Origin of the sequence: Thalassotalea sp. Sam97, from assembly GCF_041379765.1 — a bacterium.
GTDB lineage: Bacteria > Pseudomonadota > Gammaproteobacteria > Enterobacterales > Alteromonadaceae > Thalassotalea_A > Thalassotalea_A maritima.
Window position 1 is genome coordinate 2,075,421 of the sequence record NZ_CP166919.1, and the last position, 57,671, is coordinate 2,133,091.

The 57,671-nt window shown below is 43.5% G+C and carries 38 protein-coding genes (1 of these 38 only partly in view); 7 read left to right on the forward strand and 31 right to left on the reverse strand.

What is annotated here, in order from left to right:
• Positions 1 to 84 precede the first annotated feature (84 nt).
• The 24 genes from ACAX20_RS09350 to ACAX20_RS09465 form a co-directional block, all read right to left on the reverse strand.
• Positions 85 to 978, reverse strand: a complete 894-nt coding sequence (locus ACAX20_RS09350; RefSeq protein WP_371185691.1) for a glycosyltransferase family 2 protein — start codon at positions 976 to 978, stop codon at positions 85 to 87.
• Positions 954 to 2,201 (reverse strand): hypothetical protein, encoded by a 1,248-nt coding sequence (locus ACAX20_RS09355; protein ID WP_371185693.1) that lies wholly within the window; start codon positions 2,199 to 2,201, stop codon positions 954 to 956. Before ACAX20_RS09355 ends, ACAX20_RS09350 begins: the two co-directional genes overlap by 25 nt.
• Positions 2,188 to 3,291, reverse strand: coding sequence for a hypothetical protein (locus tag ACAX20_RS09360; RefSeq protein WP_371185695.1), 1,104 nt, complete (start codon positions 3,289 to 3,291; stop codon positions 2,188 to 2,190). The genes ACAX20_RS09355 and ACAX20_RS09360 overlap by 14 nt, the downstream gene beginning before the upstream one ends.
• A 70-nt stretch (positions 3,292 to 3,361) precedes the next feature.
• On the reverse strand, positions 3,362 to 4,126 hold the full coding sequence (locus tag ACAX20_RS09365; protein ID WP_371185697.1) for a glycosyltransferase family 2 protein: 765 nt from the start codon (positions 4,124 to 4,126) through the stop codon (positions 3,362 to 3,364).
• Positions 4,116 to 5,228, reverse strand: a complete 1,113-nt coding sequence (locus ACAX20_RS09370) for a glycosyltransferase (RefSeq protein WP_371185698.1) — start codon at positions 5,226 to 5,228, stop codon at positions 4,116 to 4,118. The genes ACAX20_RS09365 and ACAX20_RS09370 overlap by 11 nt, the downstream gene beginning before the upstream one ends.
• Positions 5,176 to 6,480: a lipopolysaccharide biosynthesis protein gene (locus tag ACAX20_RS09375; RefSeq protein ID WP_371185699.1), complete on the reverse strand. Its 1,305-nt coding sequence runs from the start codon at positions 6,478 to 6,480 to the stop codon at positions 5,176 to 5,178. The genes ACAX20_RS09370 and ACAX20_RS09375 overlap by 53 nt, the downstream gene beginning before the upstream one ends.
• 482 nt (positions 6,481 to 6,962) lie before the next feature.
• On the reverse strand, positions 6,963 to 9,203 hold the full coding sequence (locus ACAX20_RS09380; RefSeq protein ID WP_371185700.1) for a polysaccharide biosynthesis tyrosine autokinase: 2,241 nt from the start codon (positions 9,201 to 9,203) through the stop codon (positions 6,963 to 6,965).
• 4 nt (positions 9,204 to 9,207) lie between these two features.
• A complete protein-coding gene (locus ACAX20_RS09385) occupies positions 9,208 to 9,639 on the reverse strand; it encodes a protein tyrosine phosphatase (RefSeq protein ID WP_371185701.1) in 432 nt (143 codons plus the stop codon).
• A gap of 23 nt (positions 9,640 to 9,662) precedes the next feature.
• A complete protein-coding gene (locus ACAX20_RS09390; RefSeq protein ID WP_371185702.1) occupies positions 9,663 to 10,781 on the reverse strand; it encodes a polysaccharide export protein in 1,119 nt (372 codons plus the stop codon).
• A 337-nt stretch (positions 10,782 to 11,118) separates the two neighbouring features.
• The gene (gene rfaH, locus ACAX20_RS09395; protein WP_371185703.1) at positions 11,119 to 11,643 is read right to left on the reverse strand and encodes a transcription/translation regulatory transformer protein RfaH; all 525 of its coding nucleotides are present in this window, start codon (positions 11,641 to 11,643) and stop codon (positions 11,119 to 11,121) included.
• Between the two features lie 425 nt (positions 11,644 to 12,068).
• On the reverse strand, positions 12,069 to 18,098 hold the full coding sequence (locus ACAX20_RS09400) for an OmpA family protein (protein WP_371185704.1): 6,030 nt from the start codon (positions 18,096 to 18,098) through the stop codon (positions 12,069 to 12,071).
• 64 nt (positions 18,099 to 18,162) lie between these two features.
• Positions 18,163 to 19,311: a DUF11 domain-containing protein gene (locus ACAX20_RS09405; RefSeq protein WP_371185706.1), complete on the reverse strand. Its 1,149-nt coding sequence runs from the start codon at positions 19,309 to 19,311 to the stop codon at positions 18,163 to 18,165.
• A 30-nt stretch (positions 19,312 to 19,341) separates the two neighbouring features.
• Positions 19,342 to 20,682: a hypothetical protein gene (locus ACAX20_RS09410; protein WP_371185707.1), complete on the reverse strand. Its 1,341-nt coding sequence runs from the start codon at positions 20,680 to 20,682 to the stop codon at positions 19,342 to 19,344.
• A gap of 78 nt (positions 20,683 to 20,760) precedes the next feature.
• The gene (locus ACAX20_RS09415; protein WP_371185709.1) at positions 20,761 to 21,216 is read right to left on the reverse strand and encodes a hypothetical protein; all 456 of its coding nucleotides are present in this window, start codon (positions 21,214 to 21,216) and stop codon (positions 20,761 to 20,763) included.
• Between the two features lie 25 nt (positions 21,217 to 21,241).
• The gene (locus ACAX20_RS09420; RefSeq protein WP_371185710.1) at positions 21,242 to 24,385 is read right to left on the reverse strand and encodes a hypothetical protein; all 3,144 of its coding nucleotides are present in this window, start codon (positions 24,383 to 24,385) and stop codon (positions 21,242 to 21,244) included.
• Between the two features lie 1,011 nt (positions 24,386 to 25,396).
• Positions 25,397 to 26,002, reverse strand: a complete 606-nt coding sequence (gene cysC, locus ACAX20_RS09425; protein ID WP_371185711.1) for an adenylyl-sulfate kinase — start codon at positions 26,000 to 26,002, stop codon at positions 25,397 to 25,399.
• Between the two features lie 2 nt (positions 26,003 to 26,004).
• Positions 26,005 to 27,738, reverse strand: coding sequence for an SLC13 family permease (locus ACAX20_RS09430; protein ID WP_371185713.1), 1,734 nt, complete (start codon positions 27,736 to 27,738; stop codon positions 26,005 to 26,007).
• A 205-nt stretch (positions 27,739 to 27,943) separates the two neighbouring features.
• On the reverse strand, positions 27,944 to 29,359 hold the full coding sequence (gene cysN / locus ACAX20_RS09435) for a sulfate adenylyltransferase subunit CysN (RefSeq protein ID WP_371185715.1): 1,416 nt from the start codon (positions 29,357 to 29,359) through the stop codon (positions 27,944 to 27,946).
• Between the two features lie 76 nt (positions 29,360 to 29,435).
• Complete coding sequence (cysD, locus tag ACAX20_RS09440; RefSeq protein ID WP_371185717.1) at positions 29,436 to 30,335, reverse strand: sulfate adenylyltransferase subunit CysD; 900 nt, start codon at positions 30,333 to 30,335, stop codon at positions 29,436 to 29,438.
• A 268-nt stretch (positions 30,336 to 30,603) separates the two neighbouring features.
• The gene (gene kdsB, locus ACAX20_RS09445; RefSeq protein ID WP_371185718.1) at positions 30,604 to 31,374 is read right to left on the reverse strand and encodes a 3-deoxy-manno-octulosonate cytidylyltransferase; all 771 of its coding nucleotides are present in this window, start codon (positions 31,372 to 31,374) and stop codon (positions 30,604 to 30,606) included.
• 5 nt (positions 31,375 to 31,379) lie between these two features.
• Positions 31,380 to 31,565 (reverse strand): Trm112 family protein, encoded by a 186-nt coding sequence (locus ACAX20_RS09450; protein ID WP_371185719.1) that lies wholly within the window; start codon positions 31,563 to 31,565, stop codon positions 31,380 to 31,382.
• Complete coding sequence (gene lpxK, locus ACAX20_RS09455) at positions 31,555 to 32,562, reverse strand: tetraacyldisaccharide 4'-kinase (RefSeq protein WP_371185721.1); 1,008 nt, start codon at positions 32,560 to 32,562, stop codon at positions 31,555 to 31,557. The genes ACAX20_RS09450 and lpxK overlap by 11 nt, the downstream gene beginning before the upstream one ends.
• A gap of 21 nt (positions 32,563 to 32,583) precedes the next feature.
• Positions 32,584 to 34,407 (reverse strand): lipid A export permease/ATP-binding protein MsbA, encoded by a 1,824-nt coding sequence (gene msbA / locus ACAX20_RS09460; RefSeq protein ID WP_371185723.1) that lies wholly within the window; start codon positions 34,405 to 34,407, stop codon positions 32,584 to 32,586.
• Positions 34,408 to 34,630: 223 nt separating this feature from the next.
• Positions 34,631 to 37,429, reverse strand: coding sequence for a ComEC/Rec2 family competence protein (locus ACAX20_RS09465; RefSeq protein ID WP_371185724.1), 2,799 nt, complete (start codon positions 37,427 to 37,429; stop codon positions 34,631 to 34,633).
• A 302-nt stretch (positions 37,430 to 37,731) separates the two neighbouring features.
• On the opposite strand from ACAX20_RS09465, the gene ACAX20_RS09470 reads away from it, so the two are divergent.
• Entirely contained in the window at positions 37,732 to 38,253 is a 522-nt protein-coding gene (locus ACAX20_RS09470; RefSeq protein ID WP_371185725.1) for a DUF2062 domain-containing protein, read from the forward strand.
• A 288-nt stretch (positions 38,254 to 38,541) separates the two neighbouring features.
• On the opposite strand, the gene lolE is transcribed toward ACAX20_RS09470, so the two are convergent.
• Genes lolE through ACAX20_RS09485 form a run of 3 tightly spaced genes read right to left on the reverse strand, consistent with a single transcriptional unit; the run spans position 38,542 to position 41,835 of the window.
• Complete coding sequence (gene lolE / locus ACAX20_RS09475) at positions 38,542 to 39,786, reverse strand: lipoprotein-releasing ABC transporter permease subunit LolE (protein ID WP_371185727.1); 1,245 nt, start codon at positions 39,784 to 39,786, stop codon at positions 38,542 to 38,544.
• A 2-nt stretch (positions 39,787 to 39,788) separates the two neighbouring features.
• The gene (lolD, locus tag ACAX20_RS09480) at positions 39,789 to 40,532 is read right to left on the reverse strand and encodes a lipoprotein-releasing ABC transporter ATP-binding protein LolD (RefSeq protein ID WP_371185728.1); all 744 of its coding nucleotides are present in this window, start codon (positions 40,530 to 40,532) and stop codon (positions 39,789 to 39,791) included.
• Positions 40,525 to 41,835, reverse strand: coding sequence for a lipoprotein-releasing ABC transporter permease subunit (locus tag ACAX20_RS09485; RefSeq protein ID WP_371185730.1), 1,311 nt, complete (start codon positions 41,833 to 41,835; stop codon positions 40,525 to 40,527). Before ACAX20_RS09485 ends, lolD begins: the two co-directional genes overlap by 8 nt.
• A gap of 231 nt (positions 41,836 to 42,066) precedes the next feature.
• Between ACAX20_RS09485 and mfd the strand changes: the two genes are divergently transcribed.
• The 3 genes from mfd to ACAX20_RS09500 all read left to right on the forward strand — a co-directional run bounded on the left by mfd (position 42,067) and on the right by ACAX20_RS09500 (position 47,425).
• The gene (gene mfd / locus ACAX20_RS09490; protein WP_371185732.1) at positions 42,067 to 45,558 is read left to right on the forward strand and encodes a transcription-repair coupling factor; all 3,492 of its coding nucleotides are present in this window, start codon (positions 42,067 to 42,069) and stop codon (positions 45,556 to 45,558) included.
• A gap of 73 nt (positions 45,559 to 45,631) precedes the next feature.
• On the forward strand, positions 45,632 to 47,095 hold the full coding sequence (locus tag ACAX20_RS09495) for a CsiV family protein (RefSeq protein WP_371185734.1): 1,464 nt from the start codon (positions 45,632 to 45,634) through the stop codon (positions 47,093 to 47,095).
• A 36-nt stretch (positions 47,096 to 47,131) separates the two neighbouring features.
• Positions 47,132 to 47,425: a DUF1244 domain-containing protein gene (locus ACAX20_RS09500; RefSeq protein ID WP_371185736.1), complete on the forward strand. Its 294-nt coding sequence runs from the start codon at positions 47,132 to 47,134 to the stop codon at positions 47,423 to 47,425.
• Between the two features lie 128 nt (positions 47,426 to 47,553).
• On the opposite strand, the gene rsuA is transcribed toward ACAX20_RS09500, so the two are convergent.
• Positions 47,554 to 48,246: a 16S rRNA pseudouridine(516) synthase RsuA gene (gene rsuA / locus ACAX20_RS09505; protein WP_371185738.1), complete on the reverse strand. Its 693-nt coding sequence runs from the start codon at positions 48,244 to 48,246 to the stop codon at positions 47,554 to 47,556.
• Positions 48,247 to 48,467: 221 nt separating this feature from the next.
• Here rsuA and ACAX20_RS09510 point away from each other — a divergent pair, with 221 nt between their 5' ends.
• Complete coding sequence (locus ACAX20_RS09510) at positions 48,468 to 48,989, forward strand: gamma carbonic anhydrase family protein (RefSeq protein ID WP_371185740.1); 522 nt, start codon at positions 48,468 to 48,470, stop codon at positions 48,987 to 48,989.
• 135 nt (positions 48,990 to 49,124) lie between these two features.
• Here ACAX20_RS09510 and trmB read toward each other — a convergent pair whose 3' ends face one another.
• On the reverse strand, positions 49,125 to 49,850 hold the full coding sequence (trmB, locus tag ACAX20_RS09515; protein WP_371185742.1) for a tRNA (guanosine(46)-N7)-methyltransferase TrmB: 726 nt from the start codon (positions 49,848 to 49,850) through the stop codon (positions 49,125 to 49,127).
• Positions 49,851 to 49,950: 100 nt separating this feature from the next.
• Positions 49,951 to 50,295: a YggL family protein gene (locus ACAX20_RS09520; RefSeq protein ID WP_371185744.1), complete on the reverse strand. Its 345-nt coding sequence runs from the start codon at positions 50,293 to 50,295 to the stop codon at positions 49,951 to 49,953.
• Between the two features lie 243 nt (positions 50,296 to 50,538).
• On the opposite strand from ACAX20_RS09520, the gene mutY reads away from it, so the two are divergent.
• Together mutY and ACAX20_RS09530 are read left to right on the forward strand one after the other, a co-directional pair.
• Complete coding sequence (mutY, locus tag ACAX20_RS09525) at positions 50,539 to 51,609, forward strand: A/G-specific adenine glycosylase (RefSeq protein WP_371185746.1); 1,071 nt, start codon at positions 50,539 to 50,541, stop codon at positions 51,607 to 51,609.
• Positions 51,599 to 51,871, forward strand: coding sequence for an oxidative damage protection protein (locus tag ACAX20_RS09530; protein ID WP_371185748.1), 273 nt, complete (start codon positions 51,599 to 51,601; stop codon positions 51,869 to 51,871). Before mutY ends, ACAX20_RS09530 begins: the two co-directional genes overlap by 11 nt.
• 135 nt (positions 51,872 to 52,006) lie before the next feature.
• On the opposite strand, the gene ACAX20_RS09535 is transcribed toward ACAX20_RS09530, so the two are convergent.
• Positions 52,007 to 57,671, reverse strand: partial view of a beta strand repeat-containing protein gene (locus tag ACAX20_RS09535; RefSeq protein ID WP_371189632.1) — the 3' portion only. 443 nt of this gene lie beyond the right edge of the window; the window shows 5,665 of its 6,108 coding nt (coding positions 444-6,108); its start codon lies beyond the right edge, outside the window; it ends in the stop codon at positions 52,007 to 52,009.

Below are 57,671 nucleotides of genomic sequence, written 5' to 3' on the forward strand. Positions count from 1 at the left end.
GTTTTAAAAAATTTTTTAAGCGCCATTGAAGTTCCCCCTTAAAATAGACGGCTTCAATGAGAGTTTGCTTAAATTCCATCGAGGTTATTTGGTTGTATGTGTGGCTTTGTATTGCCTAAAGTTTCGATTATTAAGAAAAGACTTCACAGTAAAAAGGATTGGCTGCTTTTGCGATAAACCTTCAAGAATCTTCTCTGTTAATTTAATTAAACCGAATCCCGAATAGGCCTTTAAATAATGCAGCAATGGAAGCTGTAACCGATTTAATCCCGCAGATTTCAAAATATTATTAAAACGGCACATTGCTACAAACCTTGCATCTAATATAGTCGTACTCTTTTGCTTTGTTAACGAATTTAAAGAATCCACGACACAATATACAGAAGCTAAGTCAGCCATCACCGAACGTGCCTTAAGACCAACCTGTAGCGAAAAGTTTATATCGTTTGAAGCAATAATTTCATCAAAACGAATATTATACTGAACTACCAGGTCACGAGATATCATTTTACTCCACGGAACGAAGTAATAATACCTAAGCAAATCTGAATTCGAACGAACAAAGTTTTCAACTAACATTTTGTAATACAGGTGTCGTGTAGAGCTTTTTAAAGAGCCCTCAAACATACTAATTGGAGAGAAATAAACAACGTCGGCTTTGCAATCAATATAACTGTCAAATATTTTAAACGCATTTTCTAGAAAATAATCATCTGCATCTGCAAACAACAAAAATTTACCCTCACTGCGGTCAACACCGATATTGCGGCAACATCCAGCCCCTTTATTATGTGTATTATTTTCTAATAAAACTATATGTTCTCTGCTATTAGCAATCTCTGAATTAAAGGTCGTACATTTATCATTGACAATAATAATCTGGATATCTTCACGTTCAGGAATACTATTTATTAATCTATAAATAGATTTTTCTGCCTTATAATATGGAATAATTACTGAATAGTTGTACTTGTACATTTCTGTGCTTTCTCATAACAGACTACTATCAAAGCTAATATAAAATTAGCTATAAATGCCATTTTTCCTAACTCCATCATTGGAGTACTCATTTGAGTAATAGGAAGGGTTGATCCCCATGTAATGGCAAGCCACCCTATGAATGAGTGTTTCGATTTATTTCGTATTAACTTAACACCAAATATAACAAGGCATATCGACAACGCCATAAAATTTAAAAGCCCGAGCAATCCGTATCGATATAAATATAATGCTATCCAACTTTCAAAAGATTTATAAGGAGTTAGACCAACACCAAACAGACCACCATTCTCATTAACCATTGAAAGTGATTCATTTATTTGCCCTAATCTAGCTGACAGAGTCAATGATTGAGAACTACTGTATATCAATGTTTCGGCCTGTTTAACCGATATTAAGCTATATTGACGTAAGTAATCAAATATATTATCCATATTTAAGATAAATAAGAATATTGAGCATATAACTCCGAAGGATAGAATTATCCCCCTTTTACCAGTTGAAAACATAATGATAACTGCGAGAGATAAAACCATGGATAATATCATAGTCTTACTTTGAGTAAGTGCAACAAGTGCTAGACCTAACAATAAAACGATAAGATCTAATAACTTCGTATCTCGTTTCGCTTTCTTGAAGTTTACCAATATAACGAGAGTGAGACTATAAAAGACAAAGCCTGCATAATAGGATGTACCAAAAAAAGCGGTTCCTATACCAACAAGATTAAGTCTACTTTCCCGTTTATACAGAAAATGAATTATAGATTCAAATTGTTGAGCGAAAAAGACCTCTGCAATAACATATATAAAAGAGACGGATATTATTATTCTGACTAATCGAACAATTTTGTATAGCTCATAATTCTGGATCAAAGCACATAAACATATGAAACTCATACATAGCAACGTTGGTCGTAGAAACGAAAAAATTGTTGATGTGCTAATAGATCCACTATAAATATCAGTCAAAAGAGACGGGATTAATAAAATTTGGCTAGCCGAATAATACAGAAAAACTATAGAATATAGGCGGTTAGCCTTAAAATGATTATACGTAAACAGAACAATCAAAGCCCCTGTTAAAATAACAAAGTTTACATGTACTTGCGATGCTTCAAATATTCTTGGAAAAAGTGGAAAAAAGAACACTATCGCAAAAAAAAATGAGAAGTAAAATCCCTTTAAACTATTGGTTTTCATCTATTATTAACTTTAAATTTTCTATCTCGAGAATTCTAACCAACTCATATAATCTAGCTTCTGATGTATGAACATCCTGTGACACACGATTATTGAACCCATCAGGACCTTTCGTTATTTTAAAATGATCAACTAGCATCTCATTAACAATTTCAGAATCGAAGCCATTACTTAATAATGCAAATCCATTTTCAAAAGCAGGAGGGTTGTAGGCATAAGAATAATTGGATTTAAGTAAAGCGTCCTTAAAATTTTCAGTTAAAACAACCCTCAACATGCGGTCATAAATTTTGCTCTTATAAAAAGAATGCTCACGATAGCGCTGTTTTAGTAGTTCATAGGCATACAAATTGAAACCATGGTAACCAGCAGACTTTAGAAATAACGATTTACGTTGTTTCGCATTTGACATGCTAGAAACGCAAAAATCCAATATTGATTTAAAGCCTTTCGTCTTTTCAACTTGAAAGCTAGTTATAGGTGAATTATGGAAAAGAACCCCGCAAGAGTATAACGTTGGTTTACAAGCTACCTGTTCAAAAAACCTATCACACATAGAGAGAGCCTTAGGAGTTTTAGATAATAAGCTCCCTACAGCAGCAAACCACAACTGGTGATTAAACGTGTTATCGAAAGGTAACCTACTCCCATCTACTCCGAGTCTATACCAAATTGCACGATCGTAATCAAAATCATGCATCAAAAAAACATCCTCAGCAAGAAGGTATAGAGTTTCATCGCCCAATATATCATAAGCATATAATAAAGCTTCAATGACCCATGCTTGTCCCATTAGACCATTACAAAAATCTTTTTCCTTTTTCAAACGGCAATGAAAAGACGCTGACATTGGACGGGCAATTTGTGAGCTTAAAAATTTGATTGCTTTACTTGCGGCGCCTCTGTATTTTTCTTCACCTGTTCGAGCATATAAACAACAGAAAATAATTAACCAATGGGAAGTGTTTCTGACAGACGTTTCTTTATCAAAGTAAGGTCCATTGTGACCGGGATATATACCGTCTAATTCATCAAAATTGAGTTGTTTAGAAGCAGCTTTTATTAAAATTTTTTCGAGTTCAATAATCATGTTTATTATAGAGTTAAAGGGACGTTAATTTAAAACTGGAGCTAATATTAATTTGTACTAGCTTTTAATTTCACTTCAAAATACCTATGTACTTTAAAAGCCCATATATGTATTTTTTAGCTACGTATCCTATGTGCTTTATTCTATTTGAGAAAGAGCTGATATGAGATAATCCTATTAAAATATGCTCAATATTTTTTTTAGTATGGAATTTAATGCTATCTGAGACACCTCCAATTCTCATATTGGTGGTTACAATATCTGAATAGACTATTTTGGCGCCGGCATTAGTCGCCCTCGAAATAAAATCATAATCCGCACTGATTTTATACTTTGTATTAAACATACCTACAGTATCGTAAATTCCTCTTTTTACGAATACTGACGGATGACTAATCGCTGAACTCATTGGGGATAATGGAGGCATTTCACTTCTAAGTACCTTTTCAAATAGTCTCCCATCGTTGTAGACTTTTTGAGTCGTTGCAGCTACAACATCAGCATCACTTTCAAATAATTCATTAATCGCAGTTAAAGCACCTGGTTCAAAATAATCATCGGCATTTAAAATTGCTACAATATCACCATTCGCTGCGCATATACCTTTATTCATCCCATCGTATATCCCATTATCCGGCTCGGAAATAACTTTTAAATCTTTAAATTGGTTTGCATATTGATTGACTATCTCCAGAGATCTATCTGTAGATTTTCCGTCAACAAAAATCATCTGTAAATTTTCATAATCTTGCTTCAAAATACTCGAGATCGTGTCTTCTAATGTATCTTGTGCATTGTAAAATGTGGTAATAACCGATATTGACTTATGTTTCACTTTCGATCCTTTTGATTATATCCAAGAACTTACCAATGAAGTTTTCGTTGCTAAATGTTTTATTTGCTAATTCGCTGATACGATTCGAACATTCGAAAATGAAATTTTCTTCATTGTCATAGGTACTTAGAATAAGTCTTCCGATATCACGAGGCTGAATCGAATCAACTATTAGGCTACCCTCAAAAATTGTACCAACATTCTTACCAACTACTGGAATCAGCCCAGCTTTCATTGTTGTTATCACTGATGTAGGCACAGCTTCTGAACAAGACAATAAAAAACTATAATTACATAGGTTAATTAATTTTGAAAAGGTTTCGCTATTAACGTTTATGCGACCATAAATTTTTACGTTCTTAGGTATACGCATCAACTTATGTATATCCTTATACTCAGCTCCACATACGTGTAAAGTCCAATCTGGATATTCCTCTATAGCATCTATCAGTAAATCTAACCCCTTATGAATTACTCCCCTAGAACCAAACCAAAGGATATGTTTACAGGGTTGAAAAGACTTTTTCTCAACCGCTACTGGTATTCCGATTGGAAATAGATAGTCAGCTTTGCAGTTATAAAGTTCGTTTAGACTCTGTTTGTGCATTTCACCAAGACATATAACAAAATCAGAAATTGCAATATCATTATCAACATAATATGAATGACTGCGTTCGATACCGACCTTCTTCTTATGGCGATCATAGAAATACCTACACCTTTCGAGTTCTGCAGAGTATGATATTTCCGGAGGGGCTTCTGTTAAATATAAAATTCTTTTACCAGTATGCGTTAAGTTAGAGCGTCTAAAGTATTCACCAAATCCAAATATCAAATCATATTTTAAAGTGGTTTCATTATAGCTAGCGCGACAATCAACCACATCAACACAATAACCCAATTTAATAAATGCACTAACTATTAACTGGCACTCTTTTCGATTTGAAACAAAGTTGAAGTCTTTGAATTCTCGCAAAAAACCATCAGACAAATAAGACACTAAGACTCTTGGCTGATCTAGTTCTCCGTTCCACCCCAAGTTATATATACTAAGCGGTTCTTTTCGCAAGAATCGATTTTTTATTATTTCTATTACTTTCAATTTTTAGTTCTCTATACAAGTGGAACGTCAAAGGTATTGCTCCCAAAAGAAGGTGAGCGACTGCTGTCGCAACTGATGTTCCATAGGTACCTAAAGCATTCATTAGTATTACTGACAGAATTGCATTAAAAATTACATTAGCAATTCCATAATTAATTTGGACAGCTAAATGATTCATCGAATTTAAAAATGGAATAATTAAGGAGGTATAAACAACAACAAGCAATTGAAGTGCTAATGCGAAATAAATATTACTACTTATTTCAATATCCATGAATCTTGAAACAAATTCAGGAACTATGAATGAAAGAATTAGTGCTGCAATAATACCGTAAGCAATTGCAATAAATAACGCTTTATTCAACAAGTTTATAATATCTTTGAACCTAAAATTAGCATGTAATTTAGTGATAAAAGGCCATAAGCTACCTGAAAAAACGGAGAATCCAAACAATAAAAAAGTATAAAATCGCAATACTATATTGTACTCTGCCGAATTTTCGGCGCCTAAGATTACAGTAACTAAGAATGTATCGGATCCAAAACCAGCAAACTGAATAATAGTTAGAACGAGAAAACCCTTAGCTACTCTATCAAAGTTTTCGACAACTAATCCACCATTCTTAGAGTGAGCTTTACGAAAATTTTCTAAATTTTTAAATGCGAAAAATATAATAACCATAAGTTGAGGTAAGCCATAAACTAGAAAATAGAAAACCTCGCTTTGAAAATTAAAGAATAATGACGTAGCAGTAAAAAAGATAGTCACTAAACTAATTAAAAATGATATCTTGTTCGCAATTTGAGGATGCTGGACTCCCCTGTAAAAGTCTAATATTGTATTTACCTGAACAATAAAAAAGGAACTAACTAAAAATATAATTACTAAGCTAGAAATTCCGAAATCATAAACTGAGTCTACTACAAGGTAAAATATCAAAATACCTAATACCGTAACAAACGACCATTTTGAAATAAATTTAGCACTAGAGAAGTAAACAAGGTATTTTTCGTAATTACTTTTTAAGTCGTCTAATTTGCCTAGCTTATTTTGCATCGACTTAGACACACCAAAACTAGACAAGGAAATAAAAGATGTGAGACTCACCAGAGTTACTAAAATACCAAACTCTTCCTTTCCAAAATTTTCGAGCATTAAAGGTATAAATAATATTTGACTGAGCGACGTCGATATCTTAGCAAGTAAGCCATATACACCACTAGATAATACTCTTTTAATCAAGAAAGTCATAATATGCCTCAAGATGAATAAATTTAGGCTGTAGCGCTATAAATACAAACGCTGAATAGACTACCTACAGCCTTTTTAGGGTAATTGTATTCAAAATGGAATTTAGTAAAGCTTACATCTATTAAAAATAATACCATCTTCGAAAACTACCTCAATACAATTAAGTAGAGTCACTATTGAATTTACTAATAAATGTAACATTACAGATTAGGAAGAAGTTTTCAGTCACATTGGGTGATATTTACAATAGTATTTATTTCAAATAACTCTTCCTAGGTTTTCTTAGGAAGAGACATTTCTATAATCTTTATTTAACTCCGAATGTACACAATAAATGGGTTATACATGGTGAACTAGACATAGACAATCTGATACGATACCGCTCTGCCCATACATCAGTAATAAACGACTTTACTAATCAAAAGCAATACAACTGTTTCATAAAACAAGAGCGAACTTTCGACACTTAAAGCTTAAATATATTATTTATAATCATACCCATAGTTGTAATAACCGTAATCACTCTCTCGCTTTTCCACTGCATTAAAAATTAAACCTTTAATCTCAACGCCGTTGTTTTCAAAGCGATTTACCGCTACAACGATTTCTTTTAATGGGTTCAAATCATAGCGCGCTAGCATTAATGAAGCGCCTGCATGCCGGCCGATAATGGCTGCATCTGTTACCGCTAAAATGGGTGGCGTATCAACAATAACTAGATCGTAGTCGGCTGATGCTCTCTCAATAAAGTCCGCGAAGCCTTTACTCATTAATAATTCACTTGGGTTAGGTGGCACTTGACCACGGCTAACAAAATCAAGATTTGGTTGCTTAGTCGAGCGAATACTCTGGTCAATATTGATATTACCAATCAAGTAGTCGGAAAGACCATTCTCAGCCTCTACACCAAATACTTTGTGAATATAGCCCTTACGCATATCAGCATCGATAAGTAACACTTTTTGACCCGCCTGTGCAATAACAGCAGAAAGGTTCGATGAAATAAACGATTTACCAACACCAGGGCTGGCACCTGATATCATCACCACATTATTTTTTGCTTCTAACATGGCAAAATGTAACGAGGTACGTAAACTCCTAATCGCTTCTATTGCCAAATCCGCTGGATTTTCGATAGCTAGCAACATTTCATCTTCAGCATCTGTTTTACGTTTACCACGCAACTTAGCTTTGCGCTTTATTGTATCAATGAACTTGGTTTGAGTTTCAGATAAAGGGACAGTTGCGTATACAGTCAGGCCTACATCTTCGAACGCTTGAGGGTTAGTCACGCCTCGATTAAAAGCCGATTTAATAATAATGTAAGCAACAGCTAAAAGTCCGCCTAATAAGGTAATAATAACTACAATTAAAGCTTTTTTTGGTTTAATGGGAAATCGCCCTACTTGCGCGTAGTCTACAATATTGATGTTACCCACCGTTGACGCTTTAACGACGTTAAGCTCTTGTACCTTATTTAAAAGTGCTAAATAAATCTGTTGATTTACTTCTACATCGCGAGCCATACGTAAAATGGTTTGCTGTGCTTTTGGTAAGTCTTTGATACTCGCGTTTAAAGTGTCTTTTTGTTGCTCAAGGTCTGCTTTTTTTGTCAACAAACTCACGTAACGCGGATGGGCCTTGGTATATTTTTGGGCGACATCGACTTCTAAGAAGGCCAATTCGTGGATCTTTGTATCTATTTCCACCAATTGTTCAAGCACCGACTCTGTTTCAAGAGTTAAGTCAACAGAATCGTTTTGCAAACGGAATTGGTTTAACGCTTCTTCTGCGTTCGCTTGCTTGGCATCAATTTTCGGTAATTCGCTGTTTAAAAAGGCGATCGACTTTTCCACTTCCTGGCTCATGCGTTTCACGTTTTGCATTAAAAACGCGTTAGCTATCGCATCCAAGGTTTTTTGTGCCATACGGCGGTCGGGTCCTTCAAGTGTCAAACTTAAAATACCAGACTGCTTGCCTTTTTCTGAAACTTGTAAATTATTTAGTAGATTTGTAATCGCATCGCTTCGGTGTAACCGTGTTAACTCAAAGGCTGTGCCTGGTTTGGCATTTAACTCTGTAATTAATAACTGCACTTGACCATCATCACTACGAGCTAGAGTATTGACTTTGCCTGATAACAACAACGTGCCATCTAAGTAGACCTGATATTCATTATCTTCACCTGCAACAACCTCTAACGTTATGCCAAGCAGTGACTGTTCAACGTTGTATTGAGCGACGCGAATTTTTTCACCACCCCATGCATAAGTATCAGACAAAAGGCCAGACATTAAAGGCGCATTAAAATCACTACCACGATAACCTCGAGCGTAAAATTCACCCAACTTACCAAAATATTTCGGCGCTGTGATGATATCTAAACGTAATTCGTCTACGGCATCACCAAGAACTTTGCGAGATTTTAGTAATTCTATCTCGGTTACCGCTTTTGACTCTGCACCAAAAAGATCTTCCATATCGCCAAGGCCTGGTACACCACTAGCCTTAGTTTCAATTTGCACTAACGCATCGGCTTTATAAATTGGCGTTTGTAATTGAGCAAAAACTATCCCAGCCAAAGCAAATAAAAGGGTTACAACAATAATCGTTACTTTATGCTCTAATAATAATGCAATATAACGAGCGATATCTATTTCATCTGCCTGATTATCATTGGCATTCGTTTGAAATTTATTAGATTTAATATTTTCTTGGTTCATTAGCTTATCCAAGTTTACTTGCCCAAAGTTTACAGTTGTGCTCTATTTGCTTAAATGATTGCTCGAATACTTCCATACTCTTTTTATAAGGGTCAGGGATTTCTTCATCATTATTCCACTTACCTAACAGCATGACTTTGCCACTCGCCGATGGGTACTTTTGCATTAATGTTTGCTGATGACGTTTTTCCATTACTAATATCAGATCGGCATCGCTAATAATGTCTTGGCTGATTTGCCGTGCTTTATGATCTGCACTGTTATAGTTGTGCGAATCAAGTAACTTAGCAGCATGTTGCTCAACACCGTGATCTATCATTGCCCCAATGCCAGCACTGGTTATATTTTTGTCAGGTAGCATCGACTGCAGTATGCGCTCTCCACTAGGGCTTCGACAAATATTGCCGATACAAACGACTAGAATATTATTAAACATGTAAACTCAATACCTTGTTGCGGTTATAACGTCTTATCTAAGTCATTTAAACTGTCTAAGCCACGTACTGTAGGCAACAGTAAAGAAATAACTTTATTCCAACGCGCGATAGGCGCACTGGTTACATACACTAAGTCCATTGGTTTTAAATTAAATTGGGTTGCTAATATTAATGCTGCGGCATTTGATGCATCCAGTTGGTAAACATCTGCTACTTTGGTCGCATCATCACTAGAACGAAGTATAAATATGCCACTCGCATCGGCTGTCATTTCATTAAAACCACCGACGTTACCTAAAGCTTCTGCTAATGTTAAGCCGCTTCGGTGAATGGGTAACGTTGCAGGGCGGTTAACCTCCCCCATAACAAAAACCTTGGTAGCATCGTTGCGAGGTACATGAATAATATCATTATGCTGTAACATTCGGTTTTGACTCATATCGCCTTTTTGATAAAGAGCGTACAAATCTAGATATTCTTCTGACGAGCCACGAGTTAGAATTATACTACGCCAGTCAGCATCGTCTTTAATTCCGCCTGCACTATTGATGGCATCAAGTAACGTAAGAGGTACATTCGCTATAGGCATCACTGTAGGTTTGTTGACAGCGCCGGTAATGTAAGTTCGTTTTGAACGATACGCCGCGACTTTTACATCTACTTGTGGGTTTTCAATATAGCGTGCGAGTTTTTGCGTTATGATATTTCTAATTTCTTCAACGCTTTGCCCTTTTACTAATACGCGACCAATATAAGGGTAAAATATATAACCTTCTGCATCGACAATATTACCCGCTTGCTCGGGATCACGGAACTGTCCAGCAGGTGTTGTTAGTTCGGGATGATCATAAACGATAACGCTAAGCACATCACCTACGCCAACAGTGTAGGCGTATGATTGTAATTGATTTTCAAGTTGTGGGTTTTGTCTCGCAACAGGTTGTTTTTCTTGAATAGCATTTAGTGTTTCAGGCGTGATAAGTATCGTATTTACTTGCGTGGTCACATCAAATGCCTGCTCATCATTTTGACCTTGATCTTCTGCACTAACGCCAACAATGTGCCCACCGGGAATAGTACATCCTGATAAAACACTGCTTACAAGTAACGCTAAGCCTAATTGCTTATTAATTTTTTTCATAGATTAATTTACTAACCCTATTGATTTGATATTCAAAATTTCTTACTGCGAACCTAGACACCAACTTAGTTTTCTAACTTGATGCTAATTCTTTAAGTAATACGCCTTTGCGATCTTGATTGAAATTCAAGCACGCTTCCGCCCATTGGTCTGGCTCCAAAACGCATTGTGACAATATGTTATCGTATTTTCTGTTTTCTGTTTTCTGTTGCCAAGCAGCCGCTTTGAGGTTACTCGGGGCTCTACCACTGTATTGCCGTAGAGAAGTTTTTGTTTTGCGTGTATATGCTTGCTTAGCCTATATGGTGAACACGCATATACACGGCACGTTTATTACCTAAGCTTCGCCTTTATCAAAGGCATCATTGCCTACTGATACCGGACTTTGTTGACCAAGCATATTGATCATCAAAATACTTCGTTCCAAGCCATCTTTGGCTTGATAAATTGCCGTTAAGCCTTGAAATGGGCCTTGTTGAATCGTTACCAAATCACCACTCTGGTAATCTAACATTTGCTCTAATGTTTTAGGTTGCGACGACTGTGCTTGATTAGCTCGAATTTGCTCAATTATATCAGCATCAATTGTCGCGTGATTCATACCAAAACGAACAAAAGCACCTATGCCACGCGTTGACCGTATGGCATTAAAATTTGCTTGTTCATCATCAAGTTGTATAAATAGATAATTTGGAAATAAAGGTTCTAGCGTGAGTGACTTAACGCCATTACGCTTTTTCACCTTTGATATTTTAGGTAAAAAGCAGTGATACCCCTGAGAGACTAAATTATCATATGCACGCTGCTCATCACGAGGCTTGCTCGTAAGGACGTACCATTTATATGTGACTGCTTTAGACATTTTAATCCCATACACTATTTATTCACTATGCAGAACTATCCGCTGTTCTGCGCTTTTATTCGAACAAATAATAACGTTTTGTTGTTTCTAGGCTCACTTAAGCGTCTGATTCTTATTCATGATAGTGCTTGTTTTTTGATAAAATCACAGCACTGAATCAGCTTAAGCGAGGCACAGTGTATATAACCTATTTTAGAATTACAATGAGTTTTTGCTCTATTTCGATAAGGCGTTTTTGATTGCGCAAATAACACTCAAATGGGGGGGGGAATTTTTAATAAAGGAGTTCTAAGTAAGTGAGCACTACCAATACCTATTCTCTAGTTATCTAACTTTCGCAAGGTTCATATCACAAATTACTAACCTCCGCTTAACAAGCGGTGTGATTAGGTCCATGAGGCAAGACTGTAATCACTAAGATTTAGCTAATCTTCAAAAATCGATTTAAAGGTATTTTGATCGGCTTTTATTCTAAAGCGCAAGAATGGGCCTTGGGCGGTATATTCGCTGCCGTTAAAGTCACGGTCCTTAAAGCCTTGTAGGTTATAACCAAAACTTATCCATACATTGCGCTCTGGGCTGTAACCAATGGAGCCACCATAGCCGTATTGGTAATTTTCAGCTTCCCATGAGTGCAGTACGTTAGCATGCAAGCCAACGTCCCAAGTTTGGCTTAGGTTATGGCGAACTTCTGCGCCAACTAAATCAGTAAAGCCCGCGTAGTCGTTCTCATCAATGGTTTCTAACACGTACTTAAAGCTGTATTGCAGCGCCACTTGAGTTTTATGATCCCACAAGTAGTTTGCGTTAATGTTATTAATAAAGCGTCGACTTCTTAACTGGTTAAATTCGCTATGTTGCTCGTCGTATTTAAACTCGAGCTTATCAAGAACAATCCAACGACTGGCCATTGGGCGATACGCCAAACCAAAACTGATTAATGAGCTAAGCGAGTCATTTTCGTCAATATTTGATTGCACGCTCAGCACCTCGACTTTACCCGCCATGACAATACCATCTTGTAAGTCATGTACGACCGAGCTTAATAGGTTGTATTTGTCATCACTGTCACTAGTGCGATACTCAAATAAACTGTCCCAAGCCCAGGCGTCTTTTGAGTAATTCGCGCCCGTCGAAAGCGCGGTAAAGTCTTCACTGTTCACACTATCTCGTGCAAAATCTGTCGCTTGTTGTTGCTCTTCTGGTGTGGTAGTCCCCTGCTCATCCTTTAATAATTGCGCCCGATCAAGACCAATATTAATATCCCAAAAATCATTAAGCTTAACCGTTTGCATAAGACCGTAGTTTGCAAACAAGCGATCGCCATTTTCACTGTGTTTTTGCTCAATATTTGTGCCTATGCTCATGCCGGTATATGGTCGTGCGCTCAAGCCAAGTAAACTGGCTTGTTCTGAGCCTTTATCACCAAACGAAAACTCTTGATCGGCGTTTAGTGTGATCCAGTCGGTAATATCGTAATCAGCACCCAAATTTAAGCGCGACGGGAAATCAATGGTTTCGTCATCGGCAAGTGTTTGCTCATAATCTGCTGTTAACACAAGGCGAGAATCAAATAACGATTGGCGCGCGCCTATTAACACTTGATCCGATTGCTGGCTTTCACGACGTTCACCGCCGCTTTCTTTTACCGTGCGCAAACCAACATAGTAGTTATCTGATTTTTGGTTTAGTTCAAGTCGCGCTTCGGCTAAATCGCGTTTTCGCTGCGATTGTAAATCTGTTTGTTGCGAAAGCTCAGCCGTTAACTGCAAATCTTCACTAAAACGATAACGCCCCTCAGTACCAACACTACGCAGTCCTTGGCTATTTTCACTTTGTTGGCCTAAACCAAAGCCGGCTTGTTCTTCGTTTACATAAATTTTGCCATCAAGCGCTTTGCCTTGGTGCTCAAGCTCAACCCGGTAGGCATCGCCTTTGTATTGCTCACCGTCAACGATGCTATCGGTGGTTGCCGCTTCAGCAGTAATACGAAGCTCATCGTTAACATTATAGGTTATATCAACACCGGTTAATGTACCCTGGCGCGAGCTTTGCCCTTCATCGATATGGCTAACCCCCAGTTCACCACCACCTTGCTCTGTAACTCCAGGCAACTTAACGCCAATCCGGCCACCGGCGATCACTTCTTCTGTACCAATGGCTTGCTGCATTTCATATTCAGCGACGATAAATATCGGGTTGTTGCTTCTATCAACGCTATTGATGGGGCGCTTAAAGAATAGGCTACCGTCGCTATAATCTATCGAGTAATCGACAAAACGCGTCAGCGATTTTTGTTCTATCACTTGCAGCGGGTCAAAACGATCACGCACTTCAATGCTGATGCTTTCTGTGTTTGGTGCTATGTTCTGGTTTGATAGGTAATACAAACCTGACACCCCTTCGCCTTGAATATCGTCGCGAATAAACAGCTGGTCGGTTTCGGCTGCAAAGGCGGTAATATTAAATTGCTCGCCAGTATACTCGGCTTTTACACCCGTTAAGCTTCGGTTATAGGCGGTGATTTCACCTTGACCAAGCCCGGTATTAAAATCACCAAATAAGGCGTAAAACTGATCGGTTTCTAAACGTAAATAAAGTTTTTCACGACTTGCCGCGTCATGCTCTTGGGTTGCCGCGTCACCATACAAAGTGTAATAGGCGCCGGGCGTGATGGTTTGGTTTAATCGCTCTTCATCTTTACGCTTTTTACTGTCGTACGCCATGGTGAGTAGCCAATCACCACGCACCTTACCTTTGGCATAAAATTTGACTTCGCCATCTTGATAAAAATCGCCATCGATATCAGCGTCATCAAGTGCTTGCATGTTGCCCGACAAATCGTTGTAGCCGGCACTGCCGCGGGCAAAACCCACAAATATCCAGTCACGCAAATATGGCTTTACGTAAAACTTAATTTTTTCAGATACGTTTTCATCGTAAATGATCTCAGCGCTGTACATACCTGCTTGCGTTACCGGATTAAATAACACCGTACCATCGGGTTTCATGGTCAGTTGTTCGCTTGGCGTTTGCAATACAGCGCGGTCATATTCACTTTGATAGGGGCTAAGTTGTGAGTTTTGAATACTCAATTTTACTTCTGCCGGTATATGGTTACCGTCCACATCGAGCAAGCCCAACTGTATTTTGATTGGTGATTTTCCGTCGGCAACATTACCGTTGGCGTTAAGCAAACGAACTTTTTGTACTTCACCAGTACGGACAAAATTTACCGTTTGCTCAAAACGCGCATTACCAAATGGGCCAATACCTTGCAGTACAAATTGATGCGCACCGGGCTCTTTAACATCAATACCTATGTAGTTATACGTCGTCAAACCACTGTCGGTATCAGTAGCTTTAAATGCTTGACGGTCTTCAGTGATCAACTCGTTGTTCAACGACAATTTAGGTTGCAGACGCGAGTCTAAGGCGAATCGCAACGAAATGGTTGGTCTCGAAACCAGTGCCCCCTCTTGCATCGACAAAATACCCGGCTCGGCTTTTTTCTCTTTTGCCTCTTCGGTAGCAAGTTGGGTATCGACAGGTGCAAAACCCTGACTTGTTTTTGTCGCTACCGCCGAGGTTTGCAATTGCTGCTGACGTTGCTGATACGCCTTAACTGCTGCACTAGTAGCCTGAATCTCTTGGGTATTGTTAACAGCCGTTTGTAAAAGTGTTTGCAAACTTACTCGACTTTCGGCGCCGCTTTGAATTTGCTCAGGGTTACGACTAGCAAGATTTTGATAAGCTATACGGGCAATACCAACACCGCTAAAATCAAACGTACTATGTTGACGCTGACTATCATCAACATTTTTAAGATCATAGTCGGCTATTTGTGCCACTGTCGGCACCAAACTAAAGTGCACCTGTTCACGACTCAGTTTATCAAGTGACCAAGTGAGTGTATTGTTGGCCAATTGCTGTGGCGCTGTGGTGCGTTTATTGACTTTTCCTGAGCCTGTAGCTAATTGCCAACCGTTCGGCACTTGATAGCGAATTTGATAATTGTCGAGTTGTAATCGATTATATTGGCTCAACTGGTTACGGATATTCAGGGTCACATCCAATTTTCTTGGCGTGTCGGTGATCCCGGCCAAAAATTCGATCTGAGCAATAATGCGACGGTTTTGTGCATGCGCTCGCTCGTCATTAGCAAAGTTAAGTGGCTTTAATTCACCGTAACCAACCGCACTCACTCGGCCCCTATCAATAGCAAACTGCTGCGTTAATATGCTGGCAATTGCGTTCGCTCGACGCTGCGATAGTTTGTGGTTATAAGCGACAGTACCAACAACTGACGTGTGTCCTTCAATGGTCACACGAGTTTCTGGGTTTTGCTGAAGAAAATCGGCGAGTTGTTTGATCTCATCAAGGTATACGCTATCGACTACGGCGCTATCATGAGCAAAATGTACCGCAAGCTCAACACCCAGCGTTTTACTGGCTCGAATACTTTGCTCAATGCTGATTTCACCTAAGGTACTGACTTTTTGTCTCAGATGAAAATTGGTGCGCCATAGCGTACCGCCCTGAACATCAACAAATTCAGAATATGGCGTACCTGCACGACGCGGCGATGGCTGACATTCAACCACTTCCAAATGTTCCGGCAGGCTATCTAAATCAACTTGCACAACATGCAAGCCTGGCTTAACACCTTCGATATGCCACATGCCGTTAGAATCGGTAGTAACAAAGGTACCATCTTGCATATATATACGCACACCTGGCACCGATTGCTCATCAACCGGCACACTAGACTCCGCTTGACAGTTGTCCCAAATAACCCGTCCCATGACGATGGCTTTTGAGCTAAACAGGTCTTCACTGATCGTAACCTTTGCCTTTGCTAACAGGCCCTGTGCGTGTTGCGATAATAAATACGCTGTATTAACGGCTTGGCCAAGCTCAGCGTCTGCGCCAATTTGGGTAACATAACGAATAGATATCGACTCTTCGGGCGCTAATCTTGGCACGCTAATATTCATAGTTACGCCATCGTCACTTAACCGCGGAGCTTGTGCTGTTTCACCATTAACACTAAGGCTACCTGACACATACCTAAAGCCTTTGGGTAACACATCAATCAGCGTATCTGCCGGCACCGCAGTTACCACGGATGGATTGCTAACGTCGATGGTAAACTGGACAAAATCGCCAATTGCAGCATTACCTTTGTTAGCCCGCTTAATTACAAATGGTTGTGCCGGTTCAGGATCAATCGGAATATCAATTTCAAGTGCCGGCCCCGGTTCAACGGTAAAGACCTCTAATCGGGAGCCTCGAGTCAGGCTAAACTGATCACCGTTAGGTAATTGTCTAAGCTCAGCATTGGTTTTGCTACTGGCGTTTGCTAAATAACCTTCTGGGTTGATGATCTCAAAGCGATAATCGCCTGGTTTCATTAATGGGAAGTAAAACTGCCCCTGTGCTAATTGATAGCGATTACCACCAGCATCAGTAACAACAGAGCCGGTACGTACGGTTGATGGATATTGGGTTATGCCATCGGGTGCAAATACCTCAGCCGCTTGCCCCGTGGCGACGTTAATAACGGTGATATCAACATCGTTCACCCCTTCGCCTGTTTCACTGTTAAAAATAATACCGTAAGGATCAACCAAGGCGGCTGTTGCCGACACATCGGTTTGGTCAAATCGGTCGACATAACGTGCGGTAATTTTGCTGTTTGCCAGTACAGACAGTACGCCATCGTGCTCACTGGCACTGGTATTTAGGGTGGCGATATAACCAATAAAAATGCCGCTATTCACATCGCTTTCAACCAAGACAATGACCTCTGTATCGGCACCGGTATCGGTACCTAAGGTAACCACAATACGCTCTCTGAGTTGGTCATTGCGATTTTGATCACGATCGGTTACACGAATAAATACAGGGTCGTTGGTGGCGTAACTACTGGTTTGTTGTAGGCCTAAATTGGCCGGAAATGTCAGCTTATCTTCACCAACCGCGCGCGACCCTGCAGGCAATGCCAATAAATAACTCAGATACGGGCCTACTACTTCTCCGCTAGCTGAATATTCACTGGTGATAATATCGTAATAAGTATTAGGGTCTGACGCATTGGGGTCATTAGTGGGTGATTGATAATGTAAAAATTCAATCGTTGATGGCGTTGGCTCGGTCGCAGGTTTTAATACCACTTTAATGGTGGTTTCACTGGTCAACTCTCCGCCATGAAACATCAACGTAGCTTTGTTAGTCACCTCGTCACCATGCTCGGCAAATTGTATACCGCTTGTCGCTGCCATAGCACTTGGCATCAACAATACGCATACAACAGCAAGCAGTGCAAAGGTAATGTATTTTATTGACTGTGCAGCTTGAACACCACAACGGCTAAAATACATTACCTTTGAACTGACGTTAAATTTTGAATAAACAAGAGCAACAACGCTGCTGGCCGATATGGCCAACAGCATTGTGAATGCTCTTAATAAATTTACTACCAGGTACATCACTCGGTTATATTACTGCTTTATATCGTTAGTTAATGATAACTTGGTAAGTAACTACCGCTGTTTCGCCAGCCAATATGTCGCCATCATCAGTAGCGCTGCTACTTTTGACCGACATACCGTCGACAGACCAAGGTAATTGACCTTGGTAAGCGTCACCATTTAAGGTAATAGAGTCAGCCACATAGGTTGTAAAACCTGGGATAACATCGACCACGTTAGCACCGGTTGCCGTACTGGTTGAGCCATTAGTGACGGTAATACGGTAAGTTAAGGTAACACCCGGTTCAGCTTCTTTGTATGTGGCATACATTGCATCTGCTTCGCCGGCTAATTTAACTTGTTTAACAAAAGTTACATTAGCTGGTGCATTCACATTAACCACGACCTCATTATTATCGCCTGTGCTCGTAACGGCTTTAGCGCTGCTGTCAGTTTGCGAGCTTACCGAAAGGTTAATGGTATGCTTGGCCTCTGTCGCACCACCATTAAGAGTACCTGCGGTTATTGTCACCACAACATCCTTTAGCTCACCAATTTGCACACCAGCAGGTACCGATGTTAAATCGCTCCCCGTGACCGTTTCCAGTACGATTTGCGCAGGTGATTCGGCAATGGTATTACCATCGGTGTTGGTGGTTGCCACGCTACCTTCGATACGCGAAATCACGCGATAAGTACCTGGGTATGTACCTGAACCATCAGATAAACGTACGATGTCGTTATCGTCAAACATATCAGCGGTACCTGCCGGTATTTTCAACACGTTTGGCGTATCTAGCGGTGCACTGACAATACTGGCACCCAGTTCAACAATGTTACCACCGGCAAACGAAATAGTAGGTGTATCAACACCTTCATCTTGGTTGTCGGCTGTAAGTACATAGCTGTCTTTACCGTTGGCATTGGCGGCAAAGGTGTAGGTAAACGAAATATTATCGCCAGTTTCTGCCGCCCCTGTGGTTTCATTAACGCTAATATCTACTGCGGCTGCAACTAACTTAACCTTAACGGTCGCAGATGCATAAGCACTGCCACCGTTATAGGTTAATTTAGCAGACGAGTGAATCGTCGCACGAGCACCGGTATTGGCGCTCGCATTGGCGGTAAACATTAATGCCAACAGCATAAAAGCTATATTAGCGAACCAATTTTTCGGCGAAGAATAACTCATCATCTTCTCCCTAGTTATTATTCAAATAAAGAGCTATTCGACAGTTACGCTGTATGTGATCGTTACGCTATCACCAGGTTCCATTGTACCGCCACCATTGCTCATAGTAGCGTCAGTTCGTGTACCTAGGTTAATAACAAGCTTCGCAGGATCATCGTCTGCAATCGTCGCTGTACCTTTATCGTCTACCGGTACATAGACAGCATGAATTTTATCACCAGTAACAACACCCGCAGTATTGGTTCCCGATTCATCATCAGTGTCTACAGTAGCATCGTAAGTTACAGCTAAATTTGTCGCTGATGTCTCATCATATTTAGTATAAAGAGGTAATACATCTTCTACGACAACCAGCTTAGCACTTGTTGAAGTATCGGTCGGACTAGCGCCTGCAGTATCGTCACCTACGGTAACAACGATTTGATAATCTAAGACAGTGCCAGGATTAACCGCCGGAATAGTGTCACTATAGGTACTTTCGCTTGATAGTTTAACTTTCTTCGTTACTGTTACGTTTGTGAAACCAAACTCAAGTGTTTCGGTTACTGGGTCTGTTGCTTCACCACCCGTTGTAACTACATTTAATACAATATCTAAAGTTGCATTTTCAGTTGTACTGGTGTTTTCAGCAGTAGTGTCCACTCGAACGTATTTTCTTTCACCTAACACATCACCTTCGACTAAAGCAGCAAAAGCAGCATCGCCAGACGCGGTATCAGCGTAACCATATGGCACAAGAACCATACTAGCTTGCTCTTCTGGTGTATAAACATCTGTATCTTCATCATAATTTGGCACCGTGCCGTTATCCGGAGTTCCTGACACACGGAAGGTGTAGCTATTGACGCCACTGTGAACTACCACAAAATCATTAGCGCCAAAGGCAGATAAAGTACCAGCAGGGAAATAAACCGTTTTGGTTGCTGTATCAATACCAACAATTACGCCACTTCCTAGAGTAATGTTTCCATCAAAAGCTCCGGTTGAATCAGCATCTGTAGGATCCGTTATTGAGTACACATTGTATGATTCGTTTTTGATATTTGTTTTCGAACCAAAAGATTGGGTCAATGTATAATCACTCGCACCATTAGATGTCGCGTCAATAGCGAATACTGTCTTATGTATTCCTGTTGTTGTTCCGTCTACCAACTCAGAAGCAGTGACAATTGCTTTAGAGTCAACATAGTTAATGGTTAGACTAACGGCGTCCGTTGCAGTTCTCTTTACACCGTTTAGAGCCTCGTAACTAACATCTACTTTGTTAAAAATCGTAGTGTTAGCAGAAGTATTTGCATAAGCAGAGCTCGAACCAACCGCAAGAGCCACTAATGCCGCAGCTTTAGTTAGCTTAGTTAACAAGTGAGTTTTCATATATTTCTCCGTTATTATTCTTCTTAAAATTTGTAAAACGTGTTTGCCTGCGCACATAGCAAGCAGCGATTATTGTTTCTATGAGTTAACCGTGACGTTAAAACTCACAGAGCCGGTTTTGCCTGGTTCGATGTCGTCTACAATCCAACGCAAGCCTTCGATGCTGCCTCCTGCTTCTGTGCTATTTTGTGTTTGCGCAGGCAGGTATTCCTGTTGACCTGTTCGCTTAATAAAAAACTGAGCGTTTTCTCCTGTCGCGCTCCCCAAAACATATTGCGTACCATTAGGTACTGGTGAATCAATAGCGACATTAACCGCTTTTTCATCACCTGAATTACTGTACGTTAAGGTGAAATATAACGTTTCACCTGGCTCAATCTCCGTGGCAACAACGCGTTGCACTTGCACTTCACCGCCGACCTCTACTTCGATGTCTTTTTCAACAACTTGGCTTATTGCCACTTCTGGTGCCGCAAAAGCTGCAAATGTAACGACACTCAAAGCAAGTAAAACGCTATTTATTAGGTATTTCATAGTCTTTGCTATTCTCCTAGGTTAGTTATTGCACGACAACGTCGTAGGTGAACGTAATGTTCTCCCCCGATTTGAGTGTGCCTGATAATTCAAGATTAAAATTTGTGATATTTGTGTCGACAAAATGGCCATTGGTATTAGCACCAACAACCGGACTATACAAATAGCTGCTGCCGCCATCGTTTGAAAAATTTGGCTCGCTATAGCTAATGCCTACAGCATCGCAATCAAGACAAATAAGCGAGTCATCGCTCACCAGGTCACTTGTGAATAAAAACGCGGTATACGGGCTGATGCTTTCAGTCACGGCTAAATTAACAGCATCCCCCAAACTTTGGTTAGAGATTAAAATTTGATATTGCAGCAGATCGCCAATTTGCGCCTGGCTAACCGGCAAACCTGGGCTGGCTTTTAAGAACACTTGCTTTGTTACAGTCAACTCTGGTGGTACATAAACATTAAATGTACCAAAATCGATATCCCAAACAGTCCCCTCTAAACCTTCTTCTGCACGAATTTGTGCTTGCCACATGCCAAGAGGAGCATCATTAGCTAAAACGTAGCTAAACTCGACCATCACTTGTCCGGTGTTCAAATCGGGGACTTGGTTAGTACTTTTTTTGACGAGGTTATTTAGTTCTGTAATGATATTGCCGTTACTGTCGAGCAATGTCATATCGACGTTGCTAATATCAAAAGCTCCAAATGGATCACTAACAATTGCACGACCGTAAATAATATCACCTTGTTCAATATTGGTTACGGCTCCCCCAACATTCGATACCTGATTATCGTTATGCGCCACATCATAAAAATTAATGCTATCAATATTTATCACTGTCTGAGTATCGATTCTTACTTGAGATATACCTTCTGTGCTATAAGGGGTGATACGAAAACTGTTACTACTGTGATTATTTTGTATCAATAACTTAAGTGTATTTGGGTTGGTATCATTAGAGGACACAGTAACGCTAGTCACGCCACCCTCAAGCGTTAGCGGAAATTGCATCAAGCTGATTTGATTAGCTAATGTTACATCTTTTGCCGATCCATCTAAGTTATAACTGGCAATAATTTGGTTTGTCGCATCAACTAATGCTAATCCTATGTTTGCTTTGTTTTGATTCGACGTAATACGATCGACATACAGATCGACCATAACTTCATCAATGGTAAAATCTGAACTTAAACGGGGATCTAGGGTAAAAAATTTACAATTATCAGCATTTGGATTGTCGAACAAACACTGATTATCCGTGACAGTTAGTATGTCAATATTTCCCTGACTTTCAGTTGGTGCAAGGCGTGATAGGTTTGGCACATTTTCATCTGACATTGCACTATCAGCTTTGTCGTTCTCCCCCCATAAATACAATTGCTTCACTGTATTTATCGGATTAAGCTGAATGACAGTCAGACTATCTTGGACGCTTAGCATGCTCATTTCAGGGCTAGCTATATTTGCTATATTCGTTATTACTGTGTCTGGGGCGACAGTATTTACAATATGAGCGCGGTATATGATGTCTACCGACTGATTTGCCTTAACAAAAATATTCGATATATCGAGTTGGTTACCTGTCGTATTATTTGTTGCTCCAGGTGGTATTGAGATAATAGAAAGGTTTTCAAGTTCAATCGGAAGCTGGTCGGTCACCGTTACATTAGCGATACCATAACCTGCGCTCTCCGAAAGACGGATAGTATAAGTAATACTATCACCAACTTCGACAGCCCCTGCGTTATCATCAAGACCTTGTTTAGTGGAGGTTGATAAATCTCCCGCCAAAAGGTTATAGGTGAATGTTTTTGTGTTATTACTGGTAATATTATCAAACCGGCCGCCAGAGCCACTAATCGGGTAAGGATCACTAAGCGTACCAGGGATTGACACCGTAACTTGCTGGGTAATGGCCGCATCCGTAGCAACGCTTACTGGAATGTCGATATAGTCCATAGCACCATTGACGTAATTAACCGTTTTCGTGCAGTTAACAACCATGGCATTAGTGATACTTTGCAAGCAACTCCAACCATTACTAGAAAAGCTATTCGAGCCGAACAAAGATAAATCGTTATTGAGTGTGATGGTAACGGTTAAATCGCCAGAGGTGTCGTAAGGGCCGTTATTATCGATATTTATCCGAATATCAGAGACTTCGCCACGACTGCTGATTTCACGAGTAGAGATCCCCTGATTAACTTCTAAATCCGTTACCTCAACATTAACAATACTAAGCACCTCAGAGGATAAATACACCCTGTCTTGACCCGCCTCGTAAACGGTATCCACCTGCGTTAAGCCAGGGGAGACATAACTGGTGATATCGTAAATATCTAAGTCAAGACCGTAGGTGTTATAGACCACCGTGGTGCCCGACAAAGTATCATCGGCGATAGTTGCATTATACTGACCACCACTAGGGTTCACCGTTCCATAAGATAGCGTGGTGCCTTGAAACAGCAAGCTTTCGCTAAAACCATCGCGATCGGTATTAATTTGAGGGTCACCTTCCCAGGTTATATGGGCATGTTTACCAAGATTTACGCCCGCTGGTAATGTATCAGGAACCCTGAAGTTTTTCGGTTGCAATAATAACGAACTTCCCCAAAACGAGTCAAAGCCTTCAAACACATTAACCAAACGTAGTGGCTCGGATGCCAGCTCATATATAACAATGAGCGACCAACCACCAAAGGCACGACCACCATTACAGTAATTTGTATCGGTGTGTTCTATCGTTAAGCCTGCGAAGCTAAAATTATAGGTGCCACCATTGGCCGTACCAATCGCAGCACTTACCTGCTGAGTAACGTCCTTAGAACCGGAGTAAAAACTGATATTTTCAGCGGTATTTTCATACACATAACGACGACCAAAATCTGCGCTGACATTGACGCCATTAAAGGTCACGTCATAATCATTAGCAGGACCTGACGCAGCCCAAGTTAAATGCGCTTTGGCAACAGTCGCCCCATTAGGCATGCCGTAAAGTGTACCTGTTGATATGGCATCATCAGCAAGGAAAGCACACCCGGCATCAGCGCCTTGAATTATATCCCTAAAGGTGCCACCTGTACCAATAAAGTTACCGTGCCCTGCCCAGCTAAGTTCATCTCGAAGCTCAACGGGTGTTCGCGCATGAACCAGTTGACTTGTAAACATAACGGACAAAAATAAAACACAGCAAAAAAGCCCGCAACAACGCAATAGCGATGGCAGGTAAGCGGTTAATTTGAAATTATGTGCTAACTTATAATTCAACCCACTTTTTGCGCTTATTATTAATGCGCAACTCCGTACTTCACAACGAAACAAATATCGTTGGCATCGTAGCTGGTATTCCGATAATTCGAACCAACCACATTTACGTATGCCTGAACTGCAGACGGTACTTAGACAACCTATCGGCTAATATAACAACATCAATTAGGTTTGGAAATAGAACGAACTAAAATACTCATCAAAATCTAATATTAACAGCGCGTTAAAAAGTCATCTGACCATTAAAAATCATCTTTACTAGAACATGGTTCTTCACAAAACGGCCATCAAAACAGCTCTGTTAAAAAGATACCTAAAATAGGGCTATCGATTACCCCGGTCGTAATAGATCAACGACGACATCTCTCGCTCACAACCTGTCATTTTTCAATTTAAATTCAATCAGATAGCCCAATACGCTTGTCAAAGATTTTTACATTGCATTGACCAAACGCCAACCAAAACACGTAAGTTACTGATTATAAATAGCAATTAAAGTTGGCAAGGTAATTGAATACATATACATTGCTGATCCTATGTAATGTAGGATATTAATGCTCGCAACAATGCGAAAAGTTTTTTCATAGAACGTTTAGCATCCTGGCGCCTCACGGCGCCTTTTTTTTTGGTACAGGATGTACCAACACATGATGGTCATGGATGACCAAGGAATGTGTTCAGGACAGTATTTTGCATTGCATGATAGTCATGGACGACCAAGGAATGCGCTCAGGACAGGCGCTAACATCGCATGAACTGGTGTGTGGTCAAAGGATGTGGTTAACGCAGGCTGTTATCATCGTCAACAGCGTTAGGTTGCCTTGATGCGTCTTTTGTACTGTTTACCAAAAACAAGGGGCAACGTTACCCCTTATTAAGTATTCAAATAAACACTAGTGCCTGCTGGCTAAATTAGCCTGGGATGTAGCCGTTTTGCTCAAGATAATCAACAATCTGCATAGCACAGGCTTTAATGCTTGTATCTGCCGTTTTTACATGAATTTCTGGTTGCTTCGGAATGTCATACGCCGAGGTGATGCCCGTAAATTCTTTTATTTCACCAGCTCTTGCTTTCTTATACAAACCTTTTGGATCGCGCTGCTCACAAACCTCGATTGGCGTATCAATAAACACTTCAATAAATTCGCCGTCTGCCAATAACTCACGTGCCATATCGCGGTCAGATTGAAATGGCGAAATAAACGCCGTAGTCACAATTAATCCTGAATCGACAAATAATTTACCTACTTGACTGATACGGCGAATATTTTCAATACGATCATCATCAGAAAATCCCAAATCGCCATTTAAGCCATGGCGAACATTATCGCCATCTAAGATATAAGTGTGGCAATTACGCTCAAACAACAACGCATCCACCGCATTCGCTACCGTCGATTTACCTGAACCACTAAGACCGGTATACCAAAGTAAACAAGGCTTTTGTTGTTTTTGCTTTGCTCGTTCTGCTTTACTGACATGATGCGCATGCCAAACGGTATTCTCTGTTTTCATCATTATTACTCAAAAGGAAAAATTAATGGGATCATAGTCAAAACCACGGCGCTGTATGTTAACGATACAGGCAAGCCAAGTTTGATAAAGTCTTTTATACGATAATTACCGGCGTTAAACACCATAATATTGGTTTGATAGCCATACGGGCTAATAAAACTGCCACTTGCCGCAAACGCAACGGCCATAACAAACGGCAGAGGATCGACGCCTAAGCCTATCGCCATGTTGTAGGCTATTGGGAAAATAAGTGCCGCCGCCGCGTTGTTGGTGATCACCTCGGTTAATATCAGGGTGATAAGATATACCGCAATAAACGCAATGAGCACCGACTTATCTTGTAAAAACGTTTGCACGCCATCGGCAATGACATAACTGATGCCGGTATTTTCCAATGCCGTCGCCAATGATAATGCACTCACCACAACAATAAATATTTCTAGCGGAAAACGGCGTTTTACCTCGTTAATCGACAAACACTTAAACGCAAATAAGGCAGCTAAATAAAACAGTAAACATTTTACCAACGGAATGTTCATGAGCACCGAAACCGCAATACTCGTGACAAAACCAACGAGGGTAAACTTGTCTCGCCAACCGCTAAGCATGCCATCGGCCTTGACACCACTTAAAATATAAAAGTTTTTACTAATATTACTTCGCGTTGCAAAATCATTACCTACAGCAAGAACAAGAAAGTCGCCCGACTGTAAAATAATCTCGCCAAGTTTTCCGGATAAGGTTGATCCCTCTCTGCGAATAGCAACCACCGCCGCATCAAAGCGAGCTCGAAAGCCCGTTTGCTTAAGTGTTTTACCGATGATTGATGAGCCAGGCTTAATCAACACTTGCGTAAGGTTGTCACGTAACAACCCACTTTGCTCAGCAAAAAGTTGCAAACCATCGAACTGCTGCAATACCTTTACCTTAGCAATATCGCCGGTAAAAATTAATTTATCATTGGTCTCAATACTGTCTTCTGGGGTGACTGGCGAAATCAGCTTTTCGTTTCGTACAATCTCAACCAAAAAAAGCGACTCCATACTGCGCAAACCATTATCTTCAATGGAACGTCCTATCAATTTCGAACTGGGTAACACTTTCGCTTCAACAACGTAATGCTTATCCCTTTTCGTATCAGCCTCGGTTTTCGGCAAAGTGCCTATTCGAACAAACAACACCAGCATGCAAGCGGTTAAGGCACTCAAACCAACGATGGTGAAGTCAAAAAATTGCAAACTCGGTGCGCCACGCTCAATCAGCATCGAATTAACAATCAAGTTCGTTGAGGTACCCACTAAGGTTAACGTACCACCAAGAATAGCAGCATAAGACAAGGGTAAAAGTAACCGACCTGAGTTAATGTGTTGGTTGTTTTTAATCGGCGAGATGAGCGTTGCAACGACTGCGGTATTATTTAATATGGCGGATGCAAAGGCGCTGGTCATTAACGTCTTGAGATACGATAAGGGTTTATTTTTGCCGATTAGTCGACTCGATAATCCCCGTAAAACACTCGTTCGCTCAAATGCAAACGAACAGGTAATAAGCAGTATCAGGGTAATAAGCCCAGGGTTTACCGCGTTACTAAAAATCTCTTGGGTGCTAACAAATGACAAGCTTAAGCATACCAGCGTTGCCGTTGCAAACACTCGTTCTGGCACATATTGGTACTTAATTAAACTAACTAGGGTTACGAAAAACACCATGATCATCAACCACTGATCAACACTTAGCATGAAATAACCTTGTTTTATACGCGATGCTGCTGTGCCCTTGTCATCGATTATGGCTGAGCATCGTGCTGGGTTTATTATTGGTAATTTAGGTTTTAATCTTTATTCTGAAAAAGAGTTAACCGCAAACGGTGTTAACACTAACCGTCTGTAGCTAACGTATTCATCAAAAAAGGCGGTTGACACCGCCTTTGCTTGCTATCCGAGATCAAATGGCTTTACAGTCCCATTCAGGGTAGTTTTTACGAATAAACGCGTTAAGTTCAACTTCCGATTGCGAATATTGACGCAGTGCTTCTGTTTTTGTTGGATCCGGTACTAATGACGTTTTGGTTATCATACCCGCGCCCACCGTGATGTTGGTCAATCGGTCAATAATAACGAAAGAACCTGTGCATTTGACTTTATCGTATGAGTCAACAACCACGGCACCATTGGTCGTAATATTACATGATCCGACTTCATTTAATTTAAGTTCACTTCCTTTACGGCTGGCTAACGTATTCACATCAATTAGATAGTTAATGTCATCAACACGGCCATAAACGTTCTTACTTGCCGTTTTAAACTCGTATTCTTTACCCGGTTGTAACGCTGCTTCACCCATCCAAACAACGTGTGCTTCAAAATGCTCAGTTACATCAGCGAGTTTGTTCGAACGAACAATCACATCACCGCGAGAAATGTCAATCTCGTCGTTTAACGTCAGTGTAACCGCCTGACCAACGGTGGCCGATTGCAGTTCGCCATCGGCGGTGACAATGGCCTTAACCGATGAGCTTTTACCTGACGGCAATGCGGTGATCAGATCGCCAACGTTAATCACACCGCCGCCAATAGTGCCACAAAAACCACGAAAGTCTAAATTAGGGCGAGTCACATACTGTATCGGCAAACGAAAATCATCTAGGTTATTATCTGTGGACAGTGTTACCGTCTCAAGCAAACTCATTAATGTCGCGCCTGGGTACCACGTCATATGGTCAGATCGATTTACCACATTATCGCCACGTAATGCTGAAATTGGGACAAAGCGGATATCAGGGATATGTAAGTTTTTACTAAAGCGACGGTATTCTTCTTTAATTTTTCGGTATAACGGCTGCGAATAATCGACTAAGTCCATTTTATTCACCGCCACAATAACGTGCTTGATACCAAGCAATGAGGCGATGTAGGTATGACGTTTGGTTTGTGTTTGTACGCCATAGCGGGCATCGATCATCACTATCGCTAAGTCACAATTGGACGCACCGGTTGCCATATTACGCGTGTATTGCTCGTGACCAGGACAGTCAGCGATAATAAACTTACGTTTTTCCGTGGCAAAATAACGATAAGCAACATCAATGGTAATACCTTGCTCACGCTCAGACTGCAAGCCATCAACCAGTAACGCCAAGTCAAATTCGCCATCGGTGGTATTAAATTTCTTTGAGTCGGACTTGATTGCCTCCATGTGATCTTCAAAGATCAACTTTGAATCATGTAATAAACGGCCAATCAATGTCGATTTACCGTCATCAACGTTACCACAGGTTAGAAAACGTAACATGTCCTTGTTTTCATGAGCGCGTAAATACGCTTCAATATCGTGTTCAATTAATGCTTGCTCTTGGTTCATTCTTATACCCTTACAGACACATATAACATGTGGCCAAAATCGTTCACACGTTAGCTAACCATCTACAGCTAGTCACTTAAAAGTAACCGTCCATTTTCTTCTTTTCCATCGAGCCACTTGCGTCTTTATCAATCACTCGTCCTTGACGCTCAGACGTTTTGGTTAACAGCATTTCTTGAATAATTTCAGGTAATGTTGTGGCATTCGATTCCACCGCACCAGTTAATGGGTAACAGCCAAGAGTTCTAAAGCGCACCATTTTCATTTCAGGCTCTTCACCGACCGCCAGAGGTAGGCGCTCATCATCAACCATGATCAAGGTACCATCACGCTCAACGACCGGACGCTGTGCCGCTAAATACAATGATGGCAACTGGATGTTTTCTAGGTAAATGTATTGCCAGATATCAAGCTCTGTCCAGTTTGATAAAGGGAATACACGGATGCTTTCACCCTTGTTTACTTTACCGTTATAGACATTCCAAAGCTCTGGACGTTGATTTTTTGGATCCCACCGATGGTTTTTATCACGGAATGAGTACACGCGCTCTTTAGCACGTGACTTTTCTTCGTCACGACGAGCACCACCAAACGCAGCATCGAACTGATGCTTATTAAGCGCTTGTTTTAGCGCTTGGGTTTTCATGATATCGGTGTGCTTGGCACTGCCGTGATCAAAGGGGTTGATACCCGCTTCAACCCCTTCTTGATTGATGTGGACAATCAAATCTAAACCATATTTGTTGGCAATTTGATCACGATATTCAATCATTTCTTTGAATTTAAAGGTGGTATCAACGTGCATCAGTGGAAATGGCGGTTTCGCCGGGTAAAAGGCTTTTAATGCAAGGTGTAACATAACGGCAGAGTCTTTACCAACCGAGTAAAGCATGACTGGATTATCAAATTCAGCAGCAACTTCCCGGATGATATGGATAGATTCGGCTTCTAATTGTTTTAAGTGAGTTAGCGTCATTGACTTCTAGCTTTTGGTTATTAGTATCGACTACAGATGATCAATATTGGCACATCCAATTGATTATATGTTTAGCCTAGTACTTAAATAAAATAAAGATAACAACCTAATAATGTTAAAAATTATACAACTTATAGAGCGTTTTGAATCAGCAAATCCGTTATTTCTTATAACAAAATATCGGCCAATGGCGCGAGGACATGCGCCGTCAAACGAATTAACGGCGCAGATTGTTTGGATAAGCTATATGGTTACTATGACCGGTCACTTATAAAGAAGCGGCATACGCGCGAGCTTTGTCTAAATCTTGCGAAGTATCAATCCCTTCAACCGGCATACGGGTACTGGCTACTTGCACATGGATGCGCTCGCCTTGATACAAGACGCGCAACTGCTCTAGCGCTTCAATTTGTTCAAGGGCGCTGGTCGGCCAAGCCACATAATCGTTAATAAAACCCGCTCGATAGGCGTAAATACCGATATGACGTAAATAAAAATCGCCGATATCCTTGATAACATCGTTATTTAAAAAGCGCTCTCTGTCATAAGGAATGGTCGCTCGTGAAAAATACAGAGCATACCCCTCTTTATCGCATAACACTTTCACCGCGTTAGGATTTAGTGCTTCTTCCACCGAGTCAATAGTTACCGCCAAGGTCGCCATACGCGCCTTCTCCTGACTCGCGAGGTTATTGGCTACCTGGCGAATGTTAGCGCTGGGGATAAACGGCTCATCACCTTGTACATTAACGATGATCTCATCATCCGCAAAGCCATACGTTTGCACCACTTCTGCCAAACGTTCGGTGCCCGATTGATGATCGGCTCGGGTGATGCATACATCACCACCAAAAGCCTTAACTGCAGCGGCCACTTTATCGTTGTCAGTAGCAATGATCACCTTGTCGGCACCTGAGGCCATCGCCTTTTCCGCTACCCATTGGATCATTGGCTTACCTTGAATATCGGCAAGCACTTTGCCCGGCAAGCGACTTGAATCGTAGCGAGCGGGAATAACCACGGTAAATTTAGGGGTCATTGCGACTATGCCTCACTCTCTTGATTGAGCTTACGGGCTTCCCCTTCGAGTAACACCGGGATATCGTGGGTAATCGGGTAAGCGACTTTATCAAATTTACAAATCAGCTCGCGCTTGTCCTGGCTCAATGCCAGTTTGCCTTTACATACTGGGCAAGCCAGAATTTCCATCAGTTTCATATCAAAAGCCATAAGGTTCACATCTCGATAAAATAAGTTCAATTAATTGGTTATGTTGTGATGGCGAAAAACTCGCATCCACCGGTAAATACCAACACTGCTGATGAGCGATAGGTTTGCATTTTACCGCATCTTTTTCAGTCATCAATAAAGGAAGGTTATGCTCAAACTGGGCGATGTCCTCTGCTTGAAAATGATGATGGTCAACAAACCCTTGCACCCGAGCTAAGCTAAAGCCAAGTTGTGCTAACGTGTTAAAAAAGCGCTGTGGATCGCCAATCCCCGCTAAGGCATTAACACCATGTTGGCCATGTGCGTTTATAAAGTCAGCAACGGTTTGCTTTTCACCGCTAATAAGGTTTATCACATGGGTTGCTCGCAATGTCATCAGCAATTCGTTGTCTTTGGCTACGCCGCCATTAATAATCACCTGATCTACATGCTGTAAACGCCACTGCCCTTCCCGTAATGGCCCAGCAGGTAACAGCCAGCCATTACCAAAGCGGCGGTTACCATCCACAATCACCAGTTCCACGTCGCGTTTAAGGCGATAATGCTGTAATCCATCATCACTGATAATAAGCTGACAACCTTGCTCAATGAGCGTCTGTGCTGCCGCAACGCGATCGGCTCCGATGACCACTGGTGCCTTGGTGCGCTGATAAATCAGTACTGGCTCATCACCGCCTTCTGCGGCACTGACGCTATCATCAATCTGCAATGGGGTGTTACGCTTTTGACCGCCATAACCACGGCTTATGACGCCGACACGAATACCACGTTGTTGTAATTGCTCAACCAACAATACCACCATTGGTGTCTTGCCATTACCGCCAACACCAATATTGCCCACAATCACCACGGGCACATCAAGCGCCGGTTGTGACAATAGTTTCAGCCGATACAAAAGCCGACGAATGGCACTGAGTAACCAAAACAAACCGCTTAGCGGCAATAACAGCCATTTGACGGGGTGATTTTGATACCAAGCTTTTTCAATTAAACGCACACGCAATCCCTAATTTGCTTGTTATTCACCAAACTGAAAAGCGTGCAATTGCGCATACGCTCCTTGGGCTGTGATCAGCTCACTGTGAGTGCCTTGCTCTATCACCCGACCTTGCTCCATGACGATAATGTTGTCCGCATTTTCAATCGTCGATAAACGATGGGCGATCACCACACAGGTGCGATTTTTTTGCAACGTTTGCAGTGCATCTTGAATATGGCGCTCTGATTCGGTATCTAAAGCACTGGTCGCCTCATCTAAAATCAAAAACGGCGCATCACACAGCAGCGCACGCGCAATCGCCACACGTTGGCGTTGACCACCTGATAACAGTGAGCCATTCTCACCAATGTTGGTATCTAAACCTTGTGGCAAGTTATCGGCAAATTCCGTTACATGCGCCGCATTTGCAGCGGCTTCAATCGCGTCGCGGCTGGCATCAGGTCTACCATAAGCGATATTATTCGCTAATGTATCATTAAACAGCACCACTTGCTGCGACACATAGGCAAATTGGCGGCGCACATCTTTGAGCACATAATCTCGAATATTTTCACCATCAATGTTCACCGCACCATGGTTGGCGTTATAAAAGCGCAGCAGCAACGAGCTGATGGTCGACTTGCCCGAACCCGAGCGGCCTACCAAGGCCAGCGTTTTACCTGGCTCTACCGAAAAACTGACGTTATTCAACGCCGGCTTATCGGCATTTTTATAAGAAAACGTCACATCGTCAAAAGTAATATGGCCAGTGGCTTTCTCAAGCGGTAATGAACCGCTATCTTGCTCGACCGGTTGATCAAGCACATCAAAAACGCTGGCGGCTGCCGACATTCCGCGCTGAAATTCACTATTAACGGTGGTAAGTAGCTTCAGCGGTCGTAGCATCATGATCATACAGGTGACCACCGTGGTAAACACCCCTGGTGTTAAATTATCGACAAAGCCGTCTTGCCCTGCCATATAAAGCACAAACGCTAACGCAAACGAGGCGATAATTTGAATGATCGGCACGCTACCCGCTTTGGCCGCCACCAGTTTCATGCGCTGTTGACGGTTTTGATTGTTGATATCGGCAAAACGGTCAAACTCACGTTGTTGACCACCAAACGTCAGCACCACTTTATGACCATTAAAGGTTTGCTCAGTGGCACTGGTGACCACGCCCATCATTTTTTGAATATGACGACTGACCGAGCGAAATCGCTTTGATACCACCACCACAATGGCAGCCACAATCGGCACGATCAATAGGAAAATCGATGACAGTTGCCAGCTGTGATAAAACATCAGGCCAAGCAAACCGATAACAAACGCCCCTTCGCGGATCAATGTGACTAACGCTTTTGATACCGCATTATGTAACTGCTCGGTATCGTAGGTAATTTTTGAGATCAAAGAGCCGGTTGATTCCGAATCGTGAAAGGCCACCGGCATAGCAACAATATGTTCAAACAATTGTTGACGTAAGCGCATCACCACATGATTACCCACCCATTCCAAACAATAGGTGGCAATAAAATGGGCGACACCGCGCAACAAAAATGCGACGAGTACAAAAATCGGTGCGTATTTTAAAATATTGGGGTTGGCATTGGTTAAACCATCATCGATCAGAGGTTGTAGCTGCGAGAAAAACAGAGTATCAACGCCGGCATACGCGAGCATCCCAATAATGGATACCGTCAAGCCAGCACGCAGTCCGCGTGTGTAAGCAAATAGGCGTTTAAAATTATGCCATGTACTCACAGGCTCCGCATTGACTGACGCTGCGTCATTCACCACGACAGCTTCGGTGTTCATATCTGTATCTATAGTGTCAGATTGTGGCTCTTTTTTTGGCATGTGGGTCTCAGATAGAGCTTATTATCATATTAGATCCAAGCATTTTATCTTAAATTTGGCAAAGATTTAACTCCCGATGACGATTTACCTAGCTAAACCCGTTGTAAATCCCATTAGTACCCTTTAAAGATCCTCTGTTTGCCACGAATTCACATGCATATACTCCCAGCAAATAGGCCAACCATAGCGGACCGTTACAGACACAAACTGAGTGTAATTGGTATTATTGAAACGGCCAAAACGGCAACAAATCTTGGCGAGCGCTGTGATGCCATATCATCGCGTTGCCCTGTTGTTCACCAAAGTGTAGGGTGATCATCCCAAGATCAGCGGTGGTTAACGGCTGACTTCCTGCGGATAAATAACGCGCAACCACCTGTTCATTGGGCATCTGCCAACGGTTCATAAAGCCTGTTGAGAACACCACATAGTCTGCATCAAGTTGCTCAACAAAGGCCACCGATGATGAGCTTTTCGAACCATGGTGCGGCGCAACAACCACATCCACCGCCGATAACGACGCATTTGCTAATAAATAATGCTCAACCTTGGCAGAGATATCGCCGGGGATCAGCAGGCGATGAACGGCACTTTGAATAGTCAAGACACATGAGTCATCATTTTCCTCACCTACCGCTTGCAAAGGCCATAAAAACGACAGCGTCAAGCCTTGCCAATACAAACCGTGTCCGGAAACACACGGCAGAGCATTAGCTTTTAGCCGCCTAACCTGTTGTGCATTACTGATCACTAAACTGCTCGGCCACTGATCGATTAATACCGATGCACCACCAGCGTGGTCATTATCGCCATGGCTGATAATGATGTAATCGATGGCTAATCCCCGTCTTTTTACATACGGGACAATAATCGCATTGGCGATACTAAACCCACTGGCAAATACAGCGCCCGTGTCATAAATAATGCCACGGCCATTGCGCTCAATGAGTAGCGCCAAACCATGACCAACATCAAACACGGTTAACTGCCATGACGAGTCGTGCGTCTTGCTCATATCTGTACTTTGCGCCTTAGTTATAGCGATGCGTTGTACCTCGCTCACATGTTGTCGCCACGCTCGCGGTTTTTCAGCCTGTACGTTAGCTGGCGCTAATTGCACATCACTATTGTCATTGCCCCTATCAACAAGCGGTTTTGTTGGACTTAACCAGCGCCATGAGCTAAAAACGAGACTTGCCACCACCAATGCATAACACACATAGCGCCTAGGTAATGCCAAACTCAGTGATAAAAACAACAGCAAGGTGCCAGCGGTTAGACACCATAAGCCGCTGGCGGTCCCTATCCATGTGGTTATGCCTGCACTATAATCTATAGCACCAGAGCCTATGCCACCGCGCTCAGTAACAAGCCGATTATCATCAGCGCCAGCAACTACGTTTGAGCCAAATTCGACAAGCCACGTTAAATACAACAGCATGCTATCAAGGCAGTGGAAGATGACAAGATATAACGGCGCGGCTATATCAGCACATACCGACAGCAACGACGCCATTAATAACAAGGGAATAATCAGCAACGACATCAATGGCACCGTGATGATATTCGCTGGTAATGATAACCATGGGGTATTCGCAAAAAATAACTGGCTGATAGGCAATAATGCCACCGACAGTGCCAATTGCACCATCAATAGCGTATACATATAACGACGCCACCGACCTAAGTGCATCAACCGATGCCGACAGCAAAACACCACATAAACAATGACAACCACCGCCAAAAACGATAAATACAAGCTGACATCAAATAACGAAAACGGCTCGATGATAACAATGAGCCACAAGGATAGGACAAGCCAACGAACCACGCTAAAGCCAACGCCAGAGATTTTTAACCCATAAAATGCCAACAACATCACTAAGGCTCGTGTCGTGGGTAACGAAAAGCCTGCTAAGTAGGCATAGCTGCTAGCAAAAAACACACTAACAAGAATTGGCAAGCCATAACCATAGCGCTGGATCCAAGCGTCTCTGGGCACCAACACTAAAACGGCTCGCCCAAGCATCAAACCGATAACCGCGAGTAACGATAAATGCAATCCGGATATCGCCATCAAATGCTGCGTTCCAGTTGCAGACAACAAGTGCCAATCAAGGGGCGTTAATGCCGATTTATCCCCCACGGTCAACGCCAGCACATAAGCGAGCGTTTGCCGAATACGTGCAGGGTTTATGCTAGCTCGGTTGTTAAGCGTATCATCATGACGTTCCGCGTGACCTAACCCCGCTAGCGCATGGGTAGTGTCATGAGTGTTGCGTACATGAAATGGATCTCTCGCGGTCATCGTCTCTGGACTGGTATGCTGCCCTGGTGTGCCGGTAAAAGGCAAACCAAGCGCCAACACATATCGGCGGGCAATATGTCGTTGCACGCGTTGGCGAATGCTAGGATCATATTGGGTTATGTGATTATCACCGACAGCGCTCACATAACCGGTTAACGACAATCGTTGACTGGTAAGCCAGCGCTGATAGGAAAAGCTGTGCAGGTTTGCAAATCCGTGCGCCGGCTTTAGTTTCGCCAAAACCTCAATGTCACCGCTTTGCCCAAGCTCTCTTATCGCTGTTACCTCGTCAATCAAAGACTGCCTCATAGATAAGCGTGCCCTTAGTGGACGCTCTAATGTCATACCGTCGATTGCGAATATCGTCACAGTCAGCGTTACTCGCTGATTATTACGATGTGCTTTAAATTCTCGGAATTTTCTCTCCTGCCGATTGTCTTTCGCTGTTGCTGTTGATGTTAATGGCGGTGTTGGAGTCAAGGTTTTTAGTTTGGGAAATATCGGCACAAGTGATTCAATTCTCAGCGATAGCCAATGTTGTTGGCGCCAAAACTCGTCAGGCTCGGCATTCGCGACCTTTGCCTGTTCGGCGTTTGCGAGCCTGATCGTCGTTGAGTTTTCTTCTGTCGAAACCAACGCTTGTTTGGTAAGATCACTCAGCATCTCGTCTAACTGAGTTTGATAGAGGTGGGCATGCGCACAAACGTAACTCATGCCACTGAAAAATGCTAGCGTAAGGAAAACAGCTTGTCGACCTCGGCGCTTAGCTAAAAAAAAGCTGAGGAATGTCATGTTCAAGCAAGACAAAATCGCCACGACAAGATAGAATATAAGCATATTGGCGGCAAGCCAACAGGCACAAAAGGCTCCAAGTAAAAAAATTAACAGCCACCGTTCCATCGCATATATTCCGTTTTATTATCATCTGTATAGCATTTACACAGGCTGTTAAGAAGTATAGTAGACATGCGAGATGAACTATCGCCTGTTTGATAATAATGACGATGTAATAAAACATGCCAAAGAAACTCATTAAACGATATTTACCCGATCACCAAACCATCAAAGCAAACAAACATTTAAAAATATTTGGTGATGTATTGCATGATGCTAACTTGTGGAGTTTAAACCGCCGCTCGGTATCAAAAGCGTTTGCCATAGGTCTGTTTATGGCATTCGTCCCGGTACCGTTTCAAATGGTATTTGCCGCGGGTCTGGCGATTTTATGCCACGCAAATATTGCCGTCTCTATGGTCTTGGTGTGGATCAGCAACCCTTTGACGATTCCGCCGATATTTTATTTTTGCTACCTGCTTGGCACCATACTTATTGGCGTACCACAGCAGGAATTTGCGTTTGAGTTAAGCTGGCAATGGTTTGTTGATAGTTTGTCTACCGTCGGGATACCATTTTTACTTGGCTGCTTTGCCTGTAGCGCGTTTTTTGCCGTGCTTGGTTACGTGAGCATTAACCTATTATGGCGCTATCAAGTAAGCCGTAACTGGAAAAAGCGGATGCGTCGTAACAAACTGTCTTAACACCAGAGCACTGGAGCAAACGGCGCCAAGTCCCTGCTCCACCAACACCAGCCACGACAGACGTTCGGCCTCGCCTGATGTCACCCCCTCAGCAGATCATATATCGATATGGCCTATGCAAAACAAAAGCCCAAATGGCATAAACATTTGGGCTTTTACGGTTACCTAGTTGTTACCTAGTTAACACGGCCTAACGTGTCAGGCTCTGATTGAGCGATGTGACACTAGACTCAGCTAAAAGCGTTAACTCACGCACCTAACCTTTAGCACGTCGAATAAAAGCCTCGCCTAGCCACCTTGACCGAGAACCGCCGCCGGCTCAATTTTTGTTGCCCGCCAAGCAGGATATAAGGTTGCCAATAAACTTAACACCAAAGCGGCAATCACGGTTACCACCACATCTCGAGGATTGAGCTCGGTTGGAATGAAATCGATAAAATAGACATCCGCCGATAAAAACTTAACATTGAGTGCTTGCTCAACACTCAACACGATGTCCGTTAAGTTCAGTGCTAAATACACGCCCAAAAGTGCACCGATTACCGCACCTAGCACGCCATTGACTAAGCCCTGAAAAACAAAACTCAACATCACTGTACGCGGCTTAGCCCCCATGGTTTTTAAAATCGCGATATCACTTTTTTTATCGTTCACCGCCATAAACAAACTCGAGACGATATTAAAGCTGGCCACCGCAATCACCAATAACATCACCACAAACATCACCGTGCGCACCAATTGAATATCGTTAAACACATGGCCTTGGGTGCGTGTCCAATCGTTCATGTAGACATAGGCGTCAAATTCTAAACCAACCTCACGTACGATAGACGACGCTTGAAATACATCACTGACCGCAAGCCGGATGCCGTGCACGTTATCACCAATATCGGCAATTTCTTGCCCTAACGCCAGCGGCATATACGCCAATGTATCGTCTATGGTACCGCCAAAATCGAAAATGCCAACAATGACCATATTGCGCTTTATCGGCGCGGCAAATTGACCTCGATTATCGGCATTTCTCGGTAACAACAACTGCACGGTATCCCCGAGTTTGGCCTCAAGCTTATTGGCAATACCTTTACCAATCACCAGACTATTGCCGCTGAGATCGTGAAAATCACCGTGTTGCATATAGTCACGGATACTCGATACGTGTAACTCGCGTTCGACAACGACAGCGCGCAATTCTAAGGCTTTTAAATGTTCGCCTTTTTGCAATAAACCACCGAGCTTGACCACTGGGGCCGCGTGTTCAACATGAGGGTATTGCTCAAGTGCCTTAACCCGTTGTGGCCAGTTATCAATGGGCGTACTGACGGCAATAAGCTCACCATGAGGGATCACCGACAACAAGCGTTTGGCCAATTCTCGTTCAAAGCCATTCATCGCCGACAACACGAGGATCAGTACCATCACCCCAAGGCCAATGCCAATGGTCGATGAGGCCGAAATAAACGACGCAAACCCCGAGCTTTGTCTTGAACGGACATAGCGTAACCCTAGGTAGGCACTCAGTGGTCGAAACATAATTAACCCTGTACCTTGTGATCAAACGCCATACCAGCATCTTCGCTTAACGCGGTCGGCGTTGTCTCACCAATTTCAATAAGCTTGCCGTGATCAAGTTGTAACTGTCGATCCATGCGCGAAGCTAATGCCAAATCGTGGGTAACAATCACAAAGCTGGTGCCGCTGCGCTGGTTTAGCTCTTTGATCAACGCAAAAATTTGCTCCGCGGTATCGTAATCCAAATTACCCGTTGGCTCATCAGCTAAGATCACCGATGGCTTCGTTACCAAGGCGCGAGCGATCGCAACACGCTGGCGTTCACCGCCACTGAGCTGTGATGGGCGATGATGACAACGATGTTCAAGACCGACTTTAGCAAGCATTTCTCGCGCACTCGCCAATGCGTGCTTGGGTTTATCGCCACGGATCAATAACGGCATCGCCACGTTTTCTTCGGCGCTAAATTCCATCATTAAGTGATGAAATTGATAGATGAAGCCCAAATGTTGATTGCGAAAGTCGGCTCGTTTTTGCTCACTGAGTGTATAGATATCGACACCATTAATCAGCACACTGCCGGATGTTGGTGTATCGAGTGCCCCGGCCAAATGCAAGAACGTACTTTTACCACAACCCGAGCGACCGACAATGGCAACTAACTCGCCAGCCTCAACCGACAAGTCCAATCCTGTTAATACTTGTGTCGTTTGTGGCCCTTGTGCGTAGTCTTTGACCAACTGCTGACACTCTAATACCTTATTCATTCCTTAATACCTCTGCCGGTTGTGTCTTCGATGCGCGATACGCTGGGTACAAGGTAGCCAGCAAACTCATTAATATCGCCATCACCACTATCACGGCAACTTGCTCTGCTCTTAATTCAACCGGTAACACTTGCATCACAAAGCCCGATCCTAAGATATTGACACTGAACAGCGACAATATACTGTTAATGTTTAACGTGACTAACACCCCAAGTACAGCACCAATCAGCGTACCTAATACGCCATTAACCATCCCTTGGGAAATAAAGATATGCAAAATTTGCTGACGTTTCATCCCCAGCGTTTGTAAAATACCGATTTCCCCTTGCTTGTCGATCACCACCATCACCAGTGCCGAGACAATATTAAACGCGGCCACCGCAATGATCAGCATCAGCATCAGCCACATCATATTTTTTTCAAGTTTCACCGCCGCGAATAAATTGCCCTGCGATTGCGACCAGGTTTGAAATTGCATTGTTTGCATCCCCTCACCTTGCACGGCTAGTTGTGCGCGAAGCGTGCTGACCACATCATCGGCGTCAAAGGCATCGTGCAAATATAAGCGAATATTATCAACGTAATCGCGCGGTTTGCGCATCAGTCTCGCGGCATCTTCACCATGCACCAACACCATGTGCTCGTCCATTTGCGAGCCCAGCTGAAAAACCCCAACAAGGGTAAATTGGCGTTGTACCGGGATGCGCCCCATCGGCGTAAAAATGGTTTTGTTTGGTAAGGCTATGCGTAACTTATCGCCCAGTTGTACATCAAGGTTTCGTGCCAACTTCATGCCAATAATGATGTTGTACTGACCAGGGTATAAATCATCGAGATTGCCCACCACCATGTTGTCAGCAACCAGCGAAAAACGCTGTTCATATTTGGGGTAAATCCCTTGCATCAGGACACCTTGTAACTTACCTGGTGCTTGGATAAAGGACTCACTTTGCAAATACGGACTGGCGCCAATAACCCGTTCATCGTCAGATACTGTCTGCAGTATGCGCTCAACCTCGTTAATTTGGCCTTGTGAATTTTCCATCACCACGTGTGGCACCAAGCCCAAAATACGTTGTTTGAGTTGTCCTTCAAAGCCATTCATGACCGACACCACCGTGATCAATGCGGCCACGCCAAGGACAATACCAGCGATGGAAAAAAAGGTGATAAAAGAGACAAATCCAGAGTGGCTTTGGCTGCGCGAATATCGATATCCGATGTAGAAACTAACAGGCTGCAACATTTGTTTTTTATTAATTAATTGGCGCACCAAAATCGATGCCTTGGTTTTGGCTATCATAGCACTTTCTAACTTGGGTTGAATAGCACAATGGTGCTATGATGGGCGTTTTGTTGTATGTGCATATTACTGAGCTTAGCCTGACGTAAGTAACGCCTAAGTGAGATGCTCTACAAACTGTAACAATACGATGTTAGCCAGACAACATTGTTGTTTATAAAATAGGCAGCAAACTGACAACATCATCTTAATAACAACCATTGGATTAACGAAGCCGTTCACTGCAACTTTATGACTCAAATCAACCTGCTGCAACCGACGTTTAACTCGGTGATGAATAACAAAATAAATCGAATGCAGTTCTTGGGCCTTGCCGGCTCGAGTGACAGTATTGCGATATACCAAAGCGCACTGCAACACCGTGGCCTAACCTTATTGGTTACCCAAGACACCGCCTGTGCCCTTAGACTCGAGCAGGAGTTGCGGAGTATTAACGACAAATCGTTATCGATTTTACTGTTCCCAGACTGGGAAACGCTGCCGTACGATAACTTTTCACCGCATCAAGATATTATTTCACAACGTCTGCAGACGCTATATCAATTGTCGCGAATGGATAACGGTATTGTCATTGTCCCTGCGCATTCCTTAAGTCATCGCATTGCGCCTAAACAGTATATCGACAGCAACAGTTTACTGATCTGCCCAGGTGAAAAACGAGACATCTCTCAATTACGTCGCGAGTTAGAACAATGCGGTTATCGAGCCGTCGAGCAAGTGCTCGAGCACGGTGAATACTGTGCCCGTGGCTCATTGTTGGATTTATTCCCGATGGGCAGCAAAAGTCCGTTTCGTCTTGATTTTTTTGATGATGAAATCGAGTCCATCCGCATCTTTGACGTTGATAGCCAACGCTCAATCGACACCATAGATCGGATCGATTTATTACCTGCCCACGAATTCCCCACCGACAGCGATGCCATCAATCGTTTTCGTGGCCAGTACCGTGAACAATTTAACGTCAGTAACGATAAAGAGTCGATTTACTACCAAGTATCCAAAGGCATTATACCAACCGGCATTGAATACTATTTGCCGCTATTTTTTGAGCAAACAGCCACCTTATTCGATTACTTGCCTGCTGACACACTGCTGATGCTGTATGGCGGTATTGAGCAAAAAATGGCTCAGTTCATTGCCGATACCGAGCACCGCTTTGAAGACCGACGCCATAACCCATTACGGCCATTACTGCCACCTAGCCGGTTATTTTTAAGTAAAGAGCAATTGTTTGCTCAATTTAAACAATACCCTCGCATAGCCATAAATGGCGATCATGCGCCAAGCAGCAACGCGCAAACACTGACGTTTGCCACACAGGCGCTCGTTGACGTGGCCGTCAATCATCAACTAAAAGAGCCGTTAACCGCGTTACGGGCCTATTTAGACCGTGCTCAAAAACAGGCGACACCGGTCTTGTTTGTTGCCGAATCACAAGGCCGTCGCGAGTCGGTGATTGAGCTGTTAGGGCGAGCGGGAATCAAGCCGGTAACCGTCAACAATCTTACCGAGTTTGTCGAACAACAACCCGCCATTGCGATCACGGTGAACGCCCTAGCGCGCGGTTTTACCTACCAAACTGACGCTTTAACGTTTACCTTAATCACGGAAGACGACTTATTTACCGAGCGGGTTAAGCAACGCCGACGCAGCAAAAAATCGCAAGAAACCAATTCCGAAGCGATTTTCAAAAACCTCACGGAATTATCCATCGGCCAACCTGTGGTGCACATTGAGCACGGCATTGGTCGTTACAATGGCTTACAACATTTTGAAAACCAAGGCATCGTCACCGAGTTTTTAACCCTTATTTACGCCAATGAGGCTAAATTATACGTGCCGGTGTCATCACTGCATTTGATCTCACGTTATAGTGGTAGCGACACCGACACCACGCCGTTGCATCGTTTAGGTAGCGACGCGTGGGATAAAGCCAAGAAAAAAGCAGCGGAGAAAGTCCAAGATGTCGCGGCAGAGTTGTTAGATATCTATGCCAAACGCGAAAGTAGCCAAGGCCATCAGTTTGCCCAACACCTCAGCGATTATCAAAAGTTTGCCGACAGCTTTGGTTTTGAAGAGACCGACGATCAAGAAAACGCCATCAACGCCGTTGTTGCCGACATGCTCTCGCCAACGCCAATGGATCGCTTGGTCTGTGGTGATGTCGGTTTTGGTAAAACCGAAGTTGCGATGCGCGCCGCGTTTATTGCCGCTAATGATGGCAAACAAGTGGTGGTGTTAGTGCCAACCACTCTGTTAGCACAACAACATTATGAAAACTTTAACGATCGCTTTGCCAATTGGCCCATTAACATCGAGGTGTTATCACGCTTTAAAACCGCGAAGCAGCAAAAACAGGTTATCGAGCAGGTTGGCAATGGCCAAGTTGATATATTAATCGGCACCCACAAGTTACTGTCAGATGACATAACATACCACGACCTTGGTTTACTGATCGTCGACGAAGAGCATCGTTTTGGGGTTAAGCAAAAAGAAAAAATCAAACGTCTGCGTGCCAACGTCGATATTTTAACACTAACGGCAACACCGATCCCAAGGACCCTTAATATGGCCATGGGTGGCATGCGTGATTTGTCCATCATTGCCACCCCGCCCGCAAAACGGTTGGCAGTAAAAACATTTGTACGCGAGCGTGATAATGCCCTTATTCGTGAATCGGTGATGCGCGAAATCTTACGTGGTGGCCAAGTGTATTTTCTCCATAACAACGTGCAAACGATTGAAAAGACAGCACAAGAATTACAAGAGTTATTACCTGAAGCCAACATTGTCGTCGCTCACGGGCAAATGCGCGAACGCGATCTAGAGCGCATTATGAGTGACTTTTATCATCAGCGCTTTAATGTTCTCGTGTGTACCACCATCATTGAAACCGGTATCGATGTACCTACAGCGAACACCATTATCATGGACCGAGCCGATCACTTAGGCTTAGCGCAACTGCATCAATTACGAGGTCGTGTTGGCCGCTCGCATCACCAAGCTTATGCGTACTTGCTGACCCCTCATCCAAAACGTATGACCAAAGACGCGCTAAAACGCCTTGATGCCATTGCTCAACTGGAAGATTTAGGGGCTGGCTTTGCGCTGGCGACCCACGATTTAGAAATTCGCGGCGCCGGTGAGCTGTTAGGCGACGATCAATCAGGGCAAATGGCCAGCATTGGTTTTAGTTTATATATGGAAATGCTCGATCAAGCCGTTGATGCGTTAAAACAAGGTAAGCAATTGTCCCTTGATGAACTCAGTGCCGGACAAAGCGACGTCGATTTGAAAATCGCCGCGATATTACCGGAAGATTATATTGGCGATGTAAATTTGCGCTTATCGTTTTATAAACGTATCGCCAGTGCCGTTGATACTCAGGCACTGGACGATTTGCAGATCGAGTTGATCGACCGTTTTGGTTTACTGCCCGCAGCAACCAAAAACATGTTCCACCAAGCCAAACTGCGTTTAATTGCGCAACGACTTGGCATTAAGCGCATTGATGCGTCTGCCAATGGTGGTAGCATAGAATTTAACGATGATACCAGTGTCGAGCCACTGCACATCATCCAGCTGATCCAGAGCCAGCCAGCCGTGTATCAAATGGCCGGCGCCAACAAACTTAAGTTTGTACTGAACGACGCCGATGCTGGCCAAAGAATATCGGCAGTAAAACAATTGCTTGCTCAACTTGAGCCGAGCCTTACTGCCTAATACAATGATTATTAAGAAGTTAAATATGGTTGTACAATTAACAAACAAGATTAATAACAAAGGTTATTCATTGATGTTATCAAATCCAGTCCAAAAACGTTTTCGCTCTGTGCTGTGGCAGTTAACCGCGCTTAGTGCATTGATGGCCGTGGGCCTTAACGCCAAAGTCACAGCAGCAGAATCAAACCAGCGTTGGTTTGAAATCGAGGTCATCTTATTGCAACAGCTATCCGATAAAGGAGCGATGAATGAAGCGTTCGAGTCGTCACAAGTGACGCACAACGCGCTGACCAAAAAGCAACCGATTGCCTTGGTGACAAAAGAGCTCAACAAATTACTCAATCTCAAACAACAACTTGGTAATTGCCCGCCGTCATTTGTTTTACACCCCAACACGCAATCAACCGACATGACTCTAACGGCACAACAGCATCTTGAGCAAAGTGGCATTGGTTATGATTCACCTCTGGTGGCCATCAATGCCAGCACAGCGTCAGATAGTGACGTTAATGGTGAGCCTGCAAACGACGATACCACCAGTCGCATAGCGATGGTGCGTAAATTACTTAACGATGAGTCGATCAAAATTGAGGGTTACCAAGGCGCGCCAGAATTTGCTTTATACCACAATCAAACAACGACGCAAACGTCGCCAACCACTTCCGTGACAACACCATCGGCCGCAAGTGAAGGTGGCATAACCAACGGTGCCTTAACCGATACGTTAACAGATGGCTCCGCCGATGTTACGCTACCTCGAGAGTTAACCCAAAGCGATTGCCCAAGCAGCTTTAGCGATATCGAAAGTGTTGCTTCGCATTACTATCAAATTCCTCGCATTATTGTTGGCGATCAGCACCAGCACGCGAGCAGCGAATACCTGTTAACCAGCGAGCAATTGCAGCTTGCCAATATCCGTCAAGCAATGAGTCGTTCAAAAGAGTTTCGACCGGTATTGCATCTTGGGTGGCGTCAAGTCGGTAAACCATTGGCGCAAGCCAGACCAGTCAAATTAATCGCTGGTAACAATCATCTACTGGCGGCACAATCGCAACCGAATGAGCAAACCACGCTGACTCGTACCGATGCCGATAGTATCATTCGCCAGCATATCATCGAGACCATAAATGCCACACAAACGATGACCGATGCATCGCAGCAAATCGCCTTAACGGCTGAGGCTTTATCGCCGTTAGTGGATGAATCGACGATCAGCGATGCTGATATCACCCTTGCGCCGGTGATGCAAAGCAAGGTCGATGCAGCACAAGCGTTTACCTTTGATGGTTTGTTCCAAGTGCATTTAAATCATTATTTGTTCATTGACGCGTTTTTCAATGTGCTCGATAAAAACCAAGATGGTGAGACAATCACCATACCGTTTAAGCAAACTCGTCGTGTGATCAGTGGTGAAATCCATTATTTTGATCACCCTTATATGGGAATGATTGTGCAAATTCGTCGTTTTCAACCACCAAAGCATGACGATGCCATCGATGTCACAGGCACCGATGTCCACAGCAGTCTTGGTGAATAACCGCCCTTACGTCATTTAGCAACAAAGGATACTTTCATGGAAAAACAAACAGAAATTCAAGCCGCGGTATTTCGCCGGTTACTGGCTCATTTAGACGCACGTAAAGATGTTCAAAACATAGATTTGATGATTTTGGCGGGGTTTTGTCGTAATTGTTTTTCAAAATGGACAGTGGAAGAAGCCAATAAACTTGGCGTAGACGTCGACCTAGACACTGCGCGCGAGCAAGTCTACGGTATGCCATACGATGAGTGGAAAGAGAAGCATCAGTTACCGGCGACACCAGAACAGCTAGAACAATATAATAAGCTACAGCAGAAAAAAGGCTAAGTCGGTAAATGGATAAGCATGGCTCAGAGCTCGCGATAAATAACACCGTCTGAGTGCTGGTCGATGTACAAGGTCGATTGGCGAGCTTGAGCCATTAAGATATCGAAACAATGACAAGGCAGAGGTGGCTAAGATATCGAGGCTATCTCAGCTTCTGTTAAATAACGCCATTCACCTTGCGCCAATTGCGAGTCCAACTCAATATCACCAATTTGCTCTCGATGCAGGCCTATCACTCGGTTGCCAATCGCGGCAAACATGCGTTTTACCTGGTGATATTTTCCTTCGGTAATGGTCAGCAAGGCCTCTTTTTCCGATAACACCTCTAGCACCGCGGGTTTGGTCAAATTCTTTTCATTTTGCAATTGCACGCCATGCTCAAAGCGCTCTACCGCATCGGTAGGGATCGGTTTTGATAACTGCACCCGATAGCGCTTTGCACATTGCTTTTTCGGTGAGGTAATACGGTGCGACCACTGACCGTCATCGGTGATCAATACCAAACCTGTGGTGTCGGCATCCAGACGGCCAGCAATGTGCAAGTCAAAGGCGCGATCCACATCGACCAAGTGCAGAACCGATGGGTACAGCTCATCGACATTGGAGCAAATGTAATCCATTGGCTTGTGCAACATGATGTAGCGAGCTTGCAATAAACTTAACCGTTGTCCCTTAAGGCGCACGTCCGATTCTTCATAGACTTGAAAGCCAGGATCTTTTTGCACGCTGCCATCAACCGACACCGCCCCCTGTTTCAGCAATTTTTTCGCATCACTACGACTTAATTCGGTACAACGACAAAGGTATTTATCTAAACGCATCTTATTTTACAACTAATCATGAATGCGCGAATAATAGCAACAAAGCCCCTCATCGCGCCAGTATTCAGTCTCAACCGCCGATAAACATCGTGAAATCGATCTGCCCAACACCAAAAGCAAGTAAGCACCTTAGCCTGATCAGACGTTGCAATTTTGTTGAGAATTAGGGCATGATGCAACGATAACAATAATAATGACAGACGATTTTTTGAGAAAACAACATGATTTATCAACTCGACAATAAAAAGCCGCAGTTCCACGGCAATAACTTCATCGCACCAACGGCGGTGGCTATTGGTGATGTCAGCATCGCTGAAGATGTCAACATATGGTTTAACGTGGTGATCCGCGCCGATAATGATCACATCGCTATTGGTAAAGGCAGTAATATCCAAGATGGCTGTGTGCTACATGTTGATAAAGGCTACCCGATGCACATTGGTGCGCATGTTACGGTTGGTCATAAAGCCATGCTCCATGGCTGTGAAATTGGCGAAAATACCTTAATCGGTATCAATGCGGTGATCTTAAATGGCGCCCAAATTGGTAAAAACTGCATCATCGGTGCCAATGCCCTGATCCCTGAAGGGATGCAAGTACCAGACAACTCGATGGTGTTAGGTTGTCCTGGAAAAATCGTCAAGCAAGTGACCGATGAGCAACAAGCCATGTTGGCAAACGCGGCGCCACATTATGTTAAGCATGGTGAATATTATAACATTCACGGCAAAATCATCGGCTAATTATCGCATTTGATATATTTGCCGAACGAGGCCTTATTCGCCTTACTGACAAGCAAAAAGCCCAAGGTAAATACTCACCTTGGGCTTTTTATTAACAAAACAAGACACGCTGTCCTGGACACTGTCATTGCCTGATCAGTCAATGCGAGAAAATTGGATGTCCCATACGCCATGGCCCAGGTTTTGACCACGATTTTCAAATTTTGTTAACGGTCGTGAATCTGGACGAGGTACGTAATCGTTCGTGGCTGACAAGTTTTCAAAGTGCTCAGCTTGGCGCATATCATCTAACATGCACTCCGCGTAGTTTTCCCAGTCGGTCGCCATGTGGAATACACCGCCAATTTTGAGAACCTGACGCACGCTTTCAATGAATTCTGGCTTGACGATACGGCGCTTATGATGACGCGCTTTGTGCCACGGATCAGGGAAAAACAGTTGTAAGGTATCAATACTTTGCTTTGGAATACAATCCGCTAAAATTTCAATCGCGTCATGCTCGTATACACGCAAGTTGCTCACGCCTTGCGCTTCAGCCAATGCCAGGCATGAGCCGACACCTGGGCGGTGAACTTCGATACCAATGAAGTTGCGATTTGGATCGTTTTTGGCCATTTCAACCAGCGATTTCCCCATACCAAAACCGATTTCTAGGGTTACCGGGTTATCATTAGCAAAGACTTGTTTTGGATCAATCATGCCATCGCTGTGATTTAATCCCATGGTATCCCACAAGGTTTCCAAGGCACGTGCCTGACCTTTGGTTAAACGGCCTTCACGCTTTACAAAGCTACGCACTTTGCGGATATATTTGCCTTCTGCTTCGGCTTGTTCAATAGTTTTGTGATCTCTATCGCTCATCACGACTCTCTATACATCAGTTTTGGTTGATAATTTGGGGCGCATTATCTAGGTTTTGTGGTTAGAACTCAAGCTATCCGCCCGTTTATTTCGCCAGACGTTAAAAGGCCCACCATACATCGTATAGCTCTGACACCTCCACCGCAGAAACACCATTATCGGTTAACCAAGTTTTCACCGCTTGACGATGCTCATCGGTGCACTGACCAAGCTTTTGGGTACAAACAAGGCCATGCCAAACTAAATCACCTTCACCCGCAAAACCGAGACCATTGGGCTCGATAACTTCAGCAAAAAAGCGGTCGATAAACGCGTCTATATCGGCATTACTGGTCCCTTCCAAGAAGGTCCAGGCAACATCAAAACCAAGCTCTTGAAATTCATCAACGCGTAATTTTTTACGCAATCGACGACTACGGCTTTTCGCTTTATTTAATACGTTCATGTTATCTCTACCGTTATCTTGATCAGCTAATATTGCCTCTTAGTATGGCGAACAAACCGACGATTAGCCACCTTGGCAAATTGACCATTAGGTTGAATTTATATCTAATCAATCAACCTCAACCGATCCGTGAAAACCGGATTGTGCAAATAAAGCCAATCAGCAGACTTTCAAGGCGTACAGGTTTTCGCTACACTGCCCGTCTTTATGCTCTCATTACACGAATAGAGTCACGATACATTTATGTCGACATTTAGCGAACAGGTCTTAGCTTGGTACGATGAACACGGCCGAAAAGCGCTGCCTTGGCAACAACAGCAAACGCCCTATCGAGTATGGATCTCGGAAATCATGCTACAGCAAACGCAAGTAGCCACCGTTATTCCCTATTACCAGCGATTTATGGCCTCATTTCCTAGCGTGGTGGATTTAGCCAACGCGGCTGAGGATGACGTCCTGCACCATTGGACCGGGCTTGGTTATTACGCCAGAGCACGCAACTTACACAAAGCCGCTAAAGTCATTCGTGATGACTATGATGGTGAGTTTCCCACCGACATAGCGCAGGTTGTGGCATTACCAGGGATCGGTAAAAGTACCGCTGGGGCGATTTTGTCACTGAGTTTGAATCAGCATCACCCAATTTTAGATGGTAATGTTAAACGTGTATTGGCACGTTTTAACATGGTTCAAGGCTACCCAGGGCTTGCCAGTTTTGAAAAACAATTGTGGCAGCTAAGCGAGCAGGTAACCCCTGTTGCCCGAGTCGGGAATTTTAACCAAGCGATGATGGACTTAGGTGCGATGATTTGCACCCGCAGTAAACCGGCGTGTTTTCAATGCCCATTAAAAGCCGACTGCCAAGCGTTTTTTCATGAAAAACAAAAGGACTTTCCCGGCAAAAAGCCGAAAAAGGATAAACCGGTTAAATCCACCTACATGCTGCTGTTAAAACAAGGCGAGCAGGTGTTCATGTACAAGCGGCCGTCAACGGGTATTTGGGGCGGCTTATTCAGTTTTTATGAAATCGACAACCTAACACAACTTGATGACATGTTAGCGAACTTACAGTTAGTGGCCAAATCACAACACGCACTGCCCGAGTTTCGTCATACTTTTAGCCATTTTCACCTTGATATAAACGCCTTAGTGATTGATGTTGAGCCTGCAAAGGCGACATTAATTAATGAAAATCAACAACAGCTTTGGTACCATTTGCAACAACCCATGACGGTGGGCTTATCAGCACCGACTAAACTGCTGCTTGAGCAACTCACCAAATCACATACAAAAGAGAACAGTTATGAGCCGTAAAGTTTTTTGTCAGCACTTTAAAAAAGAAGATGATGGCCTTGATTTTCAATTTTACCCAGGCGATGTAGGCAAACGCATTTTTGACAACATTGGCAAAGAAGCATGGGGCATTTGGCAGAAAAAACAAACCATGTTGATCAATGAACACAAGCTGTCGATGATGAACCCTGATGATCGTAAGTTCTTAGAAGAGACCATGATTGCCTATTTATTTGAAGGTAAAGAGCCAAAAATTGAAGGCTACGTACCCGAAAGTAAATAAGCCGTCGGCAACAATAAACCATCGTCAACTGTCGATAATAAAGAGCATGCGTGATTAATATGGATTAATCACGCATGCTCTTTTTGTTTTCTCGTGGTCAATTTTATGTACGTGGTAATGCATGCTATCAATAGCCTACTGACTACCACTGACAAAACGCAACGAACTTTGCTCCATCACAAATTCAACCGTGCGCCAAGGCACTGGCATGCCGGTGAAGAATGTTTCGCCAGTATAGTTGCCGATATAACCGTCAACTTTCACCGCCATTGCTTGCACACCCGCACTCAACGATAACACGATGCTATCGCCATCTTGGTAACGGCGACCGTTAAGCAATGCCTCCAGCGCATCGGCGTTATTCAACCGTATTAGCTCTGATTGCAGCGCACCAGTTGCCGCTGATGTAAAGGTTACCGTCATGTAAAGATCAGAATTTGATAAATTGCCAAGATCAATCAACTTACCCGTTGATATTACGTTTAATGTTCCAGTTTCTTCGTTAAACGAAATGGTTGCCAGTATATTGGTTCCCGATCTCAGGGTAATAAAGTTTTGCTCTTTACGTATCGCTGCCTGTAAGGCAGCGAGCGCCGCATCCACTTCGGCTTGGGCAGCAAACGGGTCATCGATGACAAGTTGCGCTGAGTCAACAGCAGCGGAAACTTCAGCGAATGAGGTGTTGGTTAAATAGCCTTGCTCAAGGCCAAGTTGTTTTAGCGTTTGCTCTTCAATCAGCGCCGATTTATCAACGCTATCGTTCGCTGGAACAACCGTCACCGTAATAGGCGTACTCGATACCCCGCCAGCCGCTCTGGCAACGACCGTCACTGTCCCAGGATCTATACCGCGAATAACGCCAAATGAGGTTCGCACAACACTAACATCTGCCGTTTCCCAAATAATATCATTGGTGATATCTTCTGTACTGCCGTCAGAAAACACACCGATTGCGGTTAACCGTACCACTTGCTCTTCGGCTAACAATACATCGTCTTGTGACACATTAATGCCAACAAGCACCGGATTGGTTACTATCACGGTAATAGGGCTACTGATCAAATCATTTATTTGTGCCGATACCGTTGATTGTGATAGCTCAAGGCCAGTGATCAAACCATCACCATAAATTACGAAGGCATTTGGATCACTTTGCACCCATGATACATATTGGGTCACAGGATACACGCGGCCATCGCTAAGCACACCGGTAGCCGTAACAAACCGACTATAAGTAAGCGGTACTACCAGTAGTTCTGGTTGTAATATCAACTCTTCGAGTGTCGCATTATTCACGGATATTAACGCGTCATTACTGCTAATCCCAGCCGCATTCGCGTTAATCACGGCCCCCCCCTCAGCAATAGCACTGACTAATCCTTCTCGACTCACGGTAGCGACGCGTGTGTCGCTCGATATCCATGAAACCGTCGGAGTGATCTCATAGCTTGTACCATCAGTAAAAATGCCAGTGGCTGTCAGCTGCACCTGATAACCTTTTGCAACCGTTCGCTGCTCTGGGGTGACGTGAATACGTGACAGCTCGGGTCTAGTTACAGTTAAAGGGTATGGCACACTAGACACTGCACCTATGGTTGCGGTTACCGAAACGTTACCAACGTTTTTGGCATTGAAGGTACCATCAGCATCGACACTAGCAATATTCACATTTGACGATACCCAGCTAACAAACGGTGAAATATCATAGCTCGAATCATCGCTGAGTATTGCTGTTGCTTGCAACTTGGTTGTTAACCCTCGGGGGATAACCGCCAGGTCTGATTTAACCTTAATCTCCACCAACTCAGCTTCTGTCACCGTTAGGGTCAAGTTAGCACTGTCGATACCGGCAAAACTGGCGATAATATTGGCCACACCTGCCTCAGCACTCACCGCTTCGCCTGTCAGGGTAACTTGGATCACGTCAATATTATCGGACTTCCAGCTAACAAGGTCAGTAACGTTTAGGCTACGATCATCACTAAATATTGCCTGTGCATTTAATTGCGTAGAATAGCCCTTAATCAGCGTCGTTTGTTGCGCACTTATCTGTACCGCAACCACCTCAGCTTCGCTGATGGTTATATTAATAACGTTACTGATATAACCAAACCTCTCTGCTGTAACAAGGACATTGCCAACCCCAGTCGCTGTTAGCAATCCGTTAGAGTCAACGTTAGCCAAACTCGGATCATTAACCTCCCAATAGACAAAATCGCTAATATCAAAGGTTGACCCATCACTAAACACGCCCAACGCCGTTAATTGAGTAGTAAATCCATTGCCTAAGACATTATCCTTCGCACTTGCCTGAATCGACTGTAGTACAGCATCTGAGACACTAATCGGAAGCGCATTACTGGTGACCCCAAGGTATCGTGCAGTCACCGTCACATCACCCACCTTAATAGCGGATAACACACCGTTTTCGGAGATCGTTGCAATGTTTAAATTGCTAGAACGCCATGTAACAAAATCAGTAACCTCATAGGTTGTACCGTTGCTGAAAATACCTGTTGCTGTTAATTGAGTTTTCAAACCTTCGGATATTTCGGTTTCTTCGGATGTCACTTGAATTGAGGTAAGAATTGCTTCGACAATTTGTATGGTTAATGTATTACTGGTTAAGCCTCGACCACTGGCAGAAAGCGTTATGCGACCAGAACTTTTCGCTGTTAACACCCCTTGCTCACTAATACTAGCGAGTTTTACATCGAGCAAGTTCCATTCGACATATTCGGTGATATCAAAGGTCAACCCATCACTAAACAAGCCTATTGCTGTAAGTTGCGTATTTAAGCCCTCAGCAATTATGCTATCTTCAACGCTAATCTGCACTTGCACTAATGCCGCTGTCGTTACTGATATCGTCACCGAGTTACTGAATATACCATCTAACTCCGCAGATATTGCTGTACCACCGACGCTCAGGCTGATGACCTCGCCGCCGGGAATAACGGTCACGACGTCGCTGTTACTCGAGTACCAAGTCACAGCCTCGGTGAAGTTGTATTGCGTTCCATCGCTTAAAATCGCAATAGCCGTCATTTGGGTATCAAAACCATTGGCCAGCGTCGTGTTCGCCGCGGTGATCTGCAGTGACGCTAACCTTGCCTCGGCCACTGACAAAGCCAAATCATTACTGTCAATAGCGCCAAGTGACGCCGTAATTGTAGTCTCGCCCACAGCAAGAGCCGTTAACACGCCGGTGTCACTAATGGCCGCTATCGTTGGATCGGTTATTGCCCACAACACAGAATCACTGATATTGGTACTCGATTCATCACTGAAATAACCTATCGCCGTTAAGGAGGTCGTCAAACCTAGTGCCAAACGACTTTCATCTGCCGTCACTTGAATACTGACAAGCGCTGCACTAGTCACGGAGATCAAAAGTGCCTCACTTTGTACACCACTGACTTCGGCCGTCACCGAGACCCCACCGCTGTTATTACCAGTAAGCACGCCATCGCCATCAATACTGGCTATCAAGCCATCGCTGCTGGCCCATTGCACATCGGTATTGCTCATCACCTTGCTGGTACCATCGCTCAATATCGCCGTGGCGGTTAATTGCGTGGTGTAGCCTTTGGCAATGCTAGGCTGAGTTGCCGTCACTTGGATTTCACTTAATGTCGCATCGGTAATTCTAATGCTAACGGGGACACTGCTCAGAGTATCGACACTGGCAGTCACGGCCACCGTGCCAACAGCCTGCGCCGATAACACACCACCACGCGCAACCGTTGCGAGCGCACTATTGGACGATGACCAGGTCACAATATCGGTGATATCAACACTGGAGCCATCACTGAATGACCCCAACGCGGTTAATTGGGTACTTAGCCCTTTAGCGAGAGCCGTATCATCTGCGCTAACCGAGATCCCAGTTAACACCGCATTACTCACCGATATCACCACGGCATTACTGGTTAAGCCAGCAAGCTCAGCCGTCACCGATGCGCCGCCGCTGTTATTGCCTTTGAGTAAGCCACTGTCATCAATGGTGGCAACCGCTCCATCACTGCTACGCCATATGACCGCCCCTGTCACATCGTATTTTTTGCCATCGCTTAACACCGCGGTAGCGGTGAGCTGTGTGGTTAAACCTTTGCTGATTTGTGTGCTCGCGGCAGTGACTTGGATCGCCGCTAACGTTGCTTCACTGATCAAAATATCAAGCGCATTACTGCTGATACCGTCAAGTTGGGCCGTTACCCTAACATTCCCTAAACCCGAAGCGGTTATCACACCACCGCCATCAATGGTGGCGGTGTCGGTATTCGACGACAGCCAGGAAACAAAACGGGTGATCACATAGCTATTACCATCACTGAATACGCCCGTTGCCGTTAATTGCGCACTCGTCCCGGTTGCCAACTCGGTTACTGGTGACGAGATGATTATCTCCGTTAGCACCGCATCACTGACTGCGATCGCTAAAGCATTACTGATCACCCCTGCTACCGCAGTGACCTCGGCGGTAATTGATACATCACCCGCCAAATTACCGGTGACGATACCATCGGCATCGACACTGGCTATCGTCGGATCGCTGCTTTGCCATACCACGTATTGGCTAATGTCGTAGGTTTTGCCATCGCTTAACGTGCCGATAGCAGTAAGCTCTGTCGTTACACCTATCGCTATACTAGGATCGACTGCGCTGATTTGGATGTCAGTTAATGTCGCTTCATTAACCGATATCAGCAGCTGATTACTGCCAATCTGTTCAAGGGTTGCCGTCACCGTCACATCACCAATGGCAATGCCGGTTAACTGACCATTTTTATCAATCGTTGCAATATTGGTATTTGACGACAACCATGTGACAAAATTACTGATATCAAGCGAGCTGCCGTCACTAAATAAACCGAGTGCGGTTAATTGACTGTTAAAGCCCTTAGAGACTGACGTTGGATTGGCGGTTATGTCTATCCCCACTAAGGTGGCCTCGGTGATCGCCACCGACACGTCATTACTGGTGAGACCTAAAGCGCTTGCGGTAAATGACGCGAGCCCTGAGGCAACGCCTGTGATCTCGCCACTGGCACTCACTGTCGCTAATGACGCATCACTGCTACGCCACGCGACATCACCGCTGATATCCGCGTTTGTACCATCACTGAATTGCCCTATTGCCGTTAATTGCGTCGTCAACCCTTTGGCAATACTGCTTTGTGTTGAAGTCACTTGAATGCCGATAAGTGTCGCTTCATTGACAAAAATCGTCAGGGCATTGCTGCTTACCCCGCCCAAATTCGCGCTCAGGGTTGTACTGCCGATGGCCTTAGCGATGACCACGCCGTTATCATTAACACTGAGCGTCGCAGGATCTGACGATAACCAGTTAACGAAATCGCTGATCTCCAAAATCGAGCCATCGCTAAACTCACCCATGGCCGTTAAGGATGTAGTAAAGCCCACAGGCAAGCTTACCTTAGTTGGCGTAATTTGAATGCGGGTTAATGTGGCATCGATGATGGCGACCGCCACCTCGTTACTGTTAACACCGGAGAAACTGGCACTAAACAAACCTAAGCCTTGGCTAACCCCACTCACGTCACCATCCAGGCTCACCGACGCTATCGATGTATCAATGCTACGCCACGCCACATCGGCGCTGATATCCGCTGTGCTACCATCACTAAATTCGCCTATCGCCGTAAGTTGTGTTGTCACCCCGAGGGCAATACTTGAATTGACTGCGCTGACTTGAATGGAAATTAACGTGGCATCAGCGACTGAGATAGCCACCACATTACTGCTCACAGTACCGACCGTCGCCCGAATGTTGGTA

Bases quoted from the DNA above. Each gene is read 5' to 3' on its own strand.
- ACAX20_RS09350 (WP_371185691.1), bottom strand. From the start codon at position 978: ATGTACAAGTACAACTATTCAGTAATTATTCCATATTATAAGGCAGAA.
- ACAX20_RS09355 (WP_371185693.1), bottom strand. From the start codon at position 2,201: ATGAAAACCAATAGTTTAAAGGGATTTTACTTCTCATTTTTTTTTGCG.
- ACAX20_RS09360 (WP_371185695.1), bottom strand. From the start codon at position 3,291: ATGATTATTGAACTCGAAAAAATTTTAATAAAAGCTGCTTCTAAACAA.
- ACAX20_RS09375 (WP_371185699.1), bottom strand. From the start codon at position 6,480: ATGACTTTCTTGATTAAAAGAGTATTATCTAGTGGTGTATATGGCTTA.
- ACAX20_RS09380 (WP_371185700.1), bottom strand. From the start codon at position 9,203: ATGAACCAAGAAAATATTAAATCTAATAAATTTCAAACGAATGCCAAT.
- ACAX20_RS09385 (WP_371185701.1), bottom strand. From the start codon at position 9,639: ATGTTTAATAATATTCTAGTCGTTTGTATCGGCAATATTTGTCGAAGC.
- ACAX20_RS09390 (WP_371185702.1), bottom strand. From the start codon at position 10,781: ATGAAAAAAATTAATAAGCAATTAGGCTTAGCGTTACTTGTAAGCAGT.
- rfaH (WP_371185703.1), bottom strand. From the start codon at position 11,643: ATGTCTAAAGCAGTCACATATAAATGGTACGTCCTTACGAGCAAGCCT.
- ACAX20_RS09400 (WP_371185704.1), bottom strand. From the start codon at position 18,098: ATGCTGTTGGCCATATCGGCCAGCAGCGTTGTTGCTCTTGTTTATTCA.
- ACAX20_RS09405 (WP_371185706.1), bottom strand. From the start codon at position 19,311: ATGATGAGTTATTCTTCGCCGAAAAATTGGTTCGCTAATATAGCTTTT.
- ACAX20_RS09410 (WP_371185707.1), bottom strand. From the start codon at position 20,682: ATGAAAACTCACTTGTTAACTAAGCTAACTAAAGCTGCGGCATTAGTG.
- ACAX20_RS09415 (WP_371185709.1), bottom strand. From the start codon at position 21,216: ATGAAATACCTAATAAATAGCGTTTTACTTGCTTTGAGTGTCGTTACA.
- ACAX20_RS09420 (WP_371185710.1), bottom strand. From the start codon at position 24,385: ATGTTTACAAGTCAACTGGTTCATGCGCGAACACCCGTTGAGCTTCGA.
- cysC (WP_371185711.1), bottom strand. From the start codon at position 26,002: ATGATGAAAACAGAGAATACCGTTTGGCATGCGCATCATGTCAGTAAA.
- ACAX20_RS09430 (WP_371185713.1), bottom strand. From the start codon at position 27,738: ATGCTAAGTGTTGATCAGTGGTTGATGATCATGGTGTTTTTCGTAACC.
- cysN (WP_371185715.1), bottom strand. From the start codon at position 29,359: ATGAACCAAGAGCAAGCATTAATTGAACACGATATTGAAGCGTATTTA.
- cysD (WP_371185717.1), bottom strand. From the start codon at position 30,335: ATGACGCTAACTCACTTAAAACAATTAGAAGCCGAATCTATCCATATC.
- kdsB (WP_371185718.1), bottom strand. From the start codon at position 31,374: ATGACCCCTAAATTTACCGTGGTTATTCCCGCTCGCTACGATTCAAGT.
- ACAX20_RS09450 (WP_371185719.1), bottom strand. From the start codon at position 31,565: ATGGCTTTTGATATGAAACTGATGGAAATTCTGGCTTGCCCAGTATGT.
- msbA (WP_371185723.1), bottom strand. From the start codon at position 34,407: ATGCCAAAAAAAGAGCCACAATCTGACACTATAGATACAGATATGAAC.
- ACAX20_RS09465 (WP_371185724.1), bottom strand. From the start codon at position 37,429: ATGAGTTACGTTTGTGCGCATGCCCACCTCTATCAAACTCAGTTAGAC.
- ACAX20_RS09470 (WP_371185725.1), top strand. From the start codon at position 37,732: ATGCCAAAGAAACTCATTAAACGATATTTACCCGATCACCAAACCATC.
- lolE (WP_371185727.1), bottom strand. From the start codon at position 39,786: ATGTTTCGACCACTGAGTGCCTACCTAGGGTTACGCTATGTCCGTTCA.
- lolD (WP_371185728.1), bottom strand. From the start codon at position 40,532: ATGAATAAGGTATTAGAGTGTCAGCAGTTGGTCAAAGACTACGCACAA.
- ACAX20_RS09485 (WP_371185730.1), bottom strand. From the start codon at position 41,835: ATGATAGCCAAAACCAAGGCATCGATTTTGGTGCGCCAATTAATTAAT.
- mfd (WP_371185732.1), top strand. From the start codon at position 42,067: ATGACTCAAATCAACCTGCTGCAACCGACGTTTAACTCGGTGATGAAT.
- ACAX20_RS09495 (WP_371185734.1), top strand. From the start codon at position 45,632: ATGTTATCAAATCCAGTCCAAAAACGTTTTCGCTCTGTGCTGTGGCAG.
- ACAX20_RS09500 (WP_371185736.1), top strand. From the start codon at position 47,132: ATGGAAAAACAAACAGAAATTCAAGCCGCGGTATTTCGCCGGTTACTG.
- rsuA (WP_371185738.1), bottom strand. From the start codon at position 48,246: ATGCGTTTAGATAAATACCTTTGTCGTTGTACCGAATTAAGTCGTAGT.
- ACAX20_RS09510 (WP_371185740.1), top strand. From the start codon at position 48,468: ATGATTTATCAACTCGACAATAAAAAGCCGCAGTTCCACGGCAATAAC.
- trmB (WP_371185742.1), bottom strand. From the start codon at position 49,850: ATGAGCGATAGAGATCACAAAACTATTGAACAAGCCGAAGCAGAAGGC.
- ACAX20_RS09520 (WP_371185744.1), bottom strand. From the start codon at position 50,295: ATGAACGTATTAAATAAAGCGAAAAGCCGTAGTCGTCGATTGCGTAAA.
- mutY (WP_371185746.1), top strand. From the start codon at position 50,539: ATGTCGACATTTAGCGAACAGGTCTTAGCTTGGTACGATGAACACGGC.
- ACAX20_RS09530 (WP_371185748.1), top strand. From the start codon at position 51,599: ATGAGCCGTAAAGTTTTTTGTCAGCACTTTAAAAAAGAAGATGATGGC.